Annotated in this window: 37 protein-coding genes, 1 tRNA gene and 1 pseudogene (1 of these 39 cut by a window edge); 18 read left to right on the top strand and 21 right to left on the bottom strand. The window is 33.4% G+C overall.

Annotated elements, in window-relative coordinates:
• Positions 1 to 214 precede the first annotated feature (214 nt).
• From BM238_RS05030 to BM238_RS05015, 4 genes and pseudogenes are all read right to left on the bottom strand, one after another.
• Complete coding sequence (locus BM238_RS05030; protein ID WP_090079062.1) at positions 215 to 811, bottom strand: YdeI/OmpD-associated family protein; 597 nt, start codon at positions 809 to 811, stop codon at positions 215 to 217.
• 2 nt (positions 812 to 813) lie between these two features.
• Positions 814 to 1,188, bottom strand: a pseudogene (locus BM238_RS14680) (tryptophan-rich sensory protein); the annotation flags it as partial.
• A 258-nt stretch (positions 1,189 to 1,446) separates the two neighbouring features.
• Positions 1,447 to 2,247: a hypothetical protein gene (locus BM238_RS05020; protein WP_090079060.1), complete on the bottom strand. Its 801-nt coding sequence runs from the start codon at positions 2,245 to 2,247 to the stop codon at positions 1,447 to 1,449.
• 33 nt (positions 2,248 to 2,280) lie between these two features.
• Entirely contained in the window at positions 2,281 to 3,489 is a 1,209-nt protein-coding gene (locus BM238_RS05015) for a hypothetical protein (RefSeq protein WP_090079059.1), read from the bottom strand.
• A 171-nt stretch (positions 3,490 to 3,660) separates the two neighbouring features.
• Here BM238_RS05015 and BM238_RS05010 point away from each other — a divergent pair, with 171 nt between their 5' ends.
• On the top strand, positions 3,661 to 4,746 hold the full coding sequence (locus BM238_RS05010; RefSeq protein WP_090079058.1) for a tyrosine-type recombinase/integrase: 1,086 nt from the start codon (positions 3,661 to 3,663) through the stop codon (positions 4,744 to 4,746).
• 3 nt (positions 4,747 to 4,749) lie between these two features.
• Here the strand turns inward: BM238_RS05010 and BM238_RS05005 are convergent, their stop codons facing one another.
• From BM238_RS05005 to tamL, 4 genes are all read right to left on the bottom strand, one after another.
• A complete protein-coding gene (locus BM238_RS05005; RefSeq protein WP_090079057.1) occupies positions 4,750 to 5,001 on the bottom strand; it encodes a hypothetical protein in 252 nt (83 codons plus the stop codon).
• Between the two features lie 253 nt (positions 5,002 to 5,254).
• Entirely contained in the window at positions 5,255 to 7,303 is a 2,049-nt protein-coding gene (locus BM238_RS04995) for a M16 family metallopeptidase (RefSeq protein ID WP_090079055.1), read from the bottom strand.
• Positions 7,304 to 7,377: 74 nt separating this feature from the next.
• Positions 7,378 to 8,691 carry a M16 family metallopeptidase gene (locus tag BM238_RS04990; protein ID WP_090079054.1) on the bottom strand — a complete coding sequence of 438 codons (1,314 nt, stop codon included), beginning with the start codon at positions 8,689 to 8,691 and terminating at the stop codon, positions 7,378 to 7,380.
• A 148-nt stretch (positions 8,692 to 8,839) separates the two neighbouring features.
• Positions 8,840 to 11,428, bottom strand: a complete 2,589-nt coding sequence (tamL, locus tag BM238_RS04985) for a translocation and assembly module lipoprotein TamL (RefSeq protein ID WP_090079053.1) — start codon at positions 11,426 to 11,428, stop codon at positions 8,840 to 8,842.
• Between tamL and BM238_RS04980 the strand changes: the two genes are divergently transcribed.
• Both BM238_RS04980 and BM238_RS04975 read left to right on the top strand, forming a co-directional pair.
• Positions 11,414 to 12,139, top strand: a complete 726-nt coding sequence (locus tag BM238_RS04980; RefSeq protein ID WP_090079052.1) for a TrmH family RNA methyltransferase — start codon at positions 11,414 to 11,416, stop codon at positions 12,137 to 12,139. The genes tamL and BM238_RS04980 overlap by 15 nt on opposite strands.
• 5 nt (positions 12,140 to 12,144) lie before the next feature.
• The gene (locus BM238_RS04975) at positions 12,145 to 12,888 is read left to right on the top strand and encodes a class I SAM-dependent methyltransferase (protein WP_233741908.1); all 744 of its coding nucleotides are present in this window, start codon (positions 12,145 to 12,147) and stop codon (positions 12,886 to 12,888) included.
• A 13-nt stretch (positions 12,889 to 12,901) separates the two neighbouring features.
• On the opposite strand, the gene BM238_RS04970 is transcribed toward BM238_RS04975, so the two are convergent.
• The 5 genes from BM238_RS04970 to porQ form a co-directional block, all read right to left on the bottom strand.
• Entirely contained in the window at positions 12,902 to 13,399 is a 498-nt protein-coding gene (locus BM238_RS04970; protein WP_090079051.1) for a hypothetical protein, read from the bottom strand.
• Positions 13,400 to 13,402: 3 nt separating this feature from the next.
• Complete coding sequence (locus BM238_RS04965) at positions 13,403 to 13,711, bottom strand: phage holin family protein (RefSeq protein ID WP_090079050.1); 309 nt, start codon at positions 13,709 to 13,711, stop codon at positions 13,403 to 13,405.
• 73 nt (positions 13,712 to 13,784) lie between these two features.
• On the bottom strand, positions 13,785 to 14,204 hold the full coding sequence (locus BM238_RS04960) for a YtxH domain-containing protein (protein ID WP_090079049.1): 420 nt from the start codon (positions 14,202 to 14,204) through the stop codon (positions 13,785 to 13,787).
• 84 nt (positions 14,205 to 14,288) lie between these two features.
• Complete coding sequence (gene cmk / locus BM238_RS04955) at positions 14,289 to 14,963, bottom strand: (d)CMP kinase (RefSeq protein WP_090079048.1); 675 nt, start codon at positions 14,961 to 14,963, stop codon at positions 14,289 to 14,291.
• A 42-nt stretch (positions 14,964 to 15,005) separates the two neighbouring features.
• Positions 15,006 to 16,004, bottom strand: coding sequence for a type IX secretion system protein PorQ (gene porQ, locus BM238_RS04950; protein WP_090079047.1), 999 nt, complete (start codon positions 16,002 to 16,004; stop codon positions 15,006 to 15,008).
• A gap of 230 nt (positions 16,005 to 16,234) precedes the next feature.
• Between porQ and pyrH the strand changes: the two genes are divergently transcribed.
• The 3 genes from pyrH (at position 16,235) to tpx (ending at position 18,310) form a co-directional block, all read left to right on the top strand.
• A complete protein-coding gene (pyrH, locus tag BM238_RS04945; protein ID WP_090079046.1) occupies positions 16,235 to 16,942 on the top strand; it encodes a UMP kinase in 708 nt (235 codons plus the stop codon).
• A 119-nt stretch (positions 16,943 to 17,061) separates the two neighbouring features.
• Positions 17,062 to 17,616 carry a ribosome recycling factor gene (gene frr, locus BM238_RS04940; RefSeq protein WP_090079045.1) on the top strand — a complete coding sequence of 185 codons (555 nt, stop codon included), beginning with the start codon at positions 17,062 to 17,064 and terminating at the stop codon, positions 17,614 to 17,616.
• A gap of 154 nt (positions 17,617 to 17,770) precedes the next feature.
• Positions 17,771 to 18,310 carry a thiol peroxidase gene (gene tpx, locus BM238_RS04935; protein WP_394333974.1) on the top strand — a complete coding sequence of 180 codons (540 nt, stop codon included), beginning with the start codon at positions 17,771 to 17,773 and terminating at the stop codon, positions 18,308 to 18,310.
• 123 nt (positions 18,311 to 18,433) lie between these two features.
• Here tpx and BM238_RS04930 read toward each other — a convergent pair whose 3' ends face one another.
• Both BM238_RS04930 and BM238_RS04925 read right to left on the bottom strand, forming a co-directional pair.
• The gene (locus BM238_RS04930; RefSeq protein ID WP_090079043.1) at positions 18,434 to 20,029 is read right to left on the bottom strand and encodes a M1 family metallopeptidase; all 1,596 of its coding nucleotides are present in this window, start codon (positions 20,027 to 20,029) and stop codon (positions 18,434 to 18,436) included.
• Positions 20,030 to 20,150: 121 nt separating this feature from the next.
• Entirely contained in the window at positions 20,151 to 21,806 is a 1,656-nt protein-coding gene (locus tag BM238_RS04925; RefSeq protein ID WP_090079042.1) for an amino acid permease, read from the bottom strand.
• Between the two features lie 369 nt (positions 21,807 to 22,175).
• Between BM238_RS04925 and BM238_RS04920 the strand changes: the two genes are divergently transcribed.
• From BM238_RS04920 to BM238_RS04910, 3 genes are all read left to right on the top strand, one after another.
• Positions 22,176 to 25,142: a tetratricopeptide repeat protein gene (locus BM238_RS04920; RefSeq protein WP_090079041.1), complete on the top strand. Its 2,967-nt coding sequence runs from the start codon at positions 22,176 to 22,178 to the stop codon at positions 25,140 to 25,142.
• Between the two features lie 81 nt (positions 25,143 to 25,223).
• Complete coding sequence (locus tag BM238_RS04915; RefSeq protein WP_090079040.1) at positions 25,224 to 26,990, top strand: TonB-dependent receptor; 1,767 nt, start codon at positions 25,224 to 25,226, stop codon at positions 26,988 to 26,990.
• An 87-nt stretch (positions 26,991 to 27,077) separates the two neighbouring features.
• A tRNA-Arg gene (locus tag BM238_RS04910) sits at positions 27,078 to 27,151 on the top strand.
• Between the two features lie 53 nt (positions 27,152 to 27,204).
• On the opposite strand, the gene BM238_RS04905 is transcribed toward BM238_RS04910, so the two are convergent.
• The 5 genes from BM238_RS04905 to BM238_RS04885 form a co-directional block, all read right to left on the bottom strand.
• Positions 27,205 to 27,393 (bottom strand): hypothetical protein, encoded by a 189-nt coding sequence (locus tag BM238_RS04905; RefSeq protein ID WP_090079039.1) that lies wholly within the window; start codon positions 27,391 to 27,393, stop codon positions 27,205 to 27,207.
• Between the two features lie 155 nt (positions 27,394 to 27,548).
• Positions 27,549 to 27,971, bottom strand: coding sequence for an organic hydroperoxide resistance protein (locus BM238_RS04900; RefSeq protein ID WP_090079038.1), 423 nt, complete (start codon positions 27,969 to 27,971; stop codon positions 27,549 to 27,551).
• 158 nt (positions 27,972 to 28,129) lie between these two features.
• Positions 28,130 to 28,762, bottom strand: coding sequence for a nitroreductase family protein (locus tag BM238_RS04895; RefSeq protein WP_090079037.1), 633 nt, complete (start codon positions 28,760 to 28,762; stop codon positions 28,130 to 28,132).
• A gap of 296 nt (positions 28,763 to 29,058) precedes the next feature.
• A complete protein-coding gene (locus tag BM238_RS04890; RefSeq protein WP_090079036.1) occupies positions 29,059 to 29,520 on the bottom strand; it encodes a BlaI/MecI/CopY family transcriptional regulator in 462 nt (153 codons plus the stop codon).
• Positions 29,517 to 30,113: a phosphatase PAP2 family protein gene (locus tag BM238_RS04885; RefSeq protein WP_090079035.1), complete on the bottom strand. Its 597-nt coding sequence runs from the start codon at positions 30,111 to 30,113 to the stop codon at positions 29,517 to 29,519. The genes BM238_RS04890 and BM238_RS04885 overlap by 4 nt, the downstream gene beginning before the upstream one ends.
• Before the next feature lie 200 nt (positions 30,114 to 30,313).
• On the opposite strand from BM238_RS04885, the gene pdhA reads away from it, so the two are divergent.
• The 9 genes from pdhA (at position 30,314) to BM238_RS04840 (ending at position 40,823) form a co-directional block, all read left to right on the top strand.
• The gene (gene pdhA, locus BM238_RS04880) at positions 30,314 to 31,324 is read left to right on the top strand and encodes a pyruvate dehydrogenase (acetyl-transferring) E1 component subunit alpha (RefSeq protein ID WP_090079034.1); all 1,011 of its coding nucleotides are present in this window, start codon (positions 30,314 to 30,316) and stop codon (positions 31,322 to 31,324) included.
• A gap of 62 nt (positions 31,325 to 31,386) precedes the next feature.
• Entirely contained in the window at positions 31,387 to 33,051 is a 1,665-nt protein-coding gene (locus tag BM238_RS04875; RefSeq protein ID WP_090079033.1) for a pyruvate dehydrogenase complex dihydrolipoamide acetyltransferase, read from the top strand.
• Positions 33,052 to 33,265: 214 nt separating this feature from the next.
• Positions 33,266 to 33,934 (top strand): ABC transporter ATP-binding protein, encoded by a 669-nt coding sequence (locus tag BM238_RS04870; protein ID WP_090079032.1) that lies wholly within the window; start codon positions 33,266 to 33,268, stop codon positions 33,932 to 33,934.
• Positions 33,935 to 33,969: 35 nt separating this feature from the next.
• Positions 33,970 to 34,647, top strand: a complete 678-nt coding sequence (gene radC / locus BM238_RS04865) for a RadC family protein (protein ID WP_090079031.1) — start codon at positions 33,970 to 33,972, stop codon at positions 34,645 to 34,647.
• Positions 34,644 to 35,537 carry a hypothetical protein gene (locus BM238_RS04860; RefSeq protein ID WP_090079030.1) on the top strand — a complete coding sequence of 298 codons (894 nt, stop codon included), beginning with the start codon at positions 34,644 to 34,646 and terminating at the stop codon, positions 35,535 to 35,537. The genes radC and BM238_RS04860 overlap by 4 nt, the downstream gene beginning before the upstream one ends.
• 100 nt (positions 35,538 to 35,637) lie before the next feature.
• The gene (locus BM238_RS04855; RefSeq protein ID WP_090079029.1) at positions 35,638 to 36,747 is read left to right on the top strand and encodes a hypothetical protein; all 1,110 of its coding nucleotides are present in this window, start codon (positions 35,638 to 35,640) and stop codon (positions 36,745 to 36,747) included.
• A gap of 32 nt (positions 36,748 to 36,779) precedes the next feature.
• Positions 36,780 to 37,289, top strand: a complete 510-nt coding sequence (locus tag BM238_RS04850) for a DUF7935 family protein (protein WP_090079028.1) — start codon at positions 36,780 to 36,782, stop codon at positions 37,287 to 37,289.
• Positions 37,290 to 37,300: 11 nt separating this feature from the next.
• A complete protein-coding gene (locus BM238_RS04845) occupies positions 37,301 to 37,912 on the top strand; it encodes an inorganic pyrophosphatase (protein WP_090079027.1) in 612 nt (203 codons plus the stop codon).
• A 172-nt stretch (positions 37,913 to 38,084) separates the two neighbouring features.
• Positions 38,085 to 40,823: a sodium-translocating pyrophosphatase gene (locus BM238_RS04840; protein ID WP_090079026.1), complete on the top strand. Its 2,739-nt coding sequence runs from the start codon at positions 38,085 to 38,087 to the stop codon at positions 40,821 to 40,823.
• A gap of 70 nt (positions 40,824 to 40,893) precedes the next feature.
• On the opposite strand, the gene BM238_RS04835 is transcribed toward BM238_RS04840, so the two are convergent.
• Positions 40,894 to 41,696, bottom strand: partial view of a hypothetical protein gene (locus tag BM238_RS04835; protein WP_090079125.1) — the 3' portion only. 265 nt of this gene lie beyond the right edge of the window; 803 of the gene's 1,068 nt are visible here — the last part of the coding sequence; its start codon lies off the right edge, out of view — the gene reads right to left on this strand; the stop codon is at positions 40,894 to 40,896.

Raw genomic sequence — 41,696 nt, 5'->3', positions numbered from 1 at the left:
CGAAAAAACCCAATAATCCTTTAAAAATAATTAGCAATAATAGTCCAATCCACATATATTTTTATTTAACGCTTGTTTTTAAAATGACGCACAACGTTTTGCAGCTACCCGAAGGGCGGGATTTTCACCACTAAACTTCATTCGGAGAACTGAACTTTCGGCTTGCACAAATGTGTCTGCGGAGCACGAAACCCCGCCTTTTGGGTAGGTGCTGTTATATGCCGTTTTTCTGTCCACGGAATTGTTTTGGTTTTAAATTTTGGTCTGCAAGTTCTACAATTTCGGCAATTCTTTTTTGTCTAGTTTCTTGTCTTTTTGCAAGTGTAAGCCATTGTAAAATGTTTCTTTTGTCTGACCTGCTTAAACCTAAAAAAAAAGATTTTGCAATCGGTCGCTTCTCAAATTCTATATTCAAGTCGTTTGGAATAATTAATGCTTCTGCTTCGTCCAAGATTGTCCAAGAACCGTTTTGTTTTGCAATTTCTACAATATCAAAGCCTGCTTTTGTCATTAGTCCTTCGTTTGTCAGACGTTCAATTTTTTCTTTATTCACTTTAGACCAAACACTTTTTGGTTTTCGTCTGCTGAAAAACTGCATAAATTTTTCTTCATCTAAAGGTTTTGCCTTACTGTTAATCCAGCCAAAACAAAGTGCTTCGTCCACCGCTTCGCTATAAACAACAGTCGGAATATTTGATTTCTTTTTATAGTAAATAAGCCAAACTGATTGTCTTGTATGGTGATTGTCTTGTAACCATTCACGCCATTCTTGTCTGCTTTTTGGATAAAATGTTTCTATCTCTTTTTCCATCTTTACTTTTTCAATTTGGCATTATTCCAAAATTCTTTGTTAAGCCGATAATATTCAATGTTGGCAAAAATTGCATAAAAACCCCAAATTACTCTTGGTAGAAAAAATACCCAAGCCAAATGATTTTCTTGGTATAGGAAAAATAAAAATATCCATCCAATCGGCAATTCAAAAAAGAATACAACAAGAGATAAGTCGCACCTTTTGTATCTAAAAAATAAACGTGACCAAACTCCACTTAAAATTGCGGAGAGTAAATACAAAACTCCAAAAGCTAAAATTGATGTTTCGTTGTCGTTTGTAACGATGTAAAAAAGTCCTATTGCTTCAAGTATGTAGAATACTGGAAAAATAACAATAAAGACAATGTCTGGGAATGCAAAGCTTGGTCATTTTAAGTTTTTATACCATTCTTGTTCGTATGCTTTGTAAGAAACACCAAGAACTGTAGGCAAGATGAAACTTGTCAATAAGCAAATTATAAATGTAAAGATTGGGTTCATATTTGTCTGTTCGTTGTCGTGTGTGATGTCGTTTTAAAATGGTACATAACGTTTTTAAATTTTAAATAATGGTGGGATTGGATTTAAAATTGTTCAATCCATAATAGAACTGCCATTTTTTAAAACCCTATTTTATGCAATGGATTTTGTTTTCAATTTTTCATAAAGTTCTTCTATCTGCTTTTTACTTTCAATTAATTTAATTCCTGTTATACTTGCTTTTTTTGCTTTCCATAACTTAGGAATTGAAAACTTTCCTCGTGAAATAGAATACATCCAAATTAAGTCTATAAAGTTTACAAAAAGGTTTAATCTATAAAACAATGATGGATTTGAAATTTCAAACCCCATTTTATGTAGAGTTCTATTATTGAAAAAATAAGATGTCCCTACAAGTTCAACTGTATCAGGTATGCTTTTATTTTCGATTTGTTTGATTAGGTAAACTATTCCTTCCAAATGATACATTAATAGCTTATTTCTTATTTCAACTCCTACATTAAATTTTCTCATTACAAATAAGTAGTCAAAACTACCTCCGCTATGTAAATCTATTTGGATGTCGTTTGGCATGTAACCAAGTAACATTGGAGAATAATATCTATAAATACTAACAAGTCTAAAAAAAGGTGTAAATGCGAATTGACTAATAGGGACATAAATTAGGAAAAATAAGTAAAATGCAGGTTGTGAATATCCTTTCTCAATAATTACAATTCCCCCTACAATTCCGACTAATAGAAATAATATCGCTTCAATCCATTGCAGTAATTTTGGTTGTTTATAATAGTCATTCATATTAGTGATGGCGTTTAAAATGGCATATAACGTTTTGCGGCTTGGCGATGTGGCGGAAATCGAAGCACTAAACTTCAACTTTGCACTAAAGTTCAATTGAAAAACTGAACTTGAATTTAGCACTAAACCCGCCATATTGCCAAACCGATGTTAGCGGTAGTTCTTTTATTAGTAGTTCTTTTTCATTTTGGTTTTTAATGGTGCAAATAGAATATAGTCATATCTTGAAAGTATAAAATCTAAATCATTGTTTAATTTCACTTTTCTTTTTCGTGAAAGTTCAATTATTTTCTTTGTATCTAAAAGTGTCCATTTATCTTTTGTTGCTAATTCTAAAATCAATGACAAGTTTTTTCCATATTCATCGTCTTTAAAATCGTAAATGGAACCATCTTCGTTCTCGCTATACCTTGAAAAACAGTTAATCGAAGTTGATTTTGTGTTGTTAAAATAAGCTAATTCATTAACCATATTTCCTAAATCATAAATTCCCAACCAGCTCTTTCCATAACCTAAATGCATTGCTCCTGTTTTTATTAAAACTTTGGGTAAGTTATTATTTTTCTGTGCATTTTTGTAGTCATAAGCAAAGTTCCGCTTCATATTTTCCATACGTGTTACATTGCTTGTGTTATATTCTTTGGTTTCGTTAAGTTTATATATTTCCCAAGATTTTATAATCTCTGAAATAATCTCTTTCTGTTTTTTTGATTTGCATTTATTGAAAAATTGTTTTATTTCTTCAGCGTTCAATAAATTTGTAAATGTTGGGTAGTCTTCGTCCTCATTCTCTTTATTGAATTCTTCTTTGATAAAAGTTTTTGCTTGGTCATAAAATGTTTTTAATAATCTTTTGTCACTTGATAACTGGTAGATGTCGTCAATTAAAAACAAATGAGCGGATAAATACTCTTGGTCTAATCCCCACAATTTAAAATTATTATTTAATGCAGTTTTGAGAAATACTTCGTCCAACGTTCCATCAAAAAAAGGAATTGGAATTTCGTTGTATTTTGAATAGAATGAATGATTAAATTCAAATAAAGAACTGTGTATCTTAATTTTAGTCTGTAATTTCTTTGCAGATAACGGTCCTACTTCTAATGCAAAATTGTCGTAGCCGTTTCTTTTAAAAATAGGTAAAAGTACATTTGTTAATTGTGAAATTTGAGGTGAAAAATGTTCCTCGCCGAGCATAAAAAATTGACTTGTTTTAATTTCGTTCTCAAGCTTTTCAGCACCAGTTCCAGTTACTTTTCCATTACTAATTTCAATTGTAGAAGTAAAAGGGACAATGTCAGATGTTTTTAGTTCATTTGTTTGACCAAATGAATTTATTGAAAGGACGATTAATATAAATAAGGTCGTAAATTTCATTCGTTTCGTTTTTTTTAGAATTACCGCTAACTCTCAAATATACGCAAGTTTTCTAAATTCGCAAAAAAATATTATTTTTGTTATTATCTCATTGTCAATGTCTTAATTTTACTATCTTTAATATTACTTAAAATACGCAAGTTTAATTATTTATAATACGCAAGTTTAGTTATGCAAAATGCGCAACCTGTTTTTGATAAGAGTCGTTTTCAAACTAAGGTCGATATTTATAAGGAGAAAAAAATTATTTGGGTAATTTTTCCTAAAGATATTGCTTTAATACAGATGCTTAAATCTGCTACAAAAACTAGGTGGTCAATAAGTCAAAAATTCTGGTACATTGCGGATAATAATTTTAACAGAGAACTTTTTGGTATTGATAAAAAAATTGTGGGAAAAGCTGTTTTATTAAAAATTAATGAAATAAATTTAAAACCGTTTCAAAAATTTCAGGATCAGTTAATTCTAAGAGGTCTGAGCCAAAATACAATCAGAGTTTATTCCATAGAATTTGCACAGTTGCTTTATATTTTAAAGTCTAATGCTGTTGATGAACTTTCGCCGGAAAAATTACAAAGCTATTTTCTATACTGTCACAAAGAATTACAGCTTTCAGAAAACCAGATTCACAGTAGAATGAATGCCGTAAAATTTTATTTTGAAAAGGTGCTTCATAAAGACAAAATGTTTTTTGACATTCCGCGGCCGAAAAAACCACAGCTTTTACCAAAAGCCTTAAATACCGGAGAAATTTTAAAATTAATAAATGCCGCAGAAAACCCCAAACATAAACTCATCCTGCAACTTTGCTACGGAATGGGACTGCGGGTGAGTGAAATAGTCAATATAAAAGTAGAGCATATAGATTCCAAAACCATGAAAGTACTGATCGAACGCGGAAAAGGTAAAAAAGACAGATACGTAAATTTGCCACAAAGTATTCTTGAAGATCTGCGTATTTACTACAGATCATTTCTACCGAAAGAATATCTTTTTGAAGGACAATACGGTGGTAAATATGCGATAAGAAGTGCGCAGTCTGTTTTTAAAATTGCAATGAATAAAGCGGGAATTAGAAAAAGTGTGGGCATTCACAGTTTGCGTCACAGTTACGCCACTCATCTTTTGGAATTTGGTACTGACATTTCGCTGATCCAAAAATTACTGGGGCATAATGATATCAAAACAACCCTGCTGTATACTCATATTGCAGATCAATCAATTACTAACGTAAAGTCACCTTTAGATAAACTTTAATTCTCAGCTTCCTAAATTCCTTTTTTCTACTTCTTTTTTAAAATCCCGCAACGATTGAAAATTCACGACAAAAATGCTGAAAAGTCCCAGACAGACGGCGATCATAGTAAAATTACCTTTTTTAAGACCTAAATAAATGGAGCTTACTAAAAGTAATAAAAGTACGATACCGTAAATTTTGTTTAAATTTTTGAGTTTTTTTTGCTCCTTTAAAAGTACATCGTCTGAGATATTTTGAAATTTATCTTTATCCATTTTTTGGTTTTATCAAATTTACAGAAATCTTCCCGAATCTTCTGACGAAAAAATGCCTTTCAAATTTAGCCCCGGGTGAAGCGGCATCCTTTTTTTGCTTTACTGATATTTGCTCTTTTTCATTATTTTCCTGCAAAAAAAGATAAAGCGGAACACGGGACCAATCTTCAAAAAATACAAAAATTGTCTTGCTCCTAAAACAAAAAAAAACGGCATCTTTCGATACCGTTTTCATTTTTAGAAAAGATTTAATTTATTTAAAATCTTCCGCAGTTGCTTTGTTGAGTTCGTAAGAAGTTACGTCAAGCTGCATATCCTGTCCCATTTGGTTTACTTTTAAGGTAAATGGAAACATGACGCCGTCTACCGCTTTGTAGTTGGAGTAGTAGGTTGGCACCTCGATCTCCTGGCCCTGCACTTTTTGTTTCTTTACATCACCGATCTTTAAACCGCTGGTAACGTCATAATAGTAAGTCGCGTCGGCAGATTTTACTGCGTAAGCGTCCGTACCATTCACTTTTTCTATGCCGCCTAAAGTGTAATCTTTAGAAGTTGAAAACATCAACTCCGGAAAAATTTGCTTTTCTTTTGCATAAGCCGCCTGCATTTCTGCGGGCATATCCATCGTTTTTCCCTGCGCCGTCATAGTGCCTTTTGTACCGTTGTAAGTCATTTTTTGAACGGTGTTGCCCATCATAGAAACTTCCATGTTCATCTTGCCACCGGTCGCCTGCGTATTTTTTATGCCGACTTCCATGCCCTGCACTTTTGTAGTCGCAGCAGAACTCACGGAGGTGATCTTGGAGACTTTGTCTTTCCCGCCGATCGCAGCTAAATATTTATCACCAACAGAAGCTAAAGTTACGCTCGCGTCCACTTTTTTGATCTCCGGTTTTGCAACAGGATTTCCGTAAGCGTCGTAATATTTTACAGGATAACCCAAAGCATCCAGATCATTTCCAAAAGCGCTCGATTTCCCGGCAACGAATATTCTCATTGTAGACGGCATCACGAAATCATCGGAAACTTTCTGCACTTTGTCAAGCGTTACTGCGTCTACAGATTTTAAATAATTGGTATAAAAATCTGAAGGCAGATCCTGAGTAATCTGGTTTAAAGCAAAACGTGCCACAGTTTCCGGTCTTTCCAGAGAAAGAATAAATGTGCCTTTTAGTTTTTCTTTGGCGTTGTTTAATTCTTCCGGTTTAATGGTTTTTAATCCTTTTATTTCCGTCATGAATTCTTTTATCGCCTGGGACGTCACCTCACCACGAACGTTGGCTGTTCCGCCAAAGTTCGAATCGTACTTTGAAGTATCAAGAGAAGTATAAGCGCCGTACGTGTAGCCGTTTTTCTCACGAAGATTCATGTTTACACGGGTTTCCAGACTTCCGCCACCAAGAATATAATTGGCAGTAGTTGCTGCAAAATAGTTGGGATCTTTCATTTTTAAATTATGAAGATCACCCAAAATAACAACAGACTGCGCTGCAGTTGGCACATCTACAACATCAATTTCCGTTTTAGCAACATTGGAAAATTTAGGAAGAGAAGCAAATTTATAATCAGATTTCTTCCAGCCGTCGAATGATTTTTCGACCATACTTTTCACCTCGTTAAATTTTACATCACCGATGATTACTAAATAAGCGTTATTTGGTGAATACAATTTACTGTAAGTGTCCTGAACATCCGCCAGAGTTACTGCATTTAAAGTCTGCTCGGTTTCAAATACTCCTAAAGCAGAATTTTTACCGTAAGTCAAAGCGTTAAAAACTCGGTTTCCGATAACCTGCGCGCTTAGTTCGCTTGATTTTAATCCGGCAATCGCTCTTTCCTTTGATTTAGTAAGTTCATCTGCGCCAAATTTAGCATCGGTAATTCCAGCAGCGAATAGATTTAAAATCTCAGGATAATATTTTGAAAGTGTATTTGCAGAAGCGCCGTTCGCACCGTAATTGATGGAAGCGCCCAGATAATCTACTTTTTTATTAAAATCGTCTTTGGAGATCGTAGAAGTTCCACCACCTAAGAGATCTGCCATCAATGTGCTTTTGCCGGCTTTTGCGCCTTCCATCAATGGTGGGTGATCAAAAGTAAGTGTTGTATTTACTCTCGGCAGTTTGTGGTCTTCCACAACCATTACCGTTAAACCATTTTTAAGCTTAAAAGTCTGTGGTTTTGTGATATTTACCGTAGGCGTTGGTCCCGGCGTCGGCATTTTATTAAGGTCGATCACCTGCGCATTTACAAGACTGGAAATAAAAAATACGGCGGCAATACTATATAATGATTTTTTCATTTTTTAATTTTATTGTTTTTGTGAGATAAATGTGATCGCTGAAATCCGAAAATCATATTGCGATTTATCATTTTTTATTTTTTCTCCGGTAAATAGTTAATAATAACTCTCTGGTTGCTGTTCAGGTATTTCTTCGCAGCATCGCGGATGTCTTCTCTTGTGATATTTCTGTAGATGTCAATTTCTTTGTTAATTAAATTGGTGTCGCCCTGCAGAACGTGAGAAGTCGCTAAAGAACTTGCAATTCCCTGAATACTGGAGTTAGCATTTACAAACTGGTTCTCAAACTGATTTTGAAGTTTCTGAAAATCATCTTCACTGATCAACGTCGTTTGAAGTTTTTTAACTTCAGCATCAATATCAGCGCGTAAAGTCGCTTCTGTAGTTGCACCTAATGGGATAGCAAAAAATGCAAAAACACTATAATCTTCTTCACCTAAATTAATGGCTTGAACCTGAAGTGCTTTTTTCTCCTGATCTACCAGTTTTTTGTAAAGTACAGAAGATTTTCCATTGCTTAAATAAGAAGAAACCATGTCTAAAACTTTGGAATCTCTCGTCTTATTGCTCGGTGTTCTGTAAGTATAAAGGTAAGCCGGCAGCTGAATGTTAGGATCGTAATACGTCATTACGGTTTCCTTTGTGATCGGGTCTTCTTTTGGAAGATCACGCATGATCGGTGCACCTTTAGGAATACCTGCAAAATAAGTTTCGATCATTTTCTTGGTATCCTTTACGTTAATATCACCCGCCACAACCAATGTTGCATTATTTGGAACGTAATATTTTTTAAAGAAAGCTAAGAATTCTTCCAGTTTTGCAGAATCAAGATCTGCAGTTTCACCGATAGTCGTGTTTTTATATGGATGCTTTTTGAACAAACCAATTTTGATGGCTTTTTGGATATTTCCGTATGGCTGATTGTCTACACGAAGTCTCTTTTCTTCTTTCACCACCTCGTTTTGAGTATCTACACCAATCTGATTGATCACAGGATGTCTCAAACGTTCAGCTTCCATCCACAATCCAAGTTGTAAATTATTGGAAGGAAAAGTTTCGTAGTAATAAGTACGGTCGTCAGACGTGTTGGCGTTATTTGTACCGCCGTTTGCTCCAACGATTTTCATCCACTCACCACGTTTAATGTTGGGTGTTCCTTCAAAAAGTAAATGTTCGAAAAAGTGAGCGAAACCCGTTCTGTTTGCGATCTCATCTTTTGCACCAACATGATACATTACTGCGGTAGTAACGACCGGCGCTTTGTTGTCTTGATGAAGAATAACATGCATGCCGTTGGACAGGTCGTATTCTTCAAATTTAATTTCCTGAGCCGTAGACAATCCTCCGAGTAGAAGCAAGCCTAAAACTGAAAAAGAGTTTTTAATCATAATGCTATTTATTGTTTTAAATAAGTCCTATGATCACTCCGTTTGTTACAGATTTTAAGTTAAATTTTATTTAAAATTATCAAATAGTGGATTAAAACGTTTAAAGCTGATTTTTTCGTGAAAAACGTAGTCAGTTAATCTGTCAATTTTAGAAAGGATAACCGAAAGCAAAATTTAAAGTTGGTTTCAATGGTTTGATGTCACCAAATCTCCAACGGTCACCGATTGGTTTATTTGGATCATAAATTTTATACGCAAGATCTAGCCTTAAAGTAATGTAAGCTACATTTATTCTCAAACCTAAACCACTTCCAACGCCCATTTGCGAAAGAAATTTATTAAATTTAAACTGATCGCCTATTCCGTTGTCTTTTAAACCCCAGATATTTCCTGCATCTGTAAAAATTGCGCCTTCGAAAATGTCTGTTAAAGGCATTCTGTATTCTAATGACGTAGTAAGTTTTACATTATCCAAAAAATAAGATCTGATTCTTTCATCAAGTTGAGAATCTGCAGGTCCAAGACCACCAAAAGCCGGCCAGGCGCGGATATCATTTGATCCGCCATTAAAATAAGATCTTACCAGCGGCATGTTTTGTGAGTTGCCATAAGGAATTCCCACACCAACCAACTGACGGAAAGCGAGCGTATTTTTCTTACCGTTTTTAGTACCAAAAGTTAAATATTTTCTGAACTCAACATCAAATTTTACAAATTGAGAGTAGGGGATTTTAAAAATTGTCTTGGTATCATTACCAAAAACATTGTCGGTATTTGTTTTTTTACTGAAAGCCGAGAAAATATTTCCTGCAAATTCTACTTTTCCACTTACAAAAAACGGATTTTCATATTCTTTTTTCCCAATCTCGTTGTATGTGTAATTGTAAATTAAAGAACTGATCAATACATCCTGCGTCTGGCGTTCTTTATTAAATAAACTTTGCGCAAAATTATTATATGTATTTAACTGATCTGCGTTTAAAGTTTTAGAAAAATTTGGGTCTGCGTAAATTATTGCTGAAACCTGATCGTTTGTTAGTTGGCCACTTAACAAAGCCGCCTGAATCTGTGGATTGGTTTGAAAGTAAAGATTAAAAGTCGACTGTCGGTAACCAAAATCGGCAGGAAAATAATCGTAGTATTTGTCTTTATTTTGGGTTAAACTAAGCTGTGTATTAAAGAGAGAAAGTCGGTGTGTAACGCGGTCATCCACATTTGCAAAATAATTTAAACCTGCATTCAAATTTATTCTTCCCAAGCCAATGTTGTTTTGCACCGAAGCACCAATAGTAAGTGAAGATGTGGGAGAAAATCTTTTAGGAATAAGCTTCCAGTAAGTAAAAGGTAAAAATAATCTTGGAAAACTTAAGGTAAACTGCGTCGCCAGTTCATAAGCCAAACTTCTTTTATTGATGTCCTTCGAACTTCTGATAGAACCAAATGTCCCGGAAATACTTGAAGATAGATTTTCTGCACCACCAAATACATTTCTGCTTGTAAGATCGACTGAAGGTGAAATCCCGAGATTTAAAAGCTGACTGTAATTAACGTCTGTAGCTACTTTTAATTCATATTTTGGCAGAGGTTTAAGCAGATAAAGAACATCAATAATACTGTCATTTGGTGGTGCGGCGCCTCCATCCCGAAGTCCTATTTGTGAAGAAAGAATACTGAAATTATTCATCGCAATTAGATTTCTTCTTGTAAGATCAAGGTTTTTTTGATCGTAAACTTCGCCTGGAACAATCGTTATAGGACGCCAAATAGAGCGTGTTTGATATTGTTTGTCGATCAGGTGAATATTAATGCCGCGTAAACTGTCTGTAAAAGTATTCGCAGGATAATCTTTTGCTCTTCCCACAACAGCAACATCTATTTTACCGATCGTCGCTTTTTTGTAGGTAGAATCGATCTTCATCGTAAGGGGAACCTGTTTTCTACTTGTTAATGTATCCGCGGTGAAGTAAATATCTTCGTTTGAATTATTAAAAGAAAAATAACCGTTTTGCTTCATAAGCTCATCGATCCGTTTTACTTCATCTTCCAGATTTTGCTGATTTAAAATCTCACCTTGATTCACTAAACTTTTATCAATATTCCATTCGTAATATTTTTTTATTTCCGGATCTTTTATATCATAAAAATATTCTTTAATGAAAGTTGGATCTTTATGCGTAATAAGATAACTTGCCTGCGCTTTTTTTGAAGCAGAGTCTAAAGTGTGTTTAAAATCAACTTTAGAATCCCAATAACCGTGATAAACCAGATATTTTCGAATTAAGTTGGCGCTGGTCTGGGTTTTTCCCTGTTCTAAAATAACCGGTGGCTCACCCAAAGAATGAAAAAAACGATCCCAAAACAAATTTTTCCCCACATATTCCGGGTGGTTGTATTTTACGAAAAGCGAATCTCTTAATTTTTGGTCTCTTATCGCGCTTGGGTAAGTTAAATATTCATTAAGAATACTGTCATATTTGGGATTTGTAGCATTATAAAACCACAAACCTACCGGAAAAAGCATTGCCGATTTTTTGTTGGGTTTTTGACTTACTAAATTTGGGATCTGGTCGCCGTATATTTTACCGTCATTATATTTAAAATCATTTTTCGTCAGTAAAAATTCACCGTCCGGAACTTTTTTTGTGGTACTACAGGCAAATATTAGAAGCAACACAGTTGCAGAACAGATTAATATGTAATACTTTTGAAGATATTTTAAAAAATGCTGTCGTCTCATAAAATAAAAATTATTCAGTCTCTGGATAAAAAGAAATTCAGGCAAAAATACAATTTGTTTTTGGTTGAAGGTAACAAAATTATCCGTGAGATGGTGAATTCACCGTTTAAGATCAAAGAGATTTTTTCGGTGAATTCCGACCTAAATTATTTGAAAAATATCGAAATTACTGAAATTTCATCAACAGATTTAAAAAAAATCAGTTTTCTACAACATCCAAAAGATTCTGTCGCTCTTTGCGAAATACCATTGGAAGAAGATTTTATAGAATGTGACAGACAGATTATTTTGGACGGCATTCAGGATCCAGGAAATCTGGGAACCATTATCAGATTGGCAGACTGGTTTGGAATTGAACAAATTATTTGCAGCGAAGACACTGTTGATTTTCTAAAACCAAAGGTCATAATGGCGAGTATGGGAAGTTTTTTGCGTGTAAAAATAATTTATAAAAATCTGGATAATTATTTAGAAAATACTAAAAATGTCAATATAGGAACAGATATGAATGGGGAAAATATTTACAACTTTGAATTTCCGAAACAGTTTAATTTAATTCTTGGAAATGAAGGAAACGGAATGCGCGAAAATACTTTTAATCAACTTCAACATAAAATTACAATTCCGCGTTTTGGAATCTCAAAAAGTACAGAAAGTTTAAATGTTTCAATGGCGACCGGAATTATTTTAGGTCAGATATTCTCCAGATAAAATTAATGATGGTTTATAATATTTTAAAAAATACACTGAAATCTGTTTTTCCAAAAAAGGTTTTATTCAAGTATGAAGATAATTTTCGGAAAATTTTATATCCATTTTATAAAGGAGAAAATTGTGCGTGTAATATTTGCGGCAGCAAACTCAAAAATTTTGAAAAGCTTGAAAACGGAAATCTGCTTTGTCCAGTTTGTGGCAGTTTACCGCGAACGAGACGTTTATGGAAGATTGTAAATGAGGATTTTATGACTAAAAAGAATATTTCTGTATTAGATTTTTCACCTTCGAGATCTATTTTTAAAAAATTATCAAAAAACTCTGAAATTAATTATTTCCCGACAGATTTTTCTGATGAATTTTTATCTGTTTATCATTATGACATTACAAAAATAGAAGCAGAATCTGACAAATTTGATTTAATAATGTGTTATCATATTTTGGAACACATTGATGAAGATGCTTTTGCAATGGCGGAACTTTTTAGAGTTTTAAAACCTGGCGGAACTTGTCTTATTCAAACGCCTTTTAAAGAAGGAGAAATCTATGAAGATGACACAAAAAAATCCGAAAAACAAAGACTTGAGTTTTTCGGACAAGAGGATCATGTAAGGATTTATTCAGTCAATGGTTTAAAGCAAAGACTCGAAAATGCAGGTTTCAACATTGAAATTAAAAAGTTTGAAGAAGATGTTTATCTTGGTTTAAATAAAGGAGAAACTGTTATTTTTGCCAAAAAAAATTAATTTCTTCATTCTTTTAAATAAGCTGTTCCAAAGAACTTACTCTTCCATTTTTGTGAAATTCCTGTAATTTTTCACGGATAAATCTCAAGATGGAAGGCGCCAGATAAATCAAAGCCATTCCGATTAATTTCTTTTTAACGCTGGTATTTTCCAGACTTTTTTTCGCATAATTTCCAACAAAACCTACGATTATAAGTTTTATGGCATTTTCTGCTAGACTGCTTCCCAATTCGCTTTGTGCGAAATCAATGATGTTGTCTTTTTTAATAAAAGTATTTTTAACAGTATCGGCAACAGAATCTACAATTTCTTTTGTCTTAAATGCTACCGTAGGTTCGCCGTCTTCATCAACAACTTCTTTTAGAAAATTGTCTGTAAAACCGTGGGTTAAAACACTTAAACTTTCTTTTGCATTGTCAAATGACAGCAGACTTTCCAATTGATCAACCTCAGATTTTAGTAATGCTTTTTTTCTTCTAAGTTCATCCAAACCGTTGTATTTATTTGCCATGATCTAAGAATTTAAAGATTTTAAGATAAAATTTGCCACTTTGTTTTTAATTGAAGTTCTTGCCATTATCGTGATAATAATTATTAAAAGATAAAAAGCCGCGACAATAAGAATTCCGTAAGCATAATTGCCAAGTAAATGGCCAATATAAAGACCAACTCCGATATTTAAAAGTATAATGAATAAAATACCGACGATCAATAAAACTACTAAAAAGGCGAAAAAACTCACGATCATTACGGTTTTTTCCGCAGCTTCCATTTTCAAAAGCTCGATTTTTTTCGAGATAAATTCTTTTAAAGTTTCAAGCATAAAAAATTTTTATAAAGTTACAAAAAAAGGAACTTTTACAAGTTCCTTTTTAATAATTTGTTTCAGTTATTACTTAAGATTTCAAGCTATCTAATTCGTTTTCAACGTCTTTAGATAAATCTGCCATTTTATTTGCAGCTTGATCTTTATATTTATCATAACCGTCTTTTACGTTAGAGGCTACTTTTTCAGCAGTTCCTTTTACGTTTTCTGACAGGTTATTGTAAGTGTCTTTTGCTTTTTCTGTGTAATGATTATAAGTATCTTTAGCTTTTTCAGAAACTTCAGCGTATTTATCTTTTGCTTTTTCAGAAACTTCAGAATATTTATCTTCAGCCTGAACTTTTAAATCTTTTGCTTTGCTCTTGATTTTTTTTCTTGTTTCAGTTCCTTCTTCCGGTGCATATAGCATTCCTAAAACTACTCCTGCAGCTGCTCCAGCTAATAATCCAGCTAAAACTCCCGCTACATTATTGTTACCTTTTTTTGACATGTTTATAATTTTTTATTGTTAATAATAATTTTGTTAAAAATAAATTACAACAAACGTACCAAAAGGTGACACAAAATATTTTTGTCAGAATTTCCTGATTTTTGATAAAATGAGGTCAATTGTTTCTTCTTTTGAAATAAGTGTATTATCAATTAAAACAGCATCTTTTGCCTGCCGCAAAGGTGAAACCTCACGTTCACTGTCGATTTTGTCCCTTTTAATTAAATTTTCACCAACTGTTTTTTCGTCAGTTTCTATTCCCATACCTTGCAACTCACGAAATCTCCTTTTTGTTCTCTCTTCAATGCTTGCAGTAAGGAAAAACTTGTAGTCTGCATCAGGAAGTACAAATGCACCGATATCCCGGCCATCCATTATAATTCCGCCGTTAACAGCTGTGTTTCTTTGCAGGTTTAATAAAAACTCTCTTATTTCCGGTTGTTTGGCAATAAAACTTACGTGGTTATTTACCTTTAACTGGCGGATTTTTTGTGACATATTTTCACCATTTAGATAAAGTTTCAGTTCGTGCTCCTGAATTTTAAAGGTGATTTTTAACAGGTGAAAATCTGCATAAAGTTTATTAAGGTCAATTTTACCGTCATTATCCAGACAATTTTTGAGCGCATAATATGTAATTGCGCGGTAAAGAGAACCTGTATCCAGATGGACAAGATCAAGCTTTTTTGCAATTATTTTAGAAATCGAACTTTTGCCTGTCGACGAATAACCGTCCATCGCAATCACAGGTTTTCTCATACCACAAATTTGCTTAAAATTTTTTAAATATAAAAACGCCTTTTATCTTCGGTCACCGGAAAGTTCAATTAAATCTAAACTGATACCGATCAAATTTACATTTGAAGAATTATTATAGCGAACGTGAGAATAATCGAATTTGAAAGACGATATTTTAATACCAAACCCTGCAGATAAACCGGAAAAATTTCTTTGATCGAGAACCGCTAATTCATTACCCCGTTTTACGTTGTAACCTAAACGCACGTTGAAAGCCTGCGCCGGAAAAAGCTCAAATCCCAAAGAGAAATGATCCGCTGCTTTTCTCGTCCAGCGAACCTGTTGTCCATTGGTATTCAAATTTTGTGAAATATTCAATTGTTGAAGATCATGCGCTGTAACTGTCACTGCTAAAGGAAAATTATCTAAAATTTTGGTGTATCCAAGATCTGCGCGAAAAGGTAAAGTTTCTCTTACGCCGTTAAATGGTTTAAACTGATATCCAAAGTTTCTAAAAACTAACGAGAGCGTTTCATTACTTTTTTCATTGTAATAAGTCACGCCGCCGCTTGCGCCAACTGCCATGGAAGTGAAAGTGTCAATTTTGGAGGTGATGAAATTTAAATTCATTCCAATCGTCCAGTTTTCCTCAAACTGAAGGGCGTATCCTGCACCGATTGTTGCATCGATCGCGTTAAACTCACCTGAAATTTGGGAGCTTTCGTCCGTTCGTGGCGTTGAACCATAATCCATATACCGCCCGTTGAAAGTCACCAGATTTCCCCGGCCTAAATCCTTCACGTAAGCAAATGTGCCATATTTGGAACCTGCGAGATAATTTGCAAAAGACATTGAAATTCTTTGATCCTGATCTAAATTCATTAAAGCAGGATTTATACCTGCAAAACTTACATCAAAATCCCGAACAGATACGGCATCTCCGCCTAAAGCTGCCTGTCTGGCAGAAACCGGGATATTTAGAAAAGGGTAGACATTCTCACCAGACTGGGAGAAAGCTAAAAGATTGAATATAAAAAATAGTAAAGAAAATTTTTTCTTCAAGTGTGTTTAAATTTTTACAAAAATAATTGAATTAATTCTAAATAATTGCTTCGTCAAAAATATATTTCTATAACGAGATTATTCTCATTTCCTTATATTTGCAAAAAAATTAATTATCTAAAACGGTTTAAATTTCATAACAAAACTTTTTAAAATAATAAAAGACTTGATATAATGATTTTTAATAGAGAGTTTAAGCAGCTTTTAAATAAAATAAACAGAAAATAAAAATGAAATATAAAAGGATTTTACTGAAACTGAGCGGCGAAGCTTTAATGGGAAATCGCCAGTATGGTATTGATAACGACCGTTTAGTAGAATATGCTATGGAGATAAAACAGGTTGTAGATTCAGGTTGTCAGGTTGCGATCGTGATCGGTGGCGGAAATATTTTCCGTGGTTTAGCCGGCGCTGCGAAAGGGATGGATCGTGTTCAGGGCGATTATATGGGAATGCTTGCAACCGTTATCAACGGAATGGCGCTACAAGGTGCTTTGGAAGACGCGGGGATTTACACAAGATTGCAGTCTGCCATTGAAATGGATAAAATAGCAGAACCTTTCATTAAAAGAAAAGCAACCAGACATTTAGAGAAAGGTAGAGTAGTGATCTTTGGAGCAGGAACCGGGAATCCTTACTTCACAACAGATACAGCCGCCACTTTGAGAGCTATCGAAATTGGAGCAGACGTTATTTTAAAGGGAACCAGAGTAGACGGAATCTACGACAGTGATCCGGAAAAAAACGCCGACGCTGTGAAATATAATTCTCTTTCTTTTGATGAGGTTTATAAAAAAAATCTAAAAGTAATGGATATGACTGCCTTTACATTAAGTCAGGAAAATAATCTGCCGATCATCGTTTTTGATATGAATAAAGCAGGAAATCTTTTAAAGATCATCAACGGTGAAGAAGTTGGAACTTTGGTATCTGCTTAATTTTATTAAAGTAAAAATAAAAGTAAAAAGTAAAAAGTAAAACGTAAAAAGTAAAAAGTATTTATCAACTATCAACTATCAAGTAAAAAATGTGTCAATTATCAAATTTTAAATATACAATGGAAGAATTAGATTTAATAATAATGTCCGTGAAACAGGAAATGGATGCTGCATTAAAACACCAGGAACATGCTTTCCAAAAAATTCGCGCGGGAAGAGCTTCTACGGCGATGGTTCAGGATGTGATGGTAGAATATTACGGCTCTATGACGCCGATAAATCAGGTGGCGAATGTGATGGTTCCCGATGCGATGACAATTTCCATTCAACCTTGGGACAGAGCTGCGATTGGTGCGATTGAGAAAGCAATTATCAATTCAAACTTAGGTTTTGCACCATCAAATAATGGTGATAATATTATTCTAAATGTGCCACCGTTAACAGAAGAACGCCGTAAGGAATTGGCAAAAACCGCAAAAGGTGAAAACGAACAAACCAAAGTAACCATCAGGAATGCGAGACAGGAAGGCATGAAAGAATTGAAAAGATTAGAAGGTGTTTCTGAAGATCTGATCAAAAATGTAGAAGCAGATATCCAAACTTTAACAGATCAATATTCAAAAAAATCTGAAGAAGGATTAAAACATAAAGAAGAAGAAATTCTAAAGGTTTAAATAAATTACAAGATCTGGTTTTTGCCGGATTTTTTTTTAAATTAATTTTAAAAAAATAAAAATTTATAAATTTTAGTATTGAAAATTTGATCTAAATTTGACCAAAAATAATTTTATGATCAAGAAAATAATACTTTCAACCTTCTTTTTCGGAATGTTTATTAGTCCTTTCGCACAGCAAATGAAAGAATCTACAGTATTAGCCGGAGGAAAACCAGTTCATATTGTAGGAACTTTGCCGGCAAAAGGTTCAGTTGCGCCCGCTTTTAGTTTAACTGACAATAGTATGAAGCAACAGTCACTTTCTGATTATAAAGGTAAATACGTTCTTTTAAATATTTTTCCAAGTGTTGATACAGGCGTTTGTTCCGCTTCCGTTCGTCATTTTAATGAAGATGCAGCGAAACTACCAAACACTACAGTTTTGTGCATTTCTAAAGATCTTCCTTTTGCTCAAAAAAGATTTTGTGGCGCGGAAGGTATTAAAAATGTGGTTATGCTTTCAGATTTTCGTTCAGATTTTGGTGATAAATATGGCATAAAAATCGCAGATAGCGCGATGAAAGGTTTGCTAAGCAGAGCTGTAGTCGTGATCAATCCGGAAGGAAAAATTATCTACGAAGAACAGGTTTCAGACATTGCGAACGAACCAAATTATGACGCTGCAATTGCTGCGATCAATGGTAAATCTTAAAAGTCAAGTATTTAAAACAAAAAAAGATTCAGTTTTCTGCTGAATCTTTTTTTTTGTAATTTAAATTTATGATAAAATTTGTAATAAAACTGATTGTTAATTAAACTAAGTTAAAAGTTTCACCTAATTAATAACATCCATTTCAAATAACAAATCAACATTTGGATCAATCATGATTTCTTTTGGCTCAAATGAAACTGAAAAGTCTTCTTTGCTCAGTTTGTTTTTGATGTTAAAAGTTTTTAATACCATTTCAGTTCCATTTTTAAAAGCAATTGACAAAGGAAATTCAAAAAAATCAATTTGTTTCTGTTCAATGTTTATACCAACTTTTTTAGTTAATTGATCATATTTCCAGTCAATTTTTAATAACGGCTGTCCGGAAGTGAATAACCATTGCTTGAAAAAAGTTTTTAAATCTTGATGACTTACTTCTTCAACTACTTTTTCAAAATCTTCAGTGGTTGCGTTTTTTCCTTTGTAGGTTTCGTAGTAAGTTCGAACACTTTTCCAGAAAAGATCATCACCTATTTTTCTGCGCAAAATATGTAAAACCCATCCGCCTTTTTGGTAACTGTTTGCGTTTAGCAAATTCATTAAATTATCTGCTTCAGAGGAATCAACGACAGGTTTTTTAACTTTTTTAGAAAAAGAAATCACTTGAATTCGTTGCTGTTTCATCAAATTATTTAAACTGTCTTTTCCGTATTTATATTCCAAATATAAATTGGTCATATAAGTTGCAAAACCCTCACTCAGCCAAAGATGCGGCCAATCTTTTTCGGTTACATTATCGCCAAACCATTGGTGCGCCGTTTCGTGCGCCATCAAACTTTCAACACCTTTGCTGTTGATAGAATTTTCTGAATAAAAAATACAACCGGCGTTTTCCAAACCGCCGAAAATCGTTTTTGATTGCACATTTGCCAGTTTTTCAAAAGGAAAAGCGCCGATATTTTTGACGAAATATTTTAAAATTTCTTTTGAGTAATTATAACTTTTAAAACCATTGTCTCGATCTTCCGGGAAAACCCATTCAGAAACTGGAATTCCTTCCACATTTCCTAAATTATTCACTGCAAATTTTGTCACACCAATTGCCATAATTTTCGTGGATAATTCCACTTCAGATTTCCAGTGGGTCAGTTTTAAATTTTCCGACAGATTGGTTTCCTCGATTTCCCGTCCGTTACTTACGACTTGATAATGATCGGGTGCAGTTACCAGAAATTCCGATGTTGCTTTATCAGAAAGATGATCATTGCAGGTAATCCAATTGTGAGCGCGGTTTGGCCAGTTATCTGCGAAAAAACTTCGGTCGCCATTTTTCGTATTTCCGATAATTAATCCATCAGCGGGAATTCCTTCATAATTAATTGTGTAAGTATTTTCCTGTCCTAAAATCCCTTTATCATTAATGATCAAATGTTGCGCGTCTTTTGAAAATTTTAAATTTTCATTATTTTTTGTTACAGAAAAAACTGTCATTCCTTTTCCGTCGGCATTTTTATTAACAAAATCAAAGACAATATTATTTTCATTTTCGGTAAAAGCAGTTGTGATGATTGCTTTTCCTTTGATGACATTTGTGCTGTCATTTAATGCAATATTGAAAGCGTAATGTTTTACGTCAAGACCATTTGTGGGAAGTTGCGCGGAAAAGAATGAACTTGAAATTATTGTAAGAAATAGAAGAAATTGGGATTTTAGATTTTTCATTGTTAAACTTTCATTATTGTTCTTTAAAGAATTTTGTCATTCCGTAGGAATCTAAGCCGTTAAAATCATTGCGTAGATTCCTTCGGAATGACAAAATTATTTTTTGATTTAAACTTAAAATCTAACCTTCCACATTTCTCAACTTACTGTGTTTCTTCCCATAAGAAAAGTAGAAAATTAAGCCTAAAACAAGCCACATTCCAAACCAGGTCCAGTTTTCTGTGCTCATTCCTGTTAAAAGATAACAGCATGAAATCAGTCCTAAAATTGGAATTAAAGACAAGTTTTTCATAAAAGCCAAAACCGAAATCACCGCACAAACAATGAAGAATGAAATAAGCGGAATGTTTTTTACAACATCGGCAAACATATCAAAAAAGTAGTTTGGGATAAAATAATAAGCCAAAAACACTCCTAATATAAAACCAAGAGGGAATATAAATTTTGAGTTGACATATGGAATTCTAAATTTTCCTTTTCTTTCTGCCATTTCTGCTTCATTTTGTGGCGAAAGCATTAAAACACCGCCGCAAACCAAAACAAAGGCAAACAAAGTCCCGATACTTGTGAAGTCTAAAATTAAATTTTCATCCGTAAAAAAGATAGGTACGCCAACTACAAACCCTGTAAGAATTGTTGCGAAACCTGGCGTTTTATATTTTGGATGAATTTTGGCTAATTTTTTAGGCATTAAACCATCGCGACTCATCGTCATCCAGATTCTTGGTTGTCCCATTTGGAAAACCAGCAAAACACTTGTCATCGCCACAACGGCGGAAATTGAAACAATAAACAACATCCATTTCACACCTTTTATCGCAAAAATTTCGGCTAATGGATCTGTTACGCCCAATTGTTTGTAAGAAACCATTCCCGTTAAAACTAAGGCTAAAATAATGTAAGTTACGGTACAAATTACCAAAGAATAAATCATTCCCCGTGGTAAATCTCTCTGCGGATTTTTCGATTCTTCGGCTAAAGTAGAAACGGCATCAAAACCAATGTAAGCGTAAAAAACCGCTGAAACACCCGCCATTACACCGCCAAAACCGTTTGGCATAAATGGTTTCCAGTTGTCAATATCAACATAAGTGAAGCCAACAATGATCACCAAAAGGATCACCGCCAATTTTATATAAACCATCGCATTACTGAAATTTTTAGATTCTTTCGTTCCGCGGTAAACTAAAAACGTAATAAAAACATTAATTAATAAAGCAGGCAAATCGAAAATAATTTTCAGACCGCCGATTACTGGTGCAGTATTCCACGCAGTAAAACCTTCGCCGGGTTTTGTTTCTAAAAAAGCCGCGTGCGCAGATTTATAATTAATAGTTAGCCATTCTGGAATATGTAAACCGACCGTTTCTAACAAATTTGTAAAATAACCACTCCAGGAAAATGCGATGTAAATATTTCCTATAGAATATTCCATGATCAAAGCCCAACCTATGATCCAGGCGAAAATTTCCCCAAAACTAACATACGCATAAGTGTAAGCACTTCCGGAAACAGGAACGCGTGAAGCAAATTCTGCGTAACACATTGCAGTAAAACCACACGCAACGGCGCACATTCCGTAAAGTAAAATTACTGCGGGACCACCAGTAAAACATGCATTTCCAATAGCGCTGAAAATTCCACCACCAATAATTGCCGCAATCCCAAAAAACGTGAGATCTTTGACGGACAAAACTTTATTTAAAGAATGAGTTTCTCCATCGCCGCCTCCGTCAATCGTTGCATTCAGTGATTTTCTTCTAAAAAGTTGGTTCATGGTAATTTTCAGTTAACAATTATTTAACAAAAATAAACTTTTCTAAATCTTTACCTAATAATTATTGAAAAAATACTTTTGATGCTGAAAATTATAATTCAAAACTGATTTCTCCTAATGTGATTTTCTGTGTTTAAAATTATTTTTATAACACATGCTTAATTATAATTAATTGGTTAGTATTAGTTCACACATGTTTTCTTGAAATTTTTCATTTTAACACTTTTTTAACTTTATCCACAAACTAACTTCCACTTAAAATCGTTGTATTTAAAATTAGTTTTAACTATTTTCGTTGATATTTTGTGGATAACTTTTTTCTTGTAAATTAATTTTATCCCAAACCTTTTTCACACAAAACATTCATTAATGAACTCAAAAAATACCATGATTGCGGCAGCAATTTTTCTTTACGGATTTTCCGAGGCTCAACAATCTCAATACTTTACCGACCAGGATTCTTACCGATTTAATTTAGCGGAAAACCTTTACCAATCGAAAGTTTACAACGCTTCGCAATTTGAATATGCGCGACAGTATTTTTACAATCAAAACTTAAGCGCTTCAAAAAAAGAAGCCGCCCAGTTTTTTGATAATGTAATTGGCGTTATTTTAAAACGCGATCACGCAGAACAGGGTTTGGAAGCATTCATGCGCGACTATCCAAAATCTGCTTATTTTGCACAAGCGAATTTACCTTTGGCGGATTATTATTTGGGTCAAAAAGATTTTGCAAAAGCCTTGGAAACTTTGCAAAAAGTGAATCAATCACAATTAAGCAGGGAAGAAAACACGCAATATATTTTAAAATTAGGTTACGCAAAATTTATGACGGGCGATTCTAAAGGTGCGATTCAAGCGCTGGAAGAAGCCTATAATAATGTCCCGGAAACTGAAAAACCGGACGTTGCTTACATGCTCGGACATCTTTATTACGCTGATAAACAAAATGATAAAGCCTTTCAATATTTTGACCAAATAAAAGAAAATCCGAAGTTTTCTAAGGCCGTAAAACCTTATTATGTTCAACTTTTTTACAATAATAAAGATTATGATAAAGCGATCTCTGAAGGAAATGATTTATTAAATGAAAATTTATCCGGCGATTACAAAACGGAAGTTCATAAAATTATCGGAGAAAGTTATTTTATGAAAAAAGATTACGTTTCGGCGTATCCGCATCTTAAAATTTATGCTGATTCTAAACCAAATCCGTCTGAAAATGATTTGTATGAAATGGGATTTGTTTCGGCGGAAATTAAAAAATATGATGAAGCCGTTTCTTATTATAATCAATTGATTAACAGTAAGTCACCTGTTGCGCAAAATGCTTATTATCAGTTAGGAAATGCTTATTTGGAAGTTAATAAAAAGCAGGAAGCATTAACCGCATTTCGTTCGTCTTCGGAAATGACTTACGATAAAAAAGTGCAGGAATTGGCTTTTCTTCAGTATGCAAAATTGAGTTATGATATTGGAAATCCGTATGAATCAGCGCCAATTGTTATTCAAAAATTTGTAAAAAAATATCCAAATAATTCCCAGGTTCCGGAACTAAAAAAATTATTAATTAAATCTTATCTCTATTCCGGGAATTACAAAGAAACTTTAGCGGCGATCGATCAATTGCCAAATTCTACACCGGAAACCGATAAAATAGATCAGGAAGTTTCTTATTTATTAGGAACGGAAGAATTTAACAAAGGAAATTATGATGCGGCTGAAAAGTATTTATTACGCAGTTTAGAATTAAATCAAAATAAAGAATTTACGCCAAGAGCCTTATATTGGTTGGCGCAAACTTATTATCAACAGAGAAATTATCCCTCAGCAATTGTGCGTTTTGAAAAATTGAGAACCGCCGATAATTTCCCGGAAAAGCAACAACTCACTTACGATTTGGGTTATGCTTATTTTAAATCTAAAAAATTTCCGCAAGCACAAAATTCTTTTGAAGAATATCTTAAAAATCCAAAACCAGAATTTAAAAATGATGCGCAATTAAGATTAGGTGATACTTATTATGCTAATAATCAACTTAATGAAGCGATCGCCGTTTATGATGAAACGGAAGGTGGAAGTGATTATACGAGTTTTCAAAAGGGAATGGCTTTAGGATTTAAAGGTGATTCCGTTGGTAAGATTGCAGAATTGAAAAAACTCATCTCAACTTTTAGAAATTCAGATTACACAGATGACGCGCAATACGAAATTGCTTCTGCTTATGCGTCAAATGACGATTTTAATAATTCAAATGATTATTTTAACCAGGTTATAAAAACAAGTTCTGATGCAGATTTAGTCGCAAATGCGAAAATTTACAGAGCGCAAAATTTTATTGATTTAAACCAATCTGATAAAGCGTTAACAGATTTAAGACAATTGGGTCAGGAATATAAAAATACCGCTTACGCTGAAAAAATTGTTCAGGCGGCTCGACCGATCTTTACCAAAAATGGTGATACTGCAGGTTATCAAAAATTTGCATCTGATTTAAATGTAAAAATTGATTCCTCAGAAATTGATGAGATAAATCTAAATACGGCGAAACAGTTTTACGCTAAAAAAGATTTTAAAAATGCGGTTTCTTATTATGAAAAATATTTAACGCAAAATCCAAGCGGCGAGAATTTATTTCAAGCAAAGTATGAGTTAGGCGAAAGTTATTTTCAAACACAAAACCCGACAAAAGCCTTGTTAACATTGCAGGAAGTGGCGAATGTGCAAAATGATTATCAGGAAGATGCGGCGACAAGAGTTGCGCAAATTTATATTTCGCAAAACAACTCTTCGGACGCTAAAAAATACCTTTCAACTTTAGCAAATTCTTCAAACGCTAATATTAAAAATTACGCTAACGTAGAATTAATGAAGATTTCTGCGGACGAAAAAGATTTTGTTCAGGCAGAAAATTATGCCGATCTGGTTTTAAATAATTCTAAAAATTCAGCGGCAGTTTTGGAACAGGCGAAAGTGATAAAAGCGCGAAGTTTAATGAATAAAGGTAAAGATAAGGACGCGCAAACTGCTTTTGCCAATTTAGAAAAATCATCAAGTACGGAAGTGGCGGCGGAAGCGCTTTATGCAAAAGCCTTTTACCAAAATAAAGGAAAAGCCTTTAAATCTTCCAATGAAACGATATTTAAATTGGCCAATAATTATGCTTCTGAAGAATTTTGGGGCGCAAAATCTTTGGTTTTAATGGCGCGAAATTATTTGGCTTTGAAAGATAATTATCAGGCGAGTTACACCTGCGACCAGATTATTTCAAATTACGGCGATTTCCCGGAAATTGTGGCGGAAGCGAAAGAGGTGAAAAAATTAATTAAGAAATAGACATTAGATTTTAGAGATTAGACATTAGATTCTATAATTAGTTTTTATGTTTTTAAAATTTTAGGTAAAAACCACACATTAATGAACAAAAGAATTCAAATATTAAGTTTCCTTTTTTTAGGATTTTCTCAAATTGCCTTTTCCCAAATTAAAGAGGAAAAATTAATTTTAGATAAGAAAAGAGAACCTGAAGTAAAGAAAATCGAGAAGAAAAAAACTTCGGTGGAAAGTATTAAAAATTATCCGCCAGAAGAGAAATCTGCAAATCCGGTAACTTATGACATTACGAATGTGCCGGCGGTTTCAGATTTCAAAACTTCTACGATTCAGGGTGAAGATATTTCACCGGAATTTAAAGAAGATTATCAGGATAATTATGTCCGTTTCGGAATGGGGAATTATGGTAAAATTTTGAGTGACGCGCATATTTCCACTGTTTTAGAAAGTAAAATGGAAGTTGGGGCGGATTTTCATTTCCTTTCAACAAATGGTTTAAAGGATGATTACAACTGGAATTCCAAACAATCCGGCGCAACTTTGGGTGCATTTCTAAATTCCTATAGCGATAAAGGAAAATTAAATGTTGAAGCCAATTTTGGTTTGCAGGATTATAATTATTACGGGATTTATGCTTTGCAACCTGATTCTAATGTAGATTTAAAACAGAAAACGAATCAGTTTCAAGTTAATGCTTTTTATGATTTCTACTCTAATGATATTTTAAATGATGCGCGTTTGCAAACTTCATTTTTAAATGACCATTTTGATGCGAAAGAAAATCAAGGCGCTATTACGGTGAATCTTTCAAAATATGATCTTTTTCAAAATGACAACTTTAAGTTAAATACTGATTTAGGCGTAAAATTAGAAACTTTACAGACTGATTTTTCTTTGTTAAATCAAAACAGTTCAAACTTTTTTAATGCGTCATTAACACCACAAATTAGTTTTTATAAAGACAATTCTTATCTAAAAATTGGTGCAAATGTCAATTTTTTAAACAGAACAAATGAAAGTTTAATTTTGCTGGAATACCAAAAAAGTGAAGTTTTATGGTCACCAAAAGTAGAAATTTTATTTGCGCCACAAGACGAATTTAAATTTTACGCCGGCGTTGATGGTGGATTAAAGCTAAATTCCTACGCAGAACTTTTAAAGGAAAATCCGTTTTTGGTTTCTGATATTCAACTTCGACCGACACACACAAAATACCACGGTTATGTCGGTTTGAAAGGTGATTTTGATCAGACTATTAAATATGATTTCTCTGCCGGTTATTCTAAAATTAACCAAATGTTATTTTTTCAGGCGAACGATATTTTCGATCAGCAATTTACTTTAAACCGATCCGCTTATAATTTTGCAAATACTTACTCTGCCGTTTATGACAATGGAAATGTGAGTGAAGTGAAGGGAAGTGTGCAGGTTTTTCCTTTAGAAAATCTTGATTTAGGTGCTGAACTTTTGGTCCAGAAATACCAACTACAGGATTTGGATGAAGTGTTTAATAAACCATTATTTCAAACAACCTTGACAGCGAATTATTCGATGCTCGACAAGAAATTAAATTTCGGTTTTAAAGGCATTTTTATAACGGACCGAACTTCAAATTCTTTTGAAATAAATCCAAATAGTACCTTAAGTCCAACTTCTTACGTTTCCACGGAAAATAGAAATACAAAAGTGGGCGGTTATGCAGATTTAAATTTATCCGCAGAGTACAAAATTCACAAAAATTTCAGTATTTTTGCACTCGGTAATAATTTACTGAACACCAAATACCAGACGTTCAACGGCTACAAAGTTTTGGGCGCACAGATTACAGGTGGCGTGAAGATAACTTTTTAGGATTGGAAATGAGTAATTGATAATGAGTAATTGGTAATAAGTAATATTAAAATTACCCATTATTTATTACTTATTGCTGATGATTTAGGCTGCGTAGTTCAACTGGATAGAATTTCGGATTTCGGCTCCGAAGGTTACAGGTTCGAACCCTGTCGCGGTCACAAAAAAGACTCAAATTTTTATAATTTGAGTCTTTTTTATTTAAATTTGATTTTTATGCTGCTTTCTTAACTGTACTTTCTGAAGGCATAAAATATCCCGCGATATTTAAACCAAAACCACAGGAAGTAAGAATTCCCGAAATCGTACTATATCTGTTTGAATTTGGAAGTTCAACTAACAATGCAATTGCTGCGAAAAGCATTAGTAAACTTAGCACATATAAAATGGTTTTTAATTTCATGTTTTCTTTATTTGAAGTTTTAAATTAAATTTACAAAAATTAAATAAAAAAAGCCCAGATCATAAATCTGAGCCTTTTATTCTCCATTATTTGTGTTGTGTGGAGCCTGTAACTTTTAGAAATTACCGTAATAAATCTCCATCATTTGTGTTTTTCTAATTATTGCTTACAGCAATTTTTACTTCGATATTGCCTCTCGTTGCATTAGAATAAGGACAAACCTGATGTGCTTGATCTGATAAAGATTGTGCTTCTTCCAAAGAAACGCCTGGAATATTGACATCCATTTCAACGGCTAAACCATAACCACCATCGTCAGTTTTTCCGATACTTACTTTTGCTGTAACTGAAGTTTCGCCGGTTTCCATTTTAGATTTACCGATAACTAAACTTAATGCGCTTCCAAAACAGGCAGAATATCCCGCTGCGAAAAGCATTTCCGGGTTTGCATAATCATCATTTGCACCTCCCATTGCTTTTGGTGTTTTTACTTCCAAAGAAAGTACGCCGTTTTCGCTTTCTACTTTTCCTTCTCTACCGCCTTTTGAAGTCACGGTTGTTGTGTACAATGTTTTCATTTTATTTTGATATTTTAATTAATAATTTATTGATCGTTGTTTTTAAATCTTCAAATTCCTCGTCTGTATGATTTAGTTTTTCTTTCTTTATCTGAATCATTAAAACCTATTTTTAGTTTTCCGAACGGAATGAGAAATGGTCTTCCCAAATAAAAAAATTATCTTCTAATAATAAATTCTTCCATCGGTATTCTCACTTTTTTCATGTGCGCCAAATAGTCATTTGCATCATCTCTGTAACCCAAATAAAGAAGCGTAACGCTTTTTAAACCTAATGATTTCAAGTCTAAAATCTCATCAACAACGGCATTGCTAAAACCTTCTGCTGGTGTTGCATCAACTTTCAATTCTGCCGCTTGAGCCATTGCCAAAGCCAATGCAATGTATGTTTGGCGAGCTGTGTGTTCAAAATGTTGTTCGGGCGTTTGACCATTATATAATTCCTTGATCTTGTCTGTATAACTGCTAAATCTGCCTCTTTCTAAATCTCTTACATCGGTGTGATGATCGTAAACTTTGTCAATTTTGGCGTCAGAATAATGATCCCATGCGGCGAAAACCAAAACTTGTGAGCAATCTCTCATCACTTCAGGATTTAATGCACCTTCAACCATTTTTTCTTTCAATTCCTGATTTTCTACAACAATCACTCGGAATGGTTGCAATCCGGATGAAGTTGGCGCTAATCTCGCGGCTTCTAAAATTTTATTTAAATCTTCCTGAGATACTTTTTTAGTTGAATCGTAGGCTTTTGCAGCGTGTCTCCAATTTAGATCTTCTATTAATGACATAATTTTTTATTTTAATATTTCAGCAAAGATAGTCTGCAATTAAATTGCGCACAATATAATTTGATAGAAATTATGAATGTGAATTATATTGATAAAATTTAGCAATTTCTTAAATAATTAAAGATAGGTTAAGAATCTAGTTCTGGCTTTAAATCAAAAATTGATATGATCAATATTTAAACTTAATTCCCAATGAAATGCAGTTTAATTGTTTATTGATAATTTAACTGAACAAAGCCAACTTTATTTTAAAAAGATTTAAAACATGTGAAAAATTTTGGAAAAAACCAGGCTTCTTACTTTTTATTTTTCTTTTTTTTCTGTTTTTTATTCGTGATTTCATCCACATATTCTCGTAAAGCAGACTTTTTCTTCTCTCTCTTTTTAGTTTTGGAAACGACGCTTGTTTTTACTTCAAAAAGACTGTAAAGATCTTTTGGAGTGATAATATCGAGCTCGATCAATCTCTCAATTAAATTTTTCGGATTTTTATAAAAATAATTCTCGAGAAGTTGTTTTAATTTAAAATTTTGATAATCCTCAAAAGGAATAATGACTTGATATTTAAAAATTCTTCCTTCCTTTTGGGTTTTTAAAAATTCTTTTTCTGTTAAAATTTTTAAATAAGTGGAAACTGTATTTTGATGCGGTTTTGGTTCCGGAAGGGCCGCAATTACGTCGCGCATATAAGCACAATCTAATTTCCATAAGGAAGTCATAATGTCCTCTTCAGCCGGTGTAAGATTGGTTATTTTCATAGAATTGAATTAAAATTTAGAAATAGAAACGAAACAAAAACTGCAATGACTGCGCCACTTATGACTTCATTTGGAGTATGTTTTTTTAAAATAATTCTGGTCACCGCAACTAAGAAACTGATTAGCAGCCAGATGATTCCGAAAGTGTGATTTTGTGAAAAAAATAATGCCGCTGTAAAAATATTTAAAGCGGTGTGCATAGAACTCTTAATGAAAAAATTACTTATTTGCATTAAAAATAGCAGTAAAAGCAAATACAACATTACAGAATCGAGCTTTTTGTTAACAAGATAACTGATAACATTAAACAAAATAAGCGCTGCGATTATAAAGTAATAAAGAGATTTTCTCTGCTCCCGATCGGAAACATCAGCGTCAGAATATTTACCGCTTTTTACACGTCTGAAAATCCAGTAGGAGATAGGTAAAATTATTACCAAAAAAATGATTGCAAATTTTTTTAAACCACTTTCGATAGTTTCAAATTTTACTGTTACATAAAGAAAGTACAGCAAAAGTGAAAACAAAGGATTGAAGCAGTTTGAAATAATTTTTGAAATTTTTAAAACTAATGGAGGCACTTTTTGCATCATATTTTTCAATTCTTCAAAAATAAGTTAAAAATTGGACGTGAAAAAAATTAATTAGTAAGTATTGGTAGTAAAAAAAGAAAGTTTTTTATTATTTTTGCCTAATATTCCAGAATTAATATGAAATCGACCTTGCGAGGATTTGGAAACAAATAGCAAGAAGAAATCGATTACATGGGACAATAAAAAATAAGAATCTAAGTATGAAAGAATTTTCGCAGGAAGTTTACCTTAAATGGTATGAAGATATGACGATGTGGAGAAGGTTTGAAGATAAATGCCGTTCTCTTTATTTAAAACAGAAAATCAGAGGATTTTTACATTTATATAATGGTCAGGAAGCTATTCCTGCAGGTTTTACACATGCGATGGATTTGACGAAAGACAGTATGATTACCGCATACAGATGCCATATTCATCCAATGGCGATGGGCGTTGATCCAAAAAGAATTTTAGCAGAATTATGTGGAAAAGCAACCGGAACTTCTGGCGGAATGGGAGGTTCTATGCACATTTTTAGTAGAGAAAAACGTTTTTATGGCGGTCATGGAATTGTTGGTGGCCAAATTCCTTTAGGTGCAGGAATTGCTTTTGCTGATAAATATTTTCAAACAGGTGGTGTAAATATTTGTTTTTTTGGTGATGGTGCTTCTCGTCAGGGTTCTTTGCACGAAACTTTTAATATGGCAATGAACTGGAAACTTCCAGTTGTTTTTGTTGTAGAAAATAACCAATATGCAATGGGAACTCCTGTGAGCAGAACTGCCAATCACGAAGATATATATAAATTGGGATTAGGTTATGAAATGCCTTGTCTTCCCGTGGATGCTATGGATCCGGTAAAAGTGGCGGATGCGGCTTACGAAGCGATCGAAAGAGCAAGAAGAGGTGACGGTCCGACTTTTATAGAAGCGAGAACTTACCGTTACAGAGGACACTCAATGTCAGATGCGGAACCTTACAGAACGAAAGAAGAGGTGGCAATGCACAAAAATGATGATCCTATTGAGCTTATTAAAGCCAGAATTTTGGAACATAATTGGGCAACACAAGAGCAGTTAGAGGAAATTGAAAATAAATCCAGAGAATTTGTTGATGAATGCGTAGAGTTTATGGAAAATTCACCTTATCCGGATCCAGAAAAGGTTTATGATTACGTTTACGCGCAGGAAAACTATCCATTCGTAGATAAAGTAGAAAATAATTTAATTTGATAATTTTTAAAAATCAAATATTCTAAAATTTCAAATTATTAAATTAATATATTAAAAATATTATGGCTGAAGTAATTACAATGCCCCGACTTTCCGATACGATGACTGATGGAAAAGTGGCGAAATGGCATAAAAAAGTAGGAGATTCTGTAAAGGAAGGTGATATTTTAGCAGAGATTGAAACAGATAAAGCTGTTCAGGATTTTGAATCAGAGTTTGACGGTACACTTTTATTTGTAGGTGTAGAAGAAAACGGTTCTGCACCGGTTGATTCAATTTTAGCGATTATTGGAGAAGAAGGGGAAGATATTTCCGCTTTAAAAGGTGGAGAAAATTCAACTAAAGATTCGGAAAAAACTGAAGATAAAAAGCAGGAAGATAAAGAAGATGCAAAATCTGAAAGTACATCTGATGATCAAACTTCCGGCGAAATCCCTGAAGGCGTCGAAGTGATCAATATGCCACGACTTTCCGATACGATGACGGAAGGAAAAGTAGCAAAATGGCATAAAAATGTTGGAGATAAAGTAAAAGAAGGCGATATTATTGCTGAAATTGAAACCGATAAAGCTGTTCAGGATTTTGAATCCGAATTTGACGGAACACTTTTATACAGAAGCGTAGAAGAAAACGAAGGTGCACCTGTTGATACGGTTTTAGCGATTATTGGTCCCGAGGGAACGGATGTTTCCGGGATTATTTCTGGAGGTTCCGCACCAAAAAAATCTGAAGATAAACCAAAGGAAAGTAAAGCTGAAAACACAGTTTCTGAAACTAAAACAGAATCTTCAGAAAAACAGGAAATTTCTGCCAACCAAAATTCTACAGATAGAGTTGCAATTTCTCCTTTGGCTAAAAAAATGGCGGAAGACAAAGGAATTGATTTACATTCTCTAAAAGGAAGTGGAGACAATGGAAGGATCGTAAAAAAAGATATTGAAAATTATCAACCAGCTGCTAAAGCAGAAGTTGCAGCACCTCAAAAAACTGAGCAAGATGCAGCAGTAAAAGTAGAACCAGTTCAAATGCCAACAAACTTTGTGGCTGGTCAGGATACAGAAACACCTAATTCTCAGGTTAGAAATATAATCGCAAAACGTTTGACAGAGAGCAAATTTTCTGCACCGCATTATTATTTAATGGTTGAAATCACCATGGATAAAGCGATCGAAGCAAGAAAGGAAATTAACGCTTTACCTGGTGTGAAAGTGTCCTTTAATGATATGATCATAAAAGCAACTGCGATGGCTCTTAGAAAACATCCGCAAGTAAATTCTTCCTGGAAAGCCGATAAAATTATTCACCACGGTGATATAAATGTTGGTGTAGCAGTGGCGATTCCTGATGGACTGGTAGTTCCTGTATTGAAAAATACAGATTTCATGAATTATACTCAGATTTCTGCGGCAGTAAAAGATATGGCAGGAAGAGCAAAATCCAAAGGTTTGAAAGCCAACGAAATGGAAGGTTCTACTTTTTCAGTTTCAAATTTAGGAATGTTTGGTATTGAGACTTTTACTTCAATCATCAATCAGCCAAATTCTGCGATTTTATCAGTTGGTGCAATTATTGAAAAACCAATTGTAAAAGATGGACAAATTGTCGTAGGAAACACGATGAAATTATCACTTGCATGTGATCATAGAGTAGTTGATGGCGCAACTGGCGCACAATTTCTACAGACTTTGAGAACTTATCTAGAAAGTCCTTTAAGTTTATTATTGTAATAATTTATTTAAAATAATTAAAAATCCTTTCAGATTAATTTTGAAAGGATTTTTTTAATTAAATTTGAGAAAATGATTAGAAAAATAAATATTAAAATATTTTCTTTTGCGTGAAGTATATCAATGGGAGCAAATATTCTTTCAATAAATATTGATTTAAAGAAAAACATTGTAATTATTTGATTAAAAAATATCAATAATTTAAATTTAAAAAATGATCAAAGCAAAAAATATTCATAAATCTTACGGCAATTTGGAAGTGCTAAAAGGGGTGGAAGTTCATATAAAAGAAGGGGAAGTTATTTCTATTGTAGGAGAATCCGGCGCTGGAAAATCAACGCTTTTGCAGATTTTGGGAACTTTGGATTCACCGAGTGCTTACAAAAAATATGGAACGGAAATAACCTTAGACGGAGAATCTTTCGTGAATATGAATGACCGACAACTATCAAAATTTAGAAATGAAAAAATTGGTTTTGTTTTTCAGTTTCATCAGTTATTGCCAGAATTCACGGCTTTAGAAAATGTACTTCTCCCAACAAAAATTTCGGGAAAAAATGTAAAAGAATCGATGGATAAAGCCTATGCTTTGTTTGATGATTTGCGGTTAACAGACAGATTACACCATAAACCAAATGAACTTTCCGGTGGTGAAGCGCAAAGAGTTGCGGTTGCGCGGGCATTGATAAATTCGCCGAAAATTATTTACGCTGATGAACCTTCAGGGAATTTAGATTCTAAAAATGCAGATGATCTTCACCAATTATTTTTTGACTTGCGTGATAAATACAACCAAACTTTTGTTATTGTAACGCATAATCCAAAATTAGCAGAGATCACAGACCGAAAGTTGATCATGAAAGATGGATTGATTATTAATTAATTGCTCATTACATATTTCTTATTACTCATAAATATATGTCTATAAAATTTCTTGCTGAAGATGATCGCCCGCGCGAAAAATTTGCTTTAAAAGGTAAAAGTTCACTGTCTGATTCTGAACTTTTAGCCATAATAATGAGCAGTGGAAGCAGAGAAGAGTCGGCGGTAGAATTGGCAAGAAGAATTTTGGAATCTGTCGGCAATAATTGGCATAACCTAAGTTTACTGAATCTTCAGGATTTAATGAAGTTTAAAGGAATCGGCGAAGCAAAAGCCATCTCTATTTCTGCAGCCTTGGAAATTGGTCGAAGAAAAGCGTCACAAGAAGTTCCCGAAAAGATAAAAATTTCCAGCAGTGTTGACGCTTTTAAAGTTTTTCATCCACGTTTAGCGGATTTGCAAACTGAAGAATTCTGGGTCATTTTTTTAAATCAAAACAATAAAATTTTAGGTAAATCTCAACTTTCGACAGGTGGGATTAATTTTTCATTGGTAGATTTACGTGTACTTTTCAAATTGGCTTTGGAGTTTTCTTGCAGCGCAATAATGATCGCACACAATCATCCTTCGGGAAATTTAAAGCCTTCACAAGCAGATAATGCTATTACAAAAGAAATTTTTGAAGCAGGAAAAATTTTAAAAATCCAACTTTTAGATCATCTTATTATTACGCAAAGCACCTATTTTTCTTATGCTGACGAAAATTTATTATGATTAAAATCTTAAATTATTCTGAAATAGATTTTAAAAAATATTCTGAATGTTTAATTCATTCAAAGCAATACAAATATTCTGCAGAAAAAGTTTTTTTAGATATTACCTCGCACCGAAGATGGGATTTGTTGGTTTTAAATGACTATGAATCCGTTATGCCAATTCCTTTTGTTAAAAAATGGGGTTTTAAATTTGTTATAAATCCTAAACTTTGTCAGCAATTAGGAGTTTTTTCCATTGAAGATAACCGAGAAATTAATGATTTGTTTTTAGAGTTTTTAGAAAAAAAATATATAATTTGGTATTATGCATTCAATGCAAAAAATGTATTTTCCAAACCATTAGCGACGAAAAAAAATTATTATATAGCACCGGATAATTACGAAAATGTGCGGCAAAATTATTCTCCAAAGCGTAAAAGAAAGTTACGTTTAGACCAAGAAGTTTTAGATAATTCTTTCGTATCCAAAGAGATAGATATAAAAATTGCCCTGGATTTTATTGAAAAAAGTATATCAAAAATAATCAGATCAAAAGATTTACGAAGTTTTTTATCTCTTTTCGAACAGCTTCATCAAAATAAAGGTTTAGAATTTTATGGTTTTTTCTTCCACAAAAAATTAATTAATCTGATTGCAATTGAAGTTTCAGAAAAAACGGTTGCACTTCTAGGAACTTTTAATGATCCAAATTTCATAAAAACTGGCGGTTCGTCAATTTTGATAGATGAAGTTTTAAAAAAATATATTAGCACTAAAGCTTTTGATTTTGAAGGAAGTGAAATTTCTTCCGTTGAAGAGTTTTTCCGGGGATTTCGTCCGGAATTGGAGCACTATCCATATTTGCAAAATTCTAAAATTGAAATTTTAAGATCTAAAATATTTAATTAAAAATAATAAATAATCAGTCATAAACGCCAAAATCAAAATGCCGAAGTATTTAAAAATTGATAAAATTGCTGTATTATTTTTGACTGTATATTTATGCATAATGTCTGTATATCTCTATAAGCATCAATATTATAATTCTGATATCGAAGCTTATATGGGTCTGGTTTACAAGTATAATTTTCCGAAAATGGATAACGAAACCATCCATAAAAAGGTTTATGCCGAGCTTAAAATAAAAAATCCCGAACTCCTGGAAGCCAACAATTCTACATCAGAAAAAACAATAGGCGAAAACATTTACTACAAAATGATCTCTCAAAATCCTAAAATTTATGAAGAAGAATTACAGCTTTTTACCGTAAAACCTTTCTACAATTTTATTAATTCGGTTTTTTATAAAATTGGATTTAGTGCTTCTGCATCTACCTTTATTATCAGTATTGTAAGTTATTTTCTAATTGTATTCTTAATTTTTCTGTTCTTAAAAGGCCAGTTATCTAATGTTTTTTTAGCTTTAGCATTAACTATACTAATTTCTTTATTTAAGCCACTTTTAGAAGCTTCCAGACACGCTTCTCCGGATGTTTTAGCATGTTTGCTCCTAATTTTAAGTGTCTATTTTACATTAATCAAAAAAAACTTATTAATTACGACCATTTTTGGAATGCTTTGTATTTTTACGCGACCAGACTATTTTGTTTTTTACACGTTCTTTCTTTTAATGCTTTATTTTTTCCGAAAAAATTTCAATTTTGAGGTGAAAATCCTGTTGTTTTCATTTTCATATTTTGTCATAAGTTTTGGACTCATACAGTTTTTTAATCAGATTCCGTGGTCTGTTTTATTCATGAATCAATTTACTAAAGTACAGCTTTACCCGATTTCTCATCCAGATGTTTTCAATTTTTTAGATTATTTTAATGTCATAAAAAGCAGCATATTTCTGGAGTTTAATGCTTCTTATTTTCCGATTTTGTTGATTATTATTGTTTCTGTTTTATCAAGTAAATATTCATTAAATAAGAAATATGTTCAGTTTTTCTCTTTGTTTTTATTCATTATTTACGCGACTGTTTTTATAAGATTTTTCATATTTCCATCTCTTGTTAGTAGAATGATGCTCGGATTCTACTTACTGATTATTTTATCATTAATTTTTGTCTTAAATAGCAAAGAACAATTATTTAGAAATTTTCCTACTAAGAAATAAAATATCAGTAATTTTGCACCCTGATTTTTCATATGAATTTTGAAACTTATTATCCTTACGCATTTGCTTTAATAATCGCAATTCCATTTCTGGTTTTTGTGCGTCAGTTTGTTTATAAATTTATTGAGTTTAAAAATAAGGAAATTCAAATCTTAAGTTTAAAATCAAACTCAGAAAACAAGTTGCAGGCTTATGAGCGAATGACGCTTTTTTTAGAACGTTTAAAACCTGCAAATTTGGTGATGAAGTTTGACGCCGCATTAAAACCTAACGAATTTGTATTTTTAACGGAAAAAAATATTCAGGAAGAATTTGAATATAATGCGTCACAGCAACTTTATTTAAGACTTACAACCTGGAATAATGTAGTGACTTCCAAAAATAACATTGTGCAGCTTCTCCACAAAACATATGAAGAAACTAATAATGTGAAAGATCTGCAGGATTTTAAAACGGTTTTTTTAATGAAATATGTAGAAGAATCAGATTTTATTTCTGATACAATTAACGATATGCGCAGAGATATTGCGCTTTTAAATTAAAATATTATAAAATGATTCCAAATTTCAAAGCCCACCCGTGGCACGGAATTTCCGCCGGAGAAAATGCACCGGACGTTGTTACAGTTTTCGTAGAAATTGTACCTTCAGATACCATTAAATACGAAGTAGATAAAGAAAGTGGCTATTTAAAAGTTGACAGGCCGCAGAAATTTTCCAATATTATTCCTGCGCTTTACGGTTTTATACCAAGAACTTATTGTCATGATGAAGTGCAAAGACTTGCTATAGAAAGTGGTTCTGAAGATGTTGCGTCAGGAGATCATGATCCGCTGGATATTTTGGTTTTAAGTTCTCATAATATTCATGCAGGAAATCTTTTAATGGATGCTATTCCAATCGGTGGTTTTAAAATGATCGACAAAGGTGAAGCGGATGATAAAATTGTTGCGGTAATGGTTGGTGATCAGTCTTACGGACATTTTCGTGATGTTTCTGAATTGCCTGAAGCGGAAATTAACCGTTTACAGCATTATTTTTTAACGTATAAAAACTTACCTTCAGAGCCATCAAAATGTCGGATTGACCTTGTTTACGGCGCTGAACATGCAAAAGAAGTGATTATTGCTTCACAAAAAGATTACGCCAATAAATTTGGTGGATAGTATATCGCAATAATTTTAAAATTTTAACTACAAACTTTGCCTTCATTTCTGGGGGCAAAGTTTTTTTTTATTTAAAGTTAATCGGTTAATTTTTATCTTTTCTTTTTTATTTAGTTAAATTTCATTAGAATTTTCTATATTTAGCACCTATTTAACAAAAATTATTTAAACTATGAATTTTCTATTCTACTTAGTGCCAGTCTTTGGCGTTTTGGCTTTGATTTACACATTTATCCAAAGCAACTGGGTTACAAAACAGGATGCGGGCGATGAAAAAATGAAGCTCATCAGCGGTTATATCTCAGACGGAGCAATGGCGTTCCTAAAATCTGAATATAAAATATTGGCTTATTTCGTGGTGATTGTCGCAATTTTACTTGGAATCATGGGTTATTCCAATGAAAACTCAAGCTGGAGTATCGCAATTTCTTTCGTTGTTGGTGCTATTTTTTCCGCAACTGCAGGATTTATTGGAATGAAGATCGCAACAAAATCAAACGTTAGAACAACGCAGGCTGCAAAAACATCTTTAGCAAAAGCTTTAAAAGTTTCTTTTACTGGTGGAACTGTGATGGGATTAGGTGTTGCCGGTTTAGCAGTTTTAGGTTTAGGATCATTGTTTATTATTATTAAACAAATATTTGCACCAGACGCTTTAGTTAATTCTCTTGAAATGGAGAAAACTATTGAGATCTTGACTGGTTTTTCTTTAGGAGCAGAATCTATAGCACTGTTCGCAAGAGTTGGTGGTGGAATTTACACTAAAGCTGCCGATGTTGGTGCTGATTTAGTTGGAAAAGTTGAAGCTGGAATTCCGGAAGATGATCCTAGAAATCCTGCAACTATTGCAGATAATGTGGGAGATAACGTGGGCGATGTTGCCGGAATGGGTGCCGATTTATTTGGTTCTTACGTGGCGACTGTTTTAGCAACCATGGTTTTAGGAAGAGAAACGATTTCTGTTGATAATTATGGTGGTTTTGCACCGATTTTATTACCAATGTTAATTGCTGGAACTGGAATTATATTTTCAATTTTAGGAACTTTCTTCGTAAAAATTTCTGAAGATGCAGGATTAAGTACTCAAAAAGTTCAGAATGCTTTAAACTTGGGAAACTGGGGAAGTATCGTAATTACAGCATTTGCTGCATTTTTTCTGGTAAATTTCATTATGCCGGAGAACATGGAACTTCGTGGTCATGCATTTACTAAAATGGGCGTTTTTGGCGCAATAATAGTTGGATTAATCGTAGGAACTTTAATGAGCGTTATTACCGAATATTACACGGCAATGGGAAAAAGACCGGTTCAAAGTATTGTTAATCAATCTTCTACCGGACATGCGACTAATATTATCGGTGGTTTAGCTGTTGGTATGGAAAGTACTTTTTTACCAATATTACTTTTAGCAGGTGGAATTATTGGCTCTTATGCTTTTGCAGGTTTATACGGAGTTGCGATTGCAGCAGCCGGAATGATGGCTACAACAGCAATGCAGTTAGCGATCGACGCTTTCGGACCAATTGCAGATAACGCTGGTGGAATCGCTGAAATGTGTGAATTACCAAGTGAAGTAAGAGAAAGAACAGATATTTTGGATGCTGTTGGAAATACGACTGCTGCTACTGGAAAAGGTTTTGCAATTGCTTCTGCAGCTTTAACTTCTTTGGCTCTTTTTGCAGCTTTCGTGGGAATTGCAGGAATTGACAGTATTGATATTTACAGAGCGGACGTTTTAGCTGGTTTATTTGTGGGGGCAATGATCCCTTTTATATTTTCATCACTAGCAATTCGTGCAGTTGGAGAAGCAGCAATGGCAATGGTAGAAGAGGTTAGAAGACAGTTTAGAGAAATACCTGGTATTTTGGAAGGAACAGGAAAACCGGAGTACGATAAATGCGTCGCTATTTCTACAGATGCTTCGATTAAAAAAATGATGTTGCCAGGAGCGATCACCATTATTTCACCAATTTTGGTTGGATTTATCTTCGGTCCAGAAGTTTTAGGTGGATTTTTAGCTGGTGCAACTGTGAGTGGCGTTCTTATGGGAATGTTTCAAAATAACGCAGGTGGTGCTTGGGATAATGCCAAAAAATCTTTTGAAAAGGGAGCAGATATTAAAGGAGAAATTTTTTACAAAGGTTCGGAGCCACACAAAGCATCTGTAACAGGTGATACTGTGGGTGATCCATTTAAAGACACTTCCGGTCCTTCAATGAATATTTTAATTAAATTAATGTCCATAGTTTCTTTGGTAATTGCACCATCGTTACTAAAAGTTCATGGCGATACCATCAGACAAAACAGACTTGAAAAATTACAGTCACTTGAGAAAATGGTTAGTGCTGAAGGTGGAGTTGCAGCTGCGACGACTAATACCGAAGTTGGTGGTGTTACACCTGTTTTAGGTCAACTAAATACAGATGGAGACTATGTTTATGAATTGGGTCCCGTGATGCAGTACAAATTGCCAAATAATGAAACGATCAACGTAGGTCAAAATAGTGAAATGGCTTTATTAGCGCAGGATGTAGAAAATAAAGATCAAAATTTGCTTAATAAAGAAAGTTGGTTTACGATTCAGAATTTATTTTTTCAATCCGGTAGAAGTGAACTTAAAACGGGTTCGCAGGTTCACCTGGAAAATCTTGCAAAAATAATGTATGCTTATCCTACTTTAAAATTAAAAATGGGTGGCTACACAGATAATACAGGTTCAGAAGAAACCAATAAAACTTTATCAAATCTTCGTGCTTCCACAGCAAAACTGGAGTTGATAAAACTAGGAATTGCTGCAGATAGAATTGAAGCAGAAGGTTTCGGCTCACAATTTCCTGTTTGTCCGGAAAATGATAGCGAAGAATGTCAGGCGCAAAACAGAAGAATTGATATTCGCGTTTTGAGTTTTTAATCAGACTTTGAAATATTAAAAAAAACCTCTCAATTTTTTGGGAGGTTTTTTTTATTTTTAAAATTTATTTTTAAAACAGTTTCGTCATTGAAGTCTGATAATTTCTTAAAATAAAATTAAGAACAGCTTCTACAATATCGCCCATTGTTTCACATTTTAAAACTTCATTATCTTTTAAAAGCTCAAAAATTTCTGTTTTTAACTGAAATGATTTTTCGCGCGGCGCAATCTGATCGTTTTTCATTACCCGTAATAATTTTGTTAAACGGCTTTTTCCTACAATCATTCTTTTCGCCATCAAAGCGCGCTCTTCATGTTGATATTGCTTAATTGACGATTCATCCAGATTTTCAGTTACAAACTTCACATAATCCAGATTTTCCCTGAAAAACTGCGGTTTGTAAAGATTAATTTTCCCTTCATAGCATTGTTGGTCAAAATCAATACTTCTGATTCTGTACTGCATTTCGTCAAAATCAGGCGTGAGTACGATCACAAAATTATAAGATCTTTGATCGCCTAAAAGTCGTAAAAAGCAGCGTTCATTAAACTTTACAAATTCTTTCGCAAGTCTAATTTTATTGGTGTGTTCATCCAGATATTTCTCAATAAAAACATCACCTGGAATTCCGGAAATATGTTCCTCCACCAAAGTATTTTCAAAAACTAAAAAATTGATGCGGTTTGGAGATAAAATATATTCTATTTCTAGTCCGTAAATTCTGGAAGCATCAGCTTTCTTGACATAAAAATAATCATGGTTGTCGTTAAACTGATTTTTTATTTTAATTCTGAAAGGATGAGAGTTTCCAAAAGTACAGTAATCAACGCTGTCCACGAATAAATGATCAACACTTTTATCGGCGCCGTCAG

The organism is Halpernia frigidisoli (assembly GCF_900113805.1).
Lineage (GTDB): Bacteria > Bacteroidota > Bacteroidia > Flavobacteriales > Weeksellaceae > Halpernia > Halpernia frigidisoli.
Note: the sequence above shows the minus strand (reverse complement) of the source record. Positions and strands in the feature narration are given on the sequence as shown.

Excerpts from the sequence above, each read along its gene's own strand:
- BM238_RS05030 (WP_090079062.1), bottom strand. The coding sequence starts at position 811 with ATGGAAAAAGAGATAGAAACATTTTATCCAAAAAGCAGACAAGAATGG.
- BM238_RS05020 (WP_090079060.1), bottom strand. The coding sequence starts at position 2,247 with ATGGCGGGTTTAGTGCTAAATTCAAGTTCAGTTTTTCAATTGAACTTT.
- BM238_RS05015 (WP_090079059.1), bottom strand. The coding sequence starts at position 3,489 with ATGAAATTTACGACCTTATTTATATTAATCGTCCTTTCAATAAATTCA.
- BM238_RS05010 (WP_090079058.1), top strand. The coding sequence starts at position 3,661 with ATGCAAAATGCGCAACCTGTTTTTGATAAGAGTCGTTTTCAAACTAAG.
- BM238_RS05005 (WP_090079057.1), bottom strand. The coding sequence starts at position 5,001 with ATGGATAAAGATAAATTTCAAAATATCTCAGACGATGTACTTTTAAAG.
- BM238_RS04995 (WP_090079055.1), bottom strand. The coding sequence starts at position 7,303 with ATGAAAAAATCATTATATAGTATTGCCGCCGTATTTTTTATTTCCAGT.
- BM238_RS04990 (WP_090079054.1), bottom strand. The coding sequence starts at position 8,691 with ATGATTAAAAACTCTTTTTCAGTTTTAGGCTTGCTTCTACTCGGAGGA.
- BM238_RS04980 (WP_090079052.1), top strand. The coding sequence starts at position 11,414 with ATGCTGTCGTCTCATAAAATAAAAATTATTCAGTCTCTGGATAAAAAG.
- tamL (WP_090079053.1), bottom strand. The coding sequence starts at position 11,428 with ATGAGACGACAGCATTTTTTAAAATATCTTCAAAAGTATTACATATTA.
- BM238_RS04975 (WP_233741908.1), top strand. The coding sequence starts at position 12,145 with ATGATGGTTTATAATATTTTAAAAAATACACTGAAATCTGTTTTTCCA.
- BM238_RS04970 (WP_090079051.1), bottom strand. The coding sequence starts at position 13,399 with ATGGCAAATAAATACAACGGTTTGGATGAACTTAGAAGAAAAAAAGCA.
- BM238_RS04965 (WP_090079050.1), bottom strand. The coding sequence starts at position 13,711 with ATGCTTGAAACTTTAAAAGAATTTATCTCGAAAAAAATCGAGCTTTTG.
- BM238_RS04960 (WP_090079049.1), bottom strand. The coding sequence starts at position 14,204 with ATGTCAAAAAAAGGTAACAATAATGTAGCGGGAGTTTTAGCTGGATTA.
- cmk (WP_090079048.1), bottom strand. The coding sequence starts at position 14,963 with ATGAGAAAACCTGTGATTGCGATGGACGGTTATTCGTCGACAGGCAAA.
- pyrH (WP_090079046.1), top strand. The coding sequence starts at position 16,235 with ATGAAATATAAAAGGATTTTACTGAAACTGAGCGGCGAAGCTTTAATG.
- frr (WP_090079045.1), top strand. The coding sequence starts at position 17,062 with ATGGAAGAATTAGATTTAATAATAATGTCCGTGAAACAGGAAATGGAT.
- tpx (WP_394333974.1), top strand. The coding sequence starts at position 17,771 with ATGTTTATTAGTCCTTTCGCACAGCAAATGAAAGAATCTACAGTATTA.
- BM238_RS04930 (WP_090079043.1), bottom strand. The coding sequence starts at position 20,029 with ATGAAAAATCTAAAATCCCAATTTCTTCTATTTCTTACAATAATTTCA.
- BM238_RS04925 (WP_090079042.1), bottom strand. The coding sequence starts at position 21,806 with ATGAACCAACTTTTTAGAAGAAAATCACTGAATGCAACGATTGACGGA.
- BM238_RS04920 (WP_090079041.1), top strand. The coding sequence starts at position 22,176 with ATGAACTCAAAAAATACCATGATTGCGGCAGCAATTTTTCTTTACGGA.
- BM238_RS04915 (WP_090079040.1), top strand. The coding sequence starts at position 25,224 with ATGAACAAAAGAATTCAAATATTAAGTTTCCTTTTTTTAGGATTTTCT.
- BM238_RS04905 (WP_090079039.1), bottom strand. The coding sequence starts at position 27,393 with ATGAAATTAAAAACCATTTTATATGTGCTAAGTTTACTAATGCTTTTC.
- BM238_RS04900 (WP_090079038.1), bottom strand. The coding sequence starts at position 27,971 with ATGAAAACATTGTACACAACAACCGTGACTTCAAAAGGCGGTAGAGAA.
- BM238_RS04895 (WP_090079037.1), bottom strand. The coding sequence starts at position 28,762 with ATGTCATTAATAGAAGATCTAAATTGGAGACACGCTGCAAAAGCCTAC.
- BM238_RS04890 (WP_090079036.1), bottom strand. The coding sequence starts at position 29,520 with ATGAAAATAACCAATCTTACACCGGCTGAAGAGGACATTATGACTTCC.
- BM238_RS04885 (WP_090079035.1), bottom strand. The coding sequence starts at position 30,113 with ATGATGCAAAAAGTGCCTCCATTAGTTTTAAAAATTTCAAAAATTATT.
- pdhA (WP_090079034.1), top strand. The coding sequence starts at position 30,314 with ATGAAAGAATTTTCGCAGGAAGTTTACCTTAAATGGTATGAAGATATG.
- BM238_RS04875 (WP_090079033.1), top strand. The coding sequence starts at position 31,387 with ATGGCTGAAGTAATTACAATGCCCCGACTTTCCGATACGATGACTGAT.
- BM238_RS04870 (WP_090079032.1), top strand. The coding sequence starts at position 33,266 with ATGATCAAAGCAAAAAATATTCATAAATCTTACGGCAATTTGGAAGTG.
- radC (WP_090079031.1), top strand. The coding sequence starts at position 33,970 with ATGTCTATAAAATTTCTTGCTGAAGATGATCGCCCGCGCGAAAAATTT.
- BM238_RS04860 (WP_090079030.1), top strand. The coding sequence starts at position 34,644 with ATGATTAAAATCTTAAATTATTCTGAAATAGATTTTAAAAAATATTCT.
- BM238_RS04855 (WP_090079029.1), top strand. The coding sequence starts at position 35,638 with ATGTCTGTATATCTCTATAAGCATCAATATTATAATTCTGATATCGAA.
- BM238_RS04850 (WP_090079028.1), top strand. The coding sequence starts at position 36,780 with ATGAATTTTGAAACTTATTATCCTTACGCATTTGCTTTAATAATCGCA.
- BM238_RS04845 (WP_090079027.1), top strand. The coding sequence starts at position 37,301 with ATGATTCCAAATTTCAAAGCCCACCCGTGGCACGGAATTTCCGCCGGA.
- BM238_RS04840 (WP_090079026.1), top strand. The coding sequence starts at position 38,085 with ATGAATTTTCTATTCTACTTAGTGCCAGTCTTTGGCGTTTTGGCTTTG.